We start from the raw sequence: 57,671 nt of genomic DNA, 5'->3' as shown, positions 1-57,671 counted from the left end.
TGATGCGGTATTCATCGGTATCGGTGCCACCAAAAGCAAATTGGCGAATATTTCGGGCGAGAATGCTTCGAATGTTTATGTATCAATGGATTATCTCACGGCGATACAGCGTAAAAACTTTGGGCTGTCGTATGAGAAAAAGTTTGACTTCAAAGACCTCGATGTTGTCGTTGTGGGTGGCGGTGATACGGCAATGGACTGTGTCCGTACCGCAAAACGCGAAGGGGCAAAAAGCGTTACCTGTCTCTATCGCCGTGATGCGCACAATATGCCGGGATCCGTCAAAGAGTACAAAAATGCGATTGAAGAAGGGGTCGAATTCGTGTTTCACGCCTCTCCGAAAGAGATCATTTTAGGTGAAGGCGGCAAAGCTGTCGGAATCCATATGGCTAAAACGGTTCTCGGTGCGAAAGACGAGTCCGGACGTCAAAAAATGGAAGAGGTCAAAGGGGGCGATTTTAACGTCAACGCCGATGTCATCATCATGGCGCTCGGGTTTGATCCGGTCGTTCCGCCGTTTTTAGCCGAAAACGGTATTTCGGTCAATAATTGGGGCGGCATCATTGTCAATGATAAACATGAAACGACCACTCCGGGGATCTACGCGGGCGGTGATTGCTATCGCGGTGCCGATTTAGTCGTTACAGCAGCATTTGACGGACGAGAAGCGGTGCGATCGATCGTCAAATCTCTTCTGGGTTAATGGACGATTTTATCCAAGCAGCCACTCTTGCATGTCAAGAGGTCAAAACACTGATCAAAGAGGATAACTCCTCTTTGTATACTCTTCATAATCGAGGTGCAGGCGGCGATATCAGCAGCGGTATCGATTTAAAAGCGGAAGCGATCTGCTATCGCCATCTTTCTTCTTTCGGCTCGGTATTTTCCGAAGAGAGCGGCTGGATGGACAGTGAATCGTCGATTACGCTGTATCTGGATCCGATCGACGGAAGCGATAACTTTGCTTCCGGATTTCCTTATTACGGTATTTCTATTGCCAGAATCTGTGAGGGCAAACCGACGGAATCCGTTGTCTGTAATCTCGCAAACGGCGATCTCTTTATCCGTACCGAGGATGAGTATTTCTGTACATCGCTCCAAAATCCTGCCGAAAAATTCGAAATACTGATAAACCCCTCATCCAAAATCGGTCTCTTTGAAAAAGCCGCAGAGCACCCGGATCTGATTCGAAAATTGATGGCAAAAAAGCTGAAATTTCGTTCTCCGGGAGCGCTGGCCCTCTCATTGGCGTATGCTCCTTATGTGAAATATGTGCTATTTTTGGGTACAATGCGACCTTACGATATCCAAGCCGGACTCCATCTCTCGAAACATCTTCATGTGTTTCAAGACGATCGGTATATCCTGATCAGTGCGGATAAAGAGATTTTTGAGCAGATACGTTTTATTGTAGAAAAGGAATATTTTTGAGTCTATTTAACCTGTTCGGAGACTCCGAAAAGAAAAAACAACCCACCAAAAGTGAAGCCCCGTCTCACTGGGTCAAATGTCCATCTTGTCAATCTTTGATGTACTATAAAGAGATTGAAAAACAAAACCATGTGTGCCCTAAATGCGGCTTTCACCTCCGTATCGGCGTCAAAGAACGTCTTGCCCTTATTGCGGATGAGGGAAGTTTTGTCGAATTTGACGGTAACCTCCGCCCAACCGACCCGCTTAATTTTGTGGACAAAAAAAGCTATGTGGCGCGTGTGGAAGAGGGCTATGCCAAAAACGGAACCTATTCCTCCGTTGTGAGCGGCGAGTGTACTATTCACAGCGTTCCTGCACAGCTTGTCGTATTTGACTTCAACTTTATGGGCGGATCTCTCGGCTCGGTTGAGGGAGAAAAAATTGTCCGCGCCGTCAATCGCGCCATTGAAAAACGTATGGGACTGATCATCGTCAGTGCCAGCGGCGGTGCTCGGATGCAGGAGAGTACGTTCTCTTTGATGCAGATGTCGAAAACCTCTGCGGCATTGGCAAAACTGGCCAATGCGAAGCTTCCGTATATTTCCCTTCTTACCGATCCGACTATGGGGGGGGTGAGTGCTTCATTCGCTACCCTTGGGGATATTATCATCGCTGAGCCGGGTGCATTGGTCGGATTCGCAGGTCAGCGGGTTATCAAACAAACCATCGGTTCGGATCTTCCTGAAGGATTCCAGCGTGCTGAGTTTTTACTTGAAAAAGGGTCTATCGACATGATCGTTGAACGCAGTGAACTCAAAGAGACTCTGAGCGATATGCTCAAATTCCTTATTCCCTGATAATGAAGCTTTATGCCCTCTGTGATGCCGATATGCTTTGTCAAAACGAGGTCGGTCTCCTCGCATTTGCAGCGCGTGCCAAAACATTAGGGGCTGAAGTTCTCCAATACCGCAATAAAAATGCAGATATCGCTACGGTCAAAGCAGATCTTTTAGCCCTTCGCCAAGTCTGGGAAGGTTTTTTACTCATTAACGATCATTATGAATTGGCACCTTTTTGCGACGGTGTTCACATCGGGCAAGAGGATTTATACGCGATCGACCCCGATCCGCACCGTGCCCTCAAGATTTTAAAAATGGCGGTAGGGGAAGATAAAATTATCGGTCTCTCCACCCATAATGCAAAAGAGATCGAGATTGCCAATACTATGGACCTCAATTACATCGGTTTAGGGGCATACAGAGCTACTTCTACCAAGTCCGAAGCAAAAGTATTGGGTGATGACCTTGATCTGATGGCCTCAGCGTCCACCCATCCAGTCGCTGCTATCGGCGGAGTCACTTTGGAGGATCGTTTCCAGCATGTGACGTACCATGTCATCGGAAGCGGATTGTTATGAACATCTCCATTATTTCGATAGCGAAAAAAGAGCGCTCCCTTTATGAGCCTCTGTATCAAGAACAGATGAAAATGATCTCCCGTTTTGCGAAACTGGAAGATATAGAACTTTTTCCGAAAGAGATCGTCAAAGCCCATACTATCAGTCCGGAAGCATCCCAAATCGCTTATTCCAAACTTCTTTCTCCCATGTTGGGTAAAAATTACTCGATTGTGTTGCATCCTGAGGGGAAAAAAATGGACAGCTTTGCATTTAGTAAGCTTATAAGTGATAAAATTTCGTTGCAATTTTTTATAGGCGGAGCTTATGGCTTTGAAAAAAGCTTTGTAGAACAATGTGATAGTGCCATCAGTCTGTCCGATTTGACGATGAGCCATAAAATCGCGAAAGCCGTTCTATTAGAGCAGATATACCGTGCCTATTCACTGTTAGCAAACCATCCGTATCACAAATGAGGAGCATCGATGAGAGACCATGAGTTGCAGTATTTCGAGGAAATATTGCTGACGCGTAAAGCTCAGATAATCAAAAATATTACCGGTGTCGAGAGCGAAATGAACCAGTTGCGTGAGATGGAACTGAATGACGAAGGTGATTATGCCTCTGCCAGCAATGATAATATGGTTGAAAATGCCATAGGGTCTCAACAAATGCATGAGCTTGAAGAGATTGAAGCCGCACTTTTTAAAATCAAAGGTAAACAATACGGTATCTGTGAGATGTGTGAAGACGATATCGGTTTTCAGCGTTTGAAAGTCAAACCGCATGCAAAATATTGTATCGTATGTCGTCCGATCGTTGAAAAAAACAAACACTAAAGGGGAAGAAAATGCAATTAAAACGGTACAGTATCGCATCACTAATCTTGATGATTCTAGTCGCTGCCGCGGCTTATTCAATCGATAGCGAGTCAATTTCATTTGATTTGTTAGGGATGCATTTTCCAAACCTTCCAATTGCATTTTGGGTGATTGTTCCTCTTATTATCATGTACCTTGCCAGCCTAATGCACATGGGTGTCTATGCCCTGGTGGGGAATTTCAAACTTCGCCGTTTGAATAAAGACCATGAAAAAATGATCGATGCACTGCGTGACGCACTTTTAGGGGTCAGCGAGCGCAACTATGTCTATAAAAGCGATGCCTATAAACTGATGGGCAAATTGATAGATCATGCGTTGATACTTCCGTATGAAACTCTCCGTTCCATCGGCAACGAAAAAATCGATGAAGCGCTTGCATTGATGCGGGATGTCAAAGAGAAGAAGAAAGTGGATATTAAAAAATTCCACTTAGCATCTACGACATCCATTGTCATTCAAAACAACCTTAACCGTTTTGAACGCGGTGAGATCGATGCGGACAGTATCCTCTCCCGTCCGGAAAGCTACGGTGAGATCGTTTGTGCCAAAGCGTATGAAACGTATGTTAAAACGGCATCCGTCGGCTCCATTATGAAGTTCAAGCACCTCTTTACCAAAGCCTCTTTAATTGATTTTGTCCAACGTATCAATGCGGAAAACGGTATTCAAATCGCTAATGAAGAACTCATTAGTATTTTTAACGCACTGAAACTCAACAGCAATGACTGGATCGATCTCACTGCCGCAATGTCTAAAAATATGCTCCCTGAACAGCGTATCCGTTTGTTTGAGATGCTCAGCGAACAGTGTGATGATGCGATGGAAGGGTATTTATATACTCTGTATGATTTACAGATGATTGATACGGCCAATGAAGTCCTCAACAATACGGCCAACAATGATTATCAGATTTTCAAAGCCTATCGTGATCTTAAACGTGCCAATAAACATTATGACATTCGAATCTTTTTACACCGCAGTTGCAATTAATTTACTTCTTTCGTTATTCCCGCAGATGGCGGGAATCCACCCAAATATCTTATAAGGTCAGATGGTTATGACTTCCAAACTCTCTTTTGATACCCCTGTTTATGCTCTAGCTCCTCTCGCCGGATATACCGATCTGCCGTTTCGCAATGTCGTCAAAAAATTCGGGGCGGATTTGACCGTCAGCGAGATGCTGAGTTCGAATGCACTCGCCCACGGTTCTTCCAAAACGCTCCGAATGCTAGAACGCAGCCCGAATGAAGATCCCTATTCGGTTCAGATCGCAGGTTCGGAAGAGGAGATCGTCCGACGTGCAGTGGAGATACTCAATACCCAAGACGATATCGATATCATCGATCTCAATTGCGGGTGTCCGGTACCAAAAATCGTTTGTCACGGTTCGGGAAGCGCACTGCTCAATGATTTGCCGCGGATGGCGCGTATCATCGAGACGATCAAAAAAACCTCGAACAAATCGACCCTCAGTGTCAAAATCCGTTTGGGATTTGAATCGAAAAACCATATCGAAATCGCGAAGCTTGTTCAAGAATGCGGCGCTGATTTCCTGGCCGTACACGGACGCACACGAGCGGGGAAATTTAAAGCGGCGGTTGATTATGACGCCATTGCCGAGATCAAAGAATCCGTATCCATCCCCGTGATCGCCAACGGAGATATCGATTCATTTGAGAAAGCGCAATGGGTCCTCGAACATACCAAAGCCGATGGCGTCATGATCGGACGCGGAGCCGTCGGCGCACCGTGGATCTTTCATCAGCTCAAGACCGGAAGCGCCTCCGTCGATCCTCTGATCAAACATGCGATCATCATGGAGCATTTAGACGGCATGGTGAGCTTTTACGGTGCACGCGGCGTAGTGACGTTCCGCAAACACGTCCATACCTATTCAAAAGGGTACGAGGGGGCATCAGCGCTCCGTGATCTCGTCAACCGTATCGATGACCCCGTCCACTTCCGTGCCGTCGTGGATGAGTTCTTTCTCACCCACCGTCAGATCGGCGAGGGGTTTAAAGCTTCCGATATGGCGTGTGAGTGCTAAGGCACCCACTGCCTCAAATTCTATCTTTCTCTTCTTCTTTTAAAGTAACCCTCTTATTATAGTTTTTCGTTAGCCTCTTTTGCTACAATCGTCCTCAAAAAAGGGTCTAGGGAATGACTATCGATTTTTACAATGCCGGAATGAATGCATACAGCACAAAACGTTTTGAAGAGGCGTATGAGTGGTTTAAGAAGGATGAATCCGATCCCCGCTGTTTGTTTGCCTTGGCAACACTCTATTACAACGGGCAAGGGGTAGAACGGAGTTTTGCAAAATCTACGGAATATTATACGATTGCCGCGGAAGCGGGAATCTTGCCGGCTCAAGTGAGTGCCGGATTCGCCTATGCGAATGCGATGGGGGTTCCGGAAGATTTCGATCGTGCCGCCTATTTCCTCAAAATGGCTGTCGCTCAAGGCGAACCTGCGGCGAAAGTGACTCTGGCGGAAATCTATGCCAAAGGATTCGGCGGCGGAAGCCGTAAAGAAGCTGCCGTATTGATCAAAGAAGTTTTGGCGTCAACAGGCGGAGAAGAAGCGTATGACATCTATTCCCGTTACGAATTGCATAACGTATAAACAAGGTTTTTAGGGTCGGTACAATAATTGTATATACAGACTCAAAAAGGCTGCCTATGTCACCGTTACCGGATACTCTCAAAGTAGGGGTAGAATCGATCGACCGAAGACATGAAGAGTTCTGGGAACTGTATGAGGCACTCAAAGCTTCCTCAAATGAGGAGTTTGCCTCTCTTTTTGAAGGCGTTATACGGCATACTCAGGGACATTTTGCCGAAGAAGAGGCGGATATGGCCGCAATTGAATATGCGAACAAAAGCGAACATGAACAAGAGCACAGAAAAGCGTTAGAAGAGATGAACTATTTTAGCGAGAAAGCAAAATGCGGAAAGCTGATGTTTGCAAAAGCGTATGTCAACGAACGGCTTCGTGACTGGTTTTCCCAACATCTTTTGAATATGGACAGTGATCTGGCCAGGGTAATTACCCTGAGCCGTCAATAAGCTCCGGAAGCTTTTTCTTTGTACGAATCAAATGCTTCGTCTTGAATGGGAGCGAGCTGAAAATAGCTGTCCAGTTCACGGTGCTTGGATTGCAGGAGCGTTTCGAAATCGTTTTGGGTGACCGGGACATTGTCCTGGAACTTATCGAGGATAAGGGTATTGTTCCCTAGCAGGACTAAATAGCTCATTGTTCCGTAATCGAGCATAGCGACGCTGTTGGTGGCGTCAAGACTTTTCTGGAACCTTATATGAACCCCTCCCATCTCACCGGATGTCTTAATCGGTGATACGGGAGAAGATTTGGCTTCCGACGCACTTTTTTTATTAAAGAGCCACGGAGTCTTAGGCTCACTGTGGATCGTTTCGGCACGTTTGGCTATATTTTGTTTCAGCCAGAATAAAATTCCGATTCCGATCACTAAAATAGCGATGACGACATAATAGCTTTGTTCGAACTCCGAACCGCTTTTGGTTGGAAGTCCCGTGGCTACCGCCGTTTCATCCACCGGTGAAGTCTGCCCCAGGTTGTTGTTGACTGCGGGACGCATAAAACGAAGGCGCAGACCGTACGAATCGGACGTTTTGGATGCTTGCATGCTGACTTCAGGAGAGACAAGCGCCACGATTTCAATATTTTCCCCCTGAGGTGCGATGGTAAGCTTGCTCAGGTATTTAGAGTTGACATTTTTCACTATCGGTGTTTCGATAGAGGCTTCTTCGAGTTTGATGACAACCGTATCGTTGTGGCGGTTTTGCCGAAGAACCCCCTCGTAGGGGGTATCAAAAGTCAGCATGACATCAACGCGGTCATTACGGTCATAAACGTTATAGCTTAAGACTTTAGCCCCCCACAAAAATGCCGGGAGGAGAAGGAAAAGGATTAAATATCTCATAGTCTCTCTTTAGAAAGGTAATACAGGACAGCGCTCGAGTCGAGAACTTCATTGATCCGTATCGCCAAGTTTTTTTCATATACCATAACTTCGCCTTTGCCGATAATACGGCGGTTCACATAGGATTCGACACTTTCGCCGGCCGGTTTGCCCAAATCAATGACAGACCCTTTTTCAAGTTTGAGAATATCTCCGAGGGAAAGGGTCGTTTGTCCCAAATCGGCGACAAACTCGACTTCCATATCGAGTAATCCTTCATAATCCATCCAGGAGAGCTCTTTGACAGCATCATACGGATGATCTTTGTGAAGTAAACTTTCCGCTGTTGTGACTGGTTGATCCATTGTTTAGAGCCTTTTTAATGCAATTATCATTTCCCCGTTCTCAACACTGAGCCGCTGTATCTCTTCGGGGTCGCCTTCGTTCGCCTCACTCGGTACGAAAAAAGGGGTCATAATGCTCATTGATCTTTCATATGATTCTTCCGCCAATACTTTTGCACTTCCGACAATCATATTGGTCGTTTCCAAGAGCATATCGATAAGAGTCTGCTCGTCGCTGCCGTCTTCTCCTAAAAAAGCTTCGGTAATGGCTTGAATTAGAATTGCATCACAGCCTATATAGGCCCGGTGCAGGGTGCCGTCATCTGCTTCAATGTCAATATAAGCAAGAAGTGTTCTCTTTTGCGGAACATTCGCGATTCGTTCGGATGGCAGGCGCAGTTGGTGAAGGCAAAAGTTCTCAGCTGCTTGGACTATGATCGGTAACATCGCATTCTCATTTCAGGTATGTAAGTATGAGAATTGATTATACCGTAAAATCAGGTGATCGAAAAGGGGGTTCGTTGAAGCACTAAGCGAGTATAATCGCGCGACACAATAGTTGGTAAAGTAGAAATATGACAGTTGAATTAGCCCTTTTAGGAATCGGTGTCGGTACACTTTCCGGATTTTTCGGAATCGGCGGCGGAACCGTGAGTGTCCCGATTCTCCTTTATCTGGGGTTTGGCATTAAAGAAGCGATCGGCATATCGGTGATGCAGATGGTCGCAGGCTCGTTAATGGCGGCCTGGATCCATCATAAAAAGCAGACCTATGTCGCCAGTGAGATCAAATATTTCGGATACGGCGGTGTTTTCGGCGCGATAGCCGGGGGATTTTTGGTCAAAATCCTCGATGCAGCCGTCTTGGAATGGTTCTTCTTGGGTATTGTTGCGTTCACATTGGGAAGACTCGCTTTCTCTTCGCCTGTCCCGACACGGCCTGAGGTGGTCAATCGACCTCTTTACAGTGCAATCGGTGCGGGTATCGGAGTTTTTTCGGGGATGCTCGGTGTCGGGGGATCGATTTTATTGACGCCGATTTTGGTCAGTTTTATGGGATTTCCACTCAAAAAGTCTTCAGCCGTCGGGCTGTTTTTTGTGATGTTTACCTCTGTTTCTGCTTTTTTGACCCTTTTGTGGCTGGGCGTTGTCAATATCCAGGCAGGATTGATAATGGCATTCAGTTCACTTTTAGGGATTATTTTGGGTATTTGGCTGTTAAATAGAGTCAAAGTAACCCATTACAAACAGATATTGGTTGTTTTTTACATCATTATTTTTGCCATTACGGCATATAAACTTATTGCGGGATAAAGACTTATGGATATGATTAAAATTATTGGGGCACGAGAGCACAATCTCAAGAATATTTCACTGGAGATTCCAAAAAATAAGCTCATTGTCTGTACCGGAATCAGCGGCAGCGGTAAATCGACATTAGCCTTTGATACCCTTTATGCCGAGGGTCAGCGACGCTATATCGAGTCACTCTCTTCCTATGCACGGCAGTTTTTGGACCGTGTCGGGAAACCTGATGTGGACAAGATCGAAGGGCTGACTCCCGCGATTGCGATCGATCAGAAAACAACCTCCAAAAATCCCCGATCAACGGTCGGAACGATTACCGAGATTTATGACTATCTGCGGCTTTTGTATGCCCGTATCGGGATACAGCACTGCCATCTGTGCGGTAAAAAAATCTCCAAAATGTCGGCTCAGGATATTATCGACCAGGTGCTCAAACTCCCGGAGGGGGCTAAAATCGTTATTATGGCTCCGCTGGTGCGGGAGAAAAAAGGCTCATTCACCGATATCCTCGAATCCCTTCGTCATAAAGGGTACGTCCGGGCAATGATTGATGGGGTCATGGTACGTCTGGATGAAGAGATTGACCTCTCCAAAACTAAAAAACATACACTTAAAGTGGTGATTGACCGTCTGATTATTAAAGAGGACAACCACGACCGTGTCGCACAGGATGTCGAAAAAGCGCTCAAAGAGAGTTACGGCGAGGTAGAGATCGAGATTCAAAACCATGAAGAAGTCGATATGCACGAGAAGCTGATCCACTACAGCGAACACAGTGCCTGTTTTGACTGTAAAGTGAGCTTCGATCCGCTAGAACCGCTCTCATTCTCATTTAATTCACCTAAAGGTGCATGTTCGGAGTGTGACGGCTTGGGAATCCGCTATTCGCTTGATTATGAGAAAATCATCGATTCGGAGCTTTCGGTTGAAAAAGGGGCGATTAAAATCGTTTACGGATTTAATAAAGGGTATTACTTTACGTTTCTCAAAGCATTCTGTATTGCGGAGGGGATCAGTATCACCGCTCCGTTTTATACCCTCGAAGAGTATCAGAAAAAAGCGATTCTCCACGGCAGCGTCAATGAAGTGGAATTCAAATGGCAAGACCATCCGATCAAACGGATATGGCCGGGAATCGTCCGCATCGCCTATGATATTTTCAAAGATGAAAAAGATCTCGCCGACTATATGTCCGAAAAACCGTGCAATATCTGTAATTCCCACAGGCTGAAACGGGAATCTCTCGCGGTTCGCGTTGCGGACAAAGGGATCGGCGATGTCATCTCGATGCCGCTCAAAGATTCGTATGCATGGTTTGCCGATCCGAAAACTTTTGAAGGGCTGAGTGATCAAAGTACGATGATCGCCGCTTCGATTTTGAATGAGATCCGCGAGCGTCTGTTTTTCCTTTTTGATGTCGGATTGGGATATCTTTCTCTCAGCCGTGATGCCCGTACCATCAGCGGAGGTGAAGCCCAGCGAATCCGTATCGCCAGTCAAATCGGGAGCGGTTTGACGGGTGTCATGTACGTTCTGGATGAGCCAAGTATCGGCTTGCATGAACGCGACACCCTCAAACTCATCCGAACACTCCGCTCATTGCAGGAAAAAGGGAATACGGTGATCGTCGTCGAACACGATAAAGAGACCATCGAAAATGCTGACTTTATCGTCGATATCGGGCCGGGTGCGGGAAAATTCGGCGGACATGTCGTATTTGCCGGAACCCTCGAAGAGATGAAAAAGAGCAATACCCTGACCGCAGATTACCTCTCGGGAAGAAAACAGATCAAATATTTCTACCGCCGTCCTCAAAAAGAGTGGATGTCGATTAAAAATGTCTCTCTCAATAATATTAACAATTTAAGTGTGGAAATACCGCTTCACAATTTTGTCTGTGTGACCGGAGTCAGCGGCAGCGGTAAAAGCTCTCTGATCTTGCAGACCTTGCTTCCGGTGACCCGTGAGATATTAAACCATGCCCGTAAAGTAAACCGTGTTGCAGGGGTAGAAGTGGACGGACTGGATAAACTCGATAAAGTCATCTACCTCGATCAAAGCCCGATAGGACGAACCCCGCGTTCGAATCCAGCGACCTATACCGGTGTCATGGATGAGATCCGGAATCTGTTTGCCAAAACCAAAGAGGCACAAATCCGCGGCTATACCGCATCGCGTTTTAGTTTTAACGTTAAAGGCGGACGCTGTGAAAAATGTCAGGGTGAGGGGGAGATCAAGATCGAGATGCACTTTTTGCCGGACATTATGGTGAAATGTGATTCGTGTCACGGGAGCCGCTACAATCTGCAGACTCTGCAAGTCGAGTACAAAGGGAAAACGATTTCGGATGTACTCAATATGTCCGTCGGCGAAGCGTTGGAATTTTTTGCTCCGATCCCGAAAATCAAAGTCATTCTGCAAACCCTAAGTGATGTGGGACTCGACTATATTACACTGGGGCAAAACGCGGTTACCCTTTCCGGCGGAGAAGCGCAGCGGATCAAACTGGCCAAAGAACTTAGCCGCCGTGATACCGGAAACACCCTCTATATCCTGGATGAACCGACGACCGGATTACACTTTGACGATGTCAACCGTCTGACCAGAGTCCTTCACAATTTTGTGGAACTGGGGAACTCGGTTCTCGTTATCGAACATAACCTTGATATGATCAAAAACGCCGATTATATCATCGATATGGGACCTGAAGGGGGCAGCGGAGGAGGATTGCTGGTAGCGATTGGAGATCCCGAAACGGTTGCCCGCGATTGGGAAAAAACCGGAAGTTTTACCGGAAAATATTTGGCTCTTGAGTTAAATAAGCTATAATACACCATAATTGCTTCTGATAGAGGATTTTGAATGAAGAGTTCGATAATAAACAGTATTAAATCTTTGCCTCCGCTACCGAAAACGGTCATCGATATGCAGCGGGTTTGTAATGATCCAAACTCCTCGATTCATGATCTGGTCAAAACCGTAGAAACGGATCCGATGATTGTTGCCAACTTACTGAAAGCAGCGAATTCTCCGCTCTACAGTTTTCGTCGCGAGATCAACAATGTTTCCCAAGCGGTATCTTTGTTCGGGATGAGCATGACCCGCTCTATCGGATTGGGTAATTCGGTTCGCAAACTGTTGAACGTCGATATGGAACCTTATGGAATTACGTCGGATCGTTTTGCTGAAATCTCGTCGATGCAGGCGGCTTTGATGCAGGCGTGGTACATGAAGATCGATCGTGCCAAAGCGGATAAACTTTTTTTAGCGGCATTTTTGCAGGAAACAGGAAAAATTATTATTGCCAGTGATGTAATCCAAGAAGAGTTAGCGACAAATTTTAAAGCGGACATCGATTCAGCGATTGATATTGCCAGCGTAGAACGCTCTTACGTCCAAGAGACGACGGCAAGCGTTACCGCGGCGATCTTTACCCATTGGAATTTTGACAAAGAGTTTGTGGAGATGATCGAATTCTCCGATACCCCTGATGCGGCACCCGAAGAGGTCCAAGAATATGCCCGAGCTCTTAATGTCATCAAAACAATCATCCCGATCAATGATCCATTCGGCGATCACGGGGTTGCTTACGGTCTTAAAAAAGCAGAAGCTGCCGGTTATGACATCACAAAACTTCAAGCGGCGATCGATTCGATTCTTGATAAAATCAATACGAAATAAAGTCGATTAATGGCACAGCCTGTTGTTACCATTATTGACACTTTCGGATTTTTCTTTCGCAGTTTTTATGCTCTTCCCCCGTTAACGAACAAGCATGGTTTTCCGACCGGTCTGTTGACCGGATTTGTCAATTTCATCGCTTCCCTTCATAAAGACCATTCGAGTGATTACCTCATTTTTGCCCTTGATGCGAAGGGACCGAGCTTTCGTGCCGAGATAGACCCGAACTATAAAGCCAACCGTTCCCCCGCACCGGAAGAACTCATCAAACAGCTTCCGATTGCGATTGATTGGATTGATAAAATGGGGTATAAATCGCTTTCCATGAGCGGATACGAAGCCGATGACATGATCGCTTCGGTCGTTCGGCAAGCACGTGCCCACGGCTTTCTTGTCCGTGTCGTTTCCCACGATAAAGACCTCTATCAGCTGATTGACGATGACCGGGTCGTACTGGTCGATGCGATCAGCAAAAAAGTGATGAACGAACGCCACTGCGACGAAAAGTACGGCGTTCATCCGCGTCAGTTTATCGATTATCAATCCTTGATCGGAGATACGGCCGATAATGTTCCCGGTGTCAAAGGGATCGGAAAAGTGACGGCTCAAAAACTTCTGACGCAGTTTGGAACGCTGGATGAGATGTACAGCCGTCTCGAGGAAGTTACCCCTGTGCGTATCCGAGGCCTTTTGGAGACTTACCGCGACGATGCTTTCCGCTCACGCGAACTGGTCCGTTTGAAAGATGATGTATTTGATACGCTCGATTTTAGCGAATTTTCAATGCATTTTGACAATCCGTTTCTCCCGATCTATGACGATTTGGTCCATTATGAGATGAATGCGGTGCTGCGTACCCTCAAAGCGAAAGCTCTTTTTGAAGAGACGCAGCCGACGGTACCGCTGACGACGGAGACGATTGCAGCGGTTCACTGTGATACTCCGGATGGGTGTACCGTGCTGATTGATTCGGATGAAACACTGGCAGCGATGATAGCCTCGATCCCGGCGGATGCGATGGTGGCATTTGATACCGAAACGACGGGACTTGATCCTAAAAGCGACCATTTGGTGGGATTCAGTTTCAGCATCGACGGCAAAACCGGATATTATGTTCCTATGGCCCACAGCTATCTCGGGGTCGGGGATCAGGTGAGTGCCGAAGCGGCCAAAAAAGCGATTCTCTCTCTTTTTGAACGGCGTGTCATCGGACATAATATTAAATTCGATCTCCATTTCGTCACCCGCTTTTTGGAGGTGGATCGTTTAAATATCCATGCCGATACGATGGTTCTGGCATGGCTGACCGATTCGGCACGCTCACTTGCGATGGATAACCTTGCCCATTCCCTTTTGCATCATGAAATGATCCATTTTAAAGATACGGTGAAAAAAGGGGAAAACTTTGCCTCCGTTGCGATTGAAGATGCGTGCAAATATGCCGGAGAAGATGCCTACATCACTTACCGTCTGTATGAAGTTCTCCGTGAACAGCTGCTCCTAAAAGGGGGTGATGAAGCGCTTCGGGAAGCATTTGATATTGAATTTCCTTTTACCCTGACCTTACTCGGAATGGAGAAAGAAGGAATCGCCGTCGATACGGCGGTACTGGAAGTATTTAAAAAAGAGGTAGCCCACGAAATCGCTTCGCTGACCGAACAGATCCACAGTGCCTGCGGGAGTGTATTTAATCTCAATTCCCCTAAACAGCTCGGCGTGATCTTGTTTGAGACCTTGGGGCTGGCGCACGGCAAAAAGACCAAAACGGGGTACAGTACCGATGAACAGGTATTGGAAGGGCTGCGGCATGAACATGCCGTGATTCCGATGCTTTTGCAGTACCGTGAATATCATAAGCTCTATTCCACGTATATCGAACCTTTGATCGCCTTGGCGCAAAATGACTCTGCCTCACGTATCTATACGTCGTTTGTTCAGACGGGAACGGCAACGGGACGGCTCAGTTCTAAAAATCCGAATCTTCAAAATATCCCCGTCAAAACGGCGCTGGGAATGCGAATACGCGAAGCGTTTGTGGCAGCGAAGGGGAAAAAACTGATCGGCATCGACTATTCGCAAATGGAATTGCGTCTGCTTGCCCATTTTAGCGAAGATGCAGTCTTGGTAAACGCCTTTAACGAGGGGCATGATATCCATATGCAAACGGCCATCGCTCTCTTTGGCGAAGAGGAAGCACCCGCCAAGCGCAGTATCGCAAAGACGGTCAACTTCGGGCTTCTTTACGGGATGGGATCCAAAAAACTCTCGGACACTCTGGGTATCACGACGAAAGAGGCCAAAGAGATCATCGAACGCTATTTCGAGACCTTTCCGAGTGTCAAAGGGTATTTCAGCGGCATCGTAGAACAAGCCAAAGAGTTGGGCTATGTGGAGACGCTTTTGCACCGACGTCGCTATTTTGATTTTGCCAGTGCGACCCCGATGCTTAAAGCCGCGTATGAGCGCGAATCGGTCAATACGGTATTCCAAGGATCCGTAGCCGATCTGATCAAACTTTCGATGAATAAAATCGATGCAATGATCCGAACCGAAGGGCTGAGAGCTAAAATGCTTCTTCAAATCCACGATGAACTGATTTTTGAAGTAGATGAAGATATGGCCGAAGCCTATGCCGTCCGCTTTGTAGAGGTGATGGAACATATTTCACAACTGCGTATCCCGCTGAAAACATCGATGCATATCGGGAACCACTGGGGTGAGTTGAAATAACTCTCCCAATGCCAAATCTCCAATCCGTCACTAATTTTGAGTACAATCTGCGTTCAAACATCTTTTAATAACAGGAGATTACTATGGTCGACAAAATTTTAGCCAATCTCGAAAAATCCAACTGTGCGATCGACAACACTTTTATGCAGGCCGTCAGTGAAGTTCTCCATTCGCTTGAACCTATGGTTCACGGTGATCCCCGTTTGGAGACCTATGCGATCTTGGAACGTTTGGTGACTCCGGATCGGATCATCCAGTTTAAAGTCCAGTGGGTTGATGATCAGAATCGGGTTCATATCAACAACGGCTACCGTATCCAGTTTAATAATGCCCTTGGACCTTACAAGGGGGGACTGCGATTCCATCCGAGCGTATCGATCGGCGTTTTGAAGTTCTTGGCGTTCGAGCAGATCTTTAAAAACGCGTTGACTGGACTGCCCCTCGGCGGTGCCAAGGGGGGAAGCGACTTCGATCCCAAAGGGAAAAGCGATTTTGAGATTATGAAGTTTTGCCGTGCCTTTATGCGCGAACTCCACCAATATATCGGTGCCCGTATCGATGTTCCGGCCGGAGACATCGGTGTCGGATCCCGGGAAATCGGTTTTTTATTCGGGGAATACAAGCGTATCAGCCGCAACTATGACGGTGTCCTCAGCGGCAAGCCCTATACGCTGGGCGGTTCGCTGATGCGTCCGCAGGCGACGGGTTACGGTGTCGTCTATTTTGCCTCGGAAATGTTGAAAGAAGAACTGCATGAATCACTCGAAGGTAAAATATGTGCGGTCAGCGGCGCCGGAAATGTCGCAATCCATACCATCGAAAAACTCGAACATTTCGGCGCGAGAGTCATTACCTGCAGTGACAGCGAAGGGACGATATATGACTCTCGGGGAATCGATCTCAAAGTGCTTAAAGAGCTCAAAGACGAAGAACGGCATCAGTCCTTAATCCACTATATCGATTTTATCCCCTCCGCAGTCTATATCAAAAAAGAAGATTATCCTTCTGGCGGGCATGCGGCGTGGAGCTACCCGTGTTTTGCCGCATTCCCGTGTGCGACACAAAATGAGTTAAGTCTGATTGATGCGCAAATGTTGATCAATAACGGTGTCCGGGCGGTGGTTGAAGGGGCAAATATGCCGACAACGCCCGATGCGATCGATCTTTTCCAAAAGGAAGGAGTGCTGTTCGCACCGGGCAAAGCGGCCAATGCCGGAGGTGTCGCGGTAAGCGAGTTTGAAATGTCACAGAACGCCTCCATGGAAAAATGGGACTTTAATAAAGTAGACCGCAAACTCAGCGAGATCATGCGCCATATTTATAAGCGGATATCCCTAACCGCCAAAGAGTACGGGCAAGAGCGGAATTTTGTCGACGGAGCCAATATCGCCGCCTTTAAACGGGTGGCGGAAGCGATGCTTCTTGAAGGGGTTTGATTGTTAATATAAAATTAACAAACATTTACCGAAGAACGATTACAATTGCACCATATTATACAGACAGGTTTCCGAATGAATAAAATACTCTCCCTTCTCGGTTCCATGAAAACCATGGCGGTTCTCATGCTCATCTTTGCCGTTTCCGTCGGCTATGCTACCTTTATCGAAAACGATTATGGGACAATGACGGCCAAGGCTGATATTTATAATGCACGTTGGTTTGAAGTGCTGTTGGGGCTTTTGGCTCTCAATCTCTTTTTGAACATCATCAATTTTAATATGGCTCGACGTGCCAAGATCCTCGTATTTACCTTTCATGCCGCTTTTTTGATTATCCTTGTCGGTGCCGCAGTGACCCGTTATTTAGGATATGAGGGAGTCATGCATATTCGTGAAGGGGAGCAGAGCAACGTGATCGTGAGCGCTGAGCCTTATATCACCTTTAACGTCCATAAGGGAGAGAAAACCTATTCGTTCCAAAAGAACCTTTTTCTTTCTAAACGCTCTTCGAACAATTTGGAGCGGGATTTAGAGTTTGACGGTGAGAAAGTCCATGTTAAACTCGACAGCTATATGGGTGATGCCACCTATGAAGCTACCGCCGATCCGAAGGGCGAACCGCTCTTTAACCTGATGGTGACCGGAGCCGAAGGGGCACAGCAAGTGTCGCTTAAGCGAGGTGAATTTGTTGAAGCGAACGATGTCGTGATCGACTTCGAATCGAACAAAAAGTTCGACAAACCCGTTGTCAGCCTGAGTGTTGAAGGCGAGAAGCCCTATATGACGGCTCCTGAGGCTCTTGCTACGCTCAGTATGGATACGCAGCAATCTTCCAATCTGCTTCCGGGCAAGCATGAAATGACGAAACGTACCCTTTTCCAAACCGCGCAAAGCGGATTTGTAATGCGCGGATTCTTTCCGAAAGCATCCATGCAGCTCGTTTCAAAACCTGCAAAGGGTCCTATGATGAAAGGCCAAGATGCGCTTACGCTCAGCTTTACAAGCGGCGACAAAAAAGAGAGTGTCGTTGTCCTGGGTATGCCGGGTGAAGTCGGAGAAGCTAAGCAGGTCGTTATCGGGGATACCGCTATCGATGTCGCCTACGGCTCGATCGAACGGAAGCTTCCGTTTGCTATCGGCTTGCGTGATTTTGAACTTGCACGTTATCCGGGGTCCATGTCGCCTGCTTCGTATGCGAGTGAAGTGACGGTGCTTGATCCTGCCAATCAGAAAAAAATTGACTTTCGTATTTATATGAACCATATTCTCGATTACCAAGGGTACCGTTTCTTCCAATCTTCATTCGACCAAGATGAATTGGGAACCGTTCTTTCGGTGAACCGTGATCCGGGAACCTTGATTACCTATATCGGGTATTTACTCCTTGCTATCGGAATGTTTGGGGTACTGATCGTGAAAAACGGGCGTTTTAATGCTCTCAGCGATAAACTTAAATCCCTTAATGCCCATAAAGCGGCGGCCGCTTTGGCTTTGGCTGTCATGATGTTAAACTCGACGAATGTCAATGCGGCAGATGCCGAAAATCCGGTGATTGTCACGGCCAAAGCGTTTGATAAAGCCCATGCAGAGAACTTCGGTCGCCTAATCGTCCAAGATGCGAGCGGGCGGATGAAACCGATGGATACGCTTTCGCATGAGATTTTGGCAAAACTGAATCGCAACGCTACCTTTTTGGGACTCACGTCAAACCAGGTTGTCCTCGGGATGATGCTTCGCCCGGATGCATGGCGCGAAATTGCGATGATCCGTGTCGGGGATAAAGAGATCAACAAACTGATCGGACTTCCGGAAGAGGCCAAAACAGCGGCATTCTCACAGTTTTTCGAAGCCCCGGATGAGTTGAGCGGATATAAACTCTCAAAACTGGTGGATGAAGCTACACGAAAAGCTCCGGGCAAACGGGATAAGTTTGATAAAGCCCTTTTACAGGTAGACGAGCGTGTCAATGTCGCGTATATGGTCTATACCGGCTCACTGGTCCGTATGTGGCCGATACCGGGGGATAAAAACCATAAATGGGATGCGACGATCGATGCATTGCAAAGCCTCCCTCCGAAAGATTCTGAAATGGTTCGGCTGATGGCCATCAGCTATTTCGGTTCCATCGACGAAGCGATGAAAAGCGGTGACTGGTCTAAAGCGGATGAAGCATTGGCCCGTATTGCAAAATATCAGCGTTTTGTGGGTGCGAGTGTCTATCCTAACGATACTAAGACCAACGTCGAAATTATCTATAACAAATTCAATATTTTTGAACAGTTATGGCCTCTTTATTTCGTGGTCGGATTTACGTTGCTGATCCTCTCTTTTATCAAGATACTCAAGCCTTCTTTTAAAGAAGAGATCTTTACTAAAATCTCTTTCGGATTGCTGGTCCTCTTCTTTGTTGCGCATACGGCAGGGCTTATTATGCGATGGTATATTTCGGGGCACGCTCCGTGGTCCAACGGATATGAGTCGATGATCTATATCGGATGGGCGAGCGTGTTGGCAGGATTTATCTTTTCACGCAAATTAGTCATGACGATGGCGGCTACGTCGATCATGACCGGATTGATCCTTTTTGTCGCCCATCTAAACTGGATGGATCCGCAGGTGACCAATCTGGTTCCGGTACTCCAGTCGTACTGGCTTGCCATCCATGTCGCCATGATTACGGCAAGTTACGGTTTCCTAGGGCTCGGTGCATTGCTGGGGATGATCACGCTGATCCTCTTTATTCTTAAAAAACCTGAGAATTCAAAAAGACTAAACCTTGCGATCAAAGAACTGAATGCAATCAACGAAATGAGCTTGATATTTGGTTTGGTACTTCTTACGGTCGGTAACTTCCTCGGGGGAGTATGGGCCAATGAGAGCTGGGGACGCTATTGGGGATGGGACCCGAAAGAGACATGGGCATTGGTGACGATTCTCGTTTATGCCGTCGTTATCCACCTGCGCATGATCAAGGGGGCCTATACCGATTATATCTTTAGCGTCGTTTCCCTCGTCGCATTTACCTCTGTGTTGATGACTTACTTCGGGGTGAATTACTACCTTGCGGGGATGCACTCGTATGCGAAAGGCGATCCGGTACCGGTACCGGATTTTGTCCCTTGGACCTATGCGGTCATCGCCATTGTCATCGCTTTTGCCTATCCGAAGCGGGTGACAAAATAGCATGACAGAGGCGTTGAAAGAGCTTTTTAACGCCTATAAAAATCTCCCCGTCGGGGTGATCTTCTTCAAACAAAAACAACTCTTCTTTATCAATGAACATCTGCGCCATATCCTCCTTTTAGGGAATCTCCCCGGGGATGATGTCGTTCAGATTATCGGCAGTATGCTGAACCTCGAAAATCCCTCCCATCTTGCTTTGCATACGTATTTATCGGAAAACGATTTTTTTTGGTATCGTGACCGTATCGTCCAAATTGAACATTCCGAATATGAAGATATGACGATTATCGTATTCACGCGGTTAAACGATAAAGCGATCGAAGCCGTAGATTCCTTGCGATCACTTCGTCAAATGAGAGAAAAAAACAATCTGCTCTCTACCGATATAACGGACCAAGATATCCATAAACTGCTGACACAGAATTTGGGAGACTATACCAAGGCTTATATCCCTTCTGTCGTTCTGTATAAAGGGATACCGATCAAAGGAAATATTCGGGTCAGTGCGATTGAAAACAATCAAATGAAGGTTCAGGTGGAGAAAAAGCAGCTGATTACTGCACAAAACGGTGTGGAATGGCTGTTCGGAATGAAACGTGACGTGATGATGTCTTCTACACTCAGCGGGTACGATCTCTCGACGAATGAAGTGACTCTGAAAAATATTCGTCCTATTTCCCACGGATTTCATCAGCGTGCCCTTATTCGATACCATGCGGATAATCATGACAGTATGCGTATGGAAATCAAAGGGAAAGTGTATCGGTTTACCGTGCGGAATCTCTCTGAAAAAGGGATTGCGGTAGAAACCGATAACTCTGAGGCTCTGATCGCATTATCGACGTTGGGAGCAAAAACAGTCTATATGGATATCACCGTCAGTTCCAAACCGATCAAAGCGATGGCGACATGGCTTTATACGATTCCTCTTGAGGAGGAGGGGAGAGGAATGAAAGTGGTTTTTATGATTCAGTATGATGCCCATAACATGAGCGTGCTGCAGGAGTGGCTGAATGCTCAGCAGCTCCATTTGATCAAAGAGGTTCGAAGTTTTATTCAGATGCTTCCGGCCAGTACCGTCCAAACACCGCCGGAGTGGGTTATTTAAACCACCCCTTTACTTTCTCGAAGGTGGATTCAAACACAGACTCATGCGGTTTGGATTCGATACCGAAACTCTCTTGGAGCTTCAGCAAAAGATCCTCTTGTTCGGAACTGAGACGGTTAGGGTAGGTGAGGTGGATTTGAGCGATCAAATCCCCTTTGCCGCGTCCGTGGACATCGGCGACCCCTTCACCGCGGAAACGGTACTGCTGTCCGTCTTTGGTTCCGGTTTCGAGTTCGAGGGTCACTTCGCCGTTAAGTGAGGGGATCGTAATATCTTCGCCCAAAACGGCTTGGGTGAAAAATACCGGTACTTCGAGGTAGATGTCGTTTCCGTTACGGATAAAGTGGCTGTCTTCTTCCACTTCAAACGTCACGTACATATCGCCTCTGACACCGCTTTTGCCGGTATTACCGCGACCTGAAACGCGCAAACGGTTCCCCGTATCGATTCCGGCCGGGATCTTGACCGTAACGCTCTCTTTTTCCTCGGTGTAGCTTTTGCCTTTACAGTCAGGACATTTTTCACTCGCCATCGTCCCCTCGCCGTGACATGCCGGACAGGTTTGAGAAAAGGTCATGAACCCCTGACGTACGTAAACTTGCCCTTTGCCGCCGCATTGGCTGCATGAGGTCACTTTGCCCTCTTTAGCTCCGGTCCCTTTACACGTCTTACACGAATTTTTAGTGGTGAATTTCACCTCTTTTTCGCATCCGAATACGGCCTCTTTGAAACTCACGCGCATCTCGACACCCATATCGAGCGGGAATTTATCGCTCGGAGCACGCGATTGTTTGCGTCCGCCTCCGCCGAAACCGTTGAACATCTCTTCGAAAATACTGCCCAAGTCATCGAATCCGCCGCTGCTTCGGCGACCGCCGCCGCCTTGCAGCCCTTCTTTTCCGTAACGGTCATAGACCGCGCGCTGCTGATCGTCGCTGAGGACTTGATACGCTTCATTACAGAGTTTGAACTTATGTTCCGCCGTCGGATCGCCCGGATTGCGGTCGGGATGATAGAGTTTTGCCATTTTACGATAGGCTTTTTTGATCTCATCCCCGTTAGCGCTTTTACTAACTTCTAAAATTTCATAATAGCTCATTTCTTCCACGCATAGACTCCAAAAACATATTTTCGCGCAATTATACCATGTCAAAAAGAGTGTTAGCTTAATTGAGTCACTTAGACTAAACTATTTTTGGCACAACCTTTGCTACAATACGTCCATGAAACGTTCCCTTGAGAAATTTAACCGCCTTGTGGATGCATTGCAGCAACTCCCGACGATCGGACAGAAATCCGCGACACGTCTGGCGTATCACATGGTAATGCATGACAGCTTCGGAGCACTCAAACTCGCCCATGCTATCGAAAATGCGATTACAAGCTTAAAAAAATGCCGATCGTGCGGCGGGCTGAGCGAAGATGAACTGTGTGCGATTTGCAGTGACGAACACCGCAACCATGAAATCCTCTGTATCGTCGAAAATGCCAAAGATATTTTGACGTTTGAAGAGAACGCCCTTTTTGACGGACGCTATTTTGTCCTTGATTCCCTCGAAGAACTCGATCTCGCACACCTGCGCGGCGTCGTGCAAAGCGGGATCAAAGAGATCATTTTTGCCCTGACCCCTTCGATTGCGAATCAGGGGGTAATGCTCTATATCGAAGATAAACTGAGCAGTTGCGATGTCCGTTTCAGCCGTATCGCGCAGGGGGTTCCGACGGGAGTGAGTCTGGAAAATGTCGATATCCTCTCCCTCACCAAAGCGATGGAAGATCGCGTCAGTATTTAAATCACATAAACTTTTTCGTTCTGCTCGTCGCCTCTGCATGGCGCGGATCGTCCGGCCAGTAGTGCTTTGGATAGCGTCCTTTTAGCTCTTTTTTGACATCACTGTACGAACCGTTCCAAAAGCCGACCAGATTCCGTGTTACCTGTATCGGACGGCGGGCAGGGGAGAGCAGATGGATCAACAGCGGAATTTTGCCCTCCATGATGCTCGGATGCTCACACATTCCGAAAACCTCCTGAATCCGTACCGCCAGAATAACCGCTTCGGGATCGGAATAATCGAGTGCGATGCTGCTTCCGGTAGGGGCGGTAAAATGGGTGGGCAGCAAGATGTCCAATCGCTTCGTCTGCTCCCAGGTGAGCTGAGAGGAAAGTATCGCGTAGAGATCGAGGGATTCACACTCTTTGAGTGAGCTTTGGGACGTGAGATGGGGTGAGAGCCATGTCTCTAAAGAGGCCAGAAGCGCTTCGTCGCTAAAATTGCCGAACGATTGATCCGGATTATAATGATGGAGGGCTCGGAGACGCTGAAGCAGCGAGAGGGCTTTAGGTGCGCTAAACAGCGTCTGCAACCCTTGTGCTCGAATCCCCTCTATCAGGGCTTGTTTGAGCGATGCAGCGTCGGGATTGGGAAGAGGGCGCGATTCGATGATGATCGCACCCAGACGACGGAGCTCTCGGGCCTCGACCCGTTTTGACTCGCTGTTCCAGAGAATCGCTTCTTCGTTCATAAAGAGTTCGGGATTGTGTGTTTCCAATAGATCGATGTCCAAAGGAGCACAGCGGTAGATCCGTGCCATCGTCGCATCTCCGTCACTCTCAGCAATCACGAGCCACTCTTCGCCATACAGGTCGTCATCGCGCGATAAAACCGCTTCTTTTCCGTTGCTGAGGAGATATTTATCCCCTTTTTGGGTGCGCAAACGTCCGATCCGGTCGGGATAGGCGAGGGCGAGTAAAAGGGCGATCATGGAAGAGGGAAACTCCGGCGACAAACGCAGGGAGACCTTCAACCGGTTCGAAAGTTCTTTCGCCGTTTTCAGGACGGCTTCGGAAGCTTCTGCCAGGGTAAAAGAAAGAGGCTTTCCGTGGAGCCGATCGCTCAGAACCCAAAACCGTTCCCGGATATCGGAGCTTCGCTGGACGGTTCGGGAAAAGAGATCGCGTTCGCTCAGCAGGGATGCGAGGAGGATCGCTTCGCTTTGGAATCCGAGAGCTTTGGCCGTTACGATCATGTGTGCGAGCCTCGGATGAATACCGAGCCCCATGATTTCTTTTCCGTGGGCCGTGATGTTCCCTTTTTCATCGGTCGCACCGAGAGTCCGTAAGAGTTCCATTCCGTGCGAAAGTGCTTTTCGCGGAGGCGGATCGATCCATGTGAGCTCCGAATCACCCCATGCACTGAGTTCGAGGGACAGCGGCGTGAGGTCGCAGACGCGGATTTCGGCTTCTTTGTGGGGGGTGAGGGCATGATGGGCGCTCTCGCTCCAAAGACGATAGCATGTGCCGCTGCTCAGGCGTCCGGCTCGTCCTGCACGCTGCGCTGCGGAGGCACGGGAAATCTTTTGGGTCACGAGACGCTCCATCCCGCTTCGAGGATCAAACGTGAGTACTTTTTCCAGACCCGAATCGACGACGACGGTAATCCCCTCGATGGTTAGGCTCGTTTCGGCGATGTTGGTGGCAAGGACGATTTTACGTTTCGAAGAGGGGGCAATCGCCCGCTCCTGGTCGGCTTTTGAGAGCTCGCCGTATAGCGGGGAGATGAGGATGTCCATTGGTGAACAATGGTCTCTCAACAAAGCTTCGAGTGTTTTGATCTCACGGGTTCCGGGCAAAAAGACGAGGATGCTTCCTTCCTCTTTCTGGAGGATGCTTTGGAGGGAATTCATCAGTGCCGGAACGATCTTTTTAGCCTCTATCGGGGGAGAATTCGGCGGCAAATGTTCGATCGTGATCGGATAGCTGCGTCCTTCGCTGGTAATAAGGGGGGGATGATTCAAGAGCGTTTGCAAGGCATCGGTGTCGAGTGTTGCCGACATCACCAAGATCTTGAGATCTTCCCGGAGAAACTCCTGAGACTGGAGTGCAAAGGCGAGGGAGAGATCGCTGTGGAGGTGCCGCTCATGGAACTCATCGAAGATAATGAGGGCAATGTGTTCAAGGGAGGGATCACGTTGGAGCATTCGGGTCAGAATACCCTCGGTGACAACGAGAATTTTGGTCTGTTCTGAGACCTTCTTTTCGGCGCGGATTTGATAGCCGACCCGTTCCCCTACGTTTTCACCCAATAGGCTTGCCATCCGTGCCGCGGCGCTTCGGGCGGCGATACGGCGGGGTTCCAGCATAATGATCTGTTTTCCCTCTAGCCACGGCTCTTCCAAAAGAGAGAGCGGGACAACGGTTGTTTTTCCCGCACCCGGAGGGGCTTGGAGGATGAGACGGTTCGAGGAGCGAAGGGCGATCCGAATCGCTTCGGTCACCTCATGGATCGGCAGAGGGGCGGTGTTCACTTAGGAGACGGGTTTATCGATCTGTTTCGTAGCGGTAGTCTCCACACGGAGAAGACCCGCAGCGGTATAGACATTGCGCGGGTTCCAGAGGATCCATCCGCAGCTTCCGAAGTCTTCCGCCGCACGGATCTGGTCGCGGATCTCTTTGTCTCCGTAGATTCGGCGGTCAAACGCATAATCGCGGAAGGCTTGGAGCCATGGGCGATATGAGAGGGGAGAACCGCCCGATTTTTCGAGGGCTTTGTCTAGAGAGTGTTTAACGATCTCATAGTTTGCCGCAACGGGATTGGTAAATCCGGGAATCCCCGCATTGAAACCGCTCGGATAAAGCATAGGAGAGAGATAGTCTACATACGGTGCCATCGCATCGACCCGCTGGCCGATCTCGATATCGGCATTATGCCAGCTCACGTATCCGAAAATATCGGCAGAGATAAAGACATTGTAGGGAAGCAGACGCGTTCGTGCACGCTCCAAAAATCCGGTGATGGTTTTGACCCGCTCGGCTTGGGTGTTTTCGACGGAAAATTTAATCCCTTTACGGTCAGGAAAACGGATGTAGTCGAACTGAATCTCATCGAAACCTGCCGCCGCACTCTCTTCGGCAATGGAGATGATGTAGTCCCATGCACCTCTTTGGGAAGGGTCAAGCCAATAAAGACCCTCTTTGTCTTTGAACATGCTACCATCGGTTTTCTTCACTCCCCACTGCGGATTGGCGGTAACCAAAGGGGTGTCCTTGAAACAGACGATACGGGCGATAGTGTAAATTCCCTCTTTTTTCAAATCGGCGATAAACTTGGGAAGGTCTTTAAACAGAATGGTTTGTTGTGCACCGATTTTGTTGGCGGTCGGATTGGCCGTTTTGTAGGCGATCTGGCCGCGGTCCATTTTGATATCGATGACGAGGGCATTCACTTCGGTCGTACGGATGATCTCTTTTGCGTTGCGCATGATATTGCCGTTGGTTGCTCCGAAGCTGGAGAGATAGATGGCTTTCGGAACCACGGTATCGAGGTACATTCTGCCGCCGCTTTTGTAAAACTTGCGGTTATATCCCAGTGCACGGACACCGATATGTTTAGATGAAGGGACGGTGAATGTCCCGTTGGAGTCGGTACGGTACTCTGTAGAGTTTGAAATGACGATCGCATTGGCAATCGGTTTTTTGGTGATGCTGTCGAGGACGGTACCGGTTATTGCGGCACCCCATGTTAATGCCGATAATGCTGCTAAAAGCACAATTGCTCTCACTCTTTTCTCCCTGTTAAATCAATTGCCGTATCGTAGCAAAAAAAATACCATAAATGGGAGGGTTGAAGCGATAAAATGTTAATATATATTAACAAGATACCAAAAAGGTAATATTACGATGTCATTTACGACTTTAGGGCTAACTCCCCACCTCCTCGATACCCTCGCAGAAAAAGGGTACACTGAGCCGACTCCGATTCAGACTCAGGTCATTCCTCTCGTATTGCGGGGACGCGATATCCTCGGAGCCGCACAAACCGGTACCGGCAAAACAGCCGCATTTGCACTTCCGATTATCCAAAAACTATGTGCTGTGGCCGATGCAAAACATTCCAGTGCACGCGCTTTGGTGATCGTACCGACACGCGAGCTGGCATCTCAGGTCGCATCGGCCATCGAGACGTATGCAGAGGGGCTTGAAGTCACGTGCATCGCCCTCTATGGCGGAGCGAACATGGCACGCCAGGCCAAAGAGCTGGGAGAGGGTATCGATATCATCGTCGCCACTCCGGGACGTTTGATCGAACTGAACAAGCAAGGGCATGTCCCCCTCTCAAAAATCGAATATTTGGTCTTTGACGAAGCCGATACTATTTTTGATATGGGCTTTATCCGTGAAGTGGGACAGATCATCGATCTTCTCCCTCTGAACCGCCAGAATATGCTCTTTTCGGCAACCCTGACCCCGGCTGTAAAACAGTTGAGCGAGAAAATTCTCAAAAAACCGCTTCTGGTGGAAATCGACAACCTAAAAGCTGCCGACATGACATTGCGTCAAGTCGTTCATCCGGTCGAAAAAGCGCGTAAAAAAGAGCTGTTGTCGTTTTTGATCGGCTCAAACAACTATCCTCAGGTCCTCGTCTTTACCCGTACCAAAATTGAAGCCGATGAGGTGAGCAAAGAACTGACCTTAAGCGGTTTGAAAAATGTCGTGATTCACGGCGATAAAAAACACGGTGCCAGAGACCGTGCACTCACTGAGTTTCGAGACGGAACCGCACGCATCCTCGTCGCGACCGATATTGCCGCACGCGGTTTGGATATCGAAGGGCTTCCGGTCGTCATCAACTACGATATTCCCCACGTCAGTACCGACTACCTCCACCGTATCGGCCGTACGGGCCGTGCAGGAAACGAAGGGTTGGCGATCACGCTTCTCTCCTCCGCTGAGCACCACTCATGGGAAAAAATCATCGCAATGCTGGGTAAAAATGTCGAAACGATTCTCGTTGAGGGATTTGAGCCTCCTGCAAGCGAAGGACTTTTGAAAACACGCGGCAAAAGCATGAGCAAAGATATCGAGAAAAAAGGGAAGACTGCCGGAGCTTTCGGTAACAAGCGTAAAAAAGAGCCGGTTCAGTCGAAATTTGCCTCTAAACGGGGACCGCGTGTCGCACGCGATGACCTCTCTGGTAATAGCAATACAGGAAGAGACAGCGCTTTCGGCAACTCTAAAAAACCTTCACCGAAAAAATCAGGCGGGCGCGGAAGATAAACATAAATAAATTAATATAAATTTTTATAATCTATAAGATACAATAGCCAACCCTAACTCTATTCTCAGGAGAAGCTATGCGGTATCTTGCAATTTTTTTCCTCATAATGGTGTTGAATGCAGACGCCGGAATCATCCGTAACTGGATCGACAGCCGTCCAAATGTAACATCTCCTGCCCCAATGAAAAAACTCTCCGACATTATTTACGGGGTCGACAAAAAACAAAAAATCGATCTCTATCTCCCGTATAAACCGAAAGATGCTCCGATCATCGTCATGGTCCACGGCGGCGGATGGCATACCGGAGACAAGAGGTCGGATAATGTGGTGAGCAATAAAAGAGATCGATGGGTACCCAAAGGGGTGATCTTCGCTTCTATCAATTACCGTCTTCTTCCCAAATCAGGTCCGTTAGAGCAAGCCGATGATATAGCACAGGCTTTAGCCTATATCCAGATGCACGGATCGGAGTGGGGGGGAGATACATCGAAGATCATTTTGATGGGGCACTCGGCGGGAGGGCATTTGGTGAGCCTCATCTCTGCGCATCCTTCGGCCTATTCTTCCCGGGGGCTCAAGCCATGGCTGGGGACGGTGTCGCTCGACAGTGCGGTGATGGACCTGCCGATGCTGATGAATACGCGCCATTATGATCTCTACGATGAAGCTTTCGGAACCGATGCCGCGTATTGGGAAGCGAACTCGCCCTATCACCGTTTGCAGCGGGATGTCAGTCCGATGCTGCTGGTATGCTCAACCGAACGCCCCGACAAGCCGTGTATCCAAGCAGAACATTTCGCTAAAAAAGTGAAAGAGCTCGGGGGAAGGGCAGAGATCACGCCGCAGCCTTTAACGCATGGAGCCATCAACGACGAGCTCGGGAAGTCCAATGGCTATACCGATAGGGTAGAACAGTTTATGGTCTCATTAGGGATTAAAATTTAGAGGCGATAGTTGCTATCGCCCCCCTTTATCGGCTAAAGGGGAGCCGTTGAGGAAAGATATTAAAGATTAGTGGCTTTGGTGAAACTCTAAGACCTCTTTGATCTCTTCCGGAGTTGCTTCATGGATATCCAAAACCGTCCCCTCAAAAACGAGGTCCATTCCCGCGAGCGGATGATTGCCGTCCATTGTGGCATGGTCTCCATTGATTTCGGTGACGGTATAGATGATGACATCATCAGAATCCTCTTCAAAATATCCATCCAGTTCCATACCGACACTTACCTCTACCGGCAACTCGCTGAGTGCTTCAGAAATAACCAGGGAAGGATCATACTCTCCGAATGCCTTATCCGCGGACAGGGTGATTGTAAACGACTCTCCGACGCTTTTCCCTTCTAACGCTTTTTCGACCGTTGGAAAGATGTGGCCGTAATTACCGTGGAGATAGACGAGAGACTCCTCTTCTTCGTGGAGAAGATTCCCTTCGGTGTCGTTGATATGATAGTCGAGAGTGACGATACAGTTTTTGGTAATGGTCATGAGATTCCTTAGGGTAATGGTATAAGAATAGGGTTGAATGCTTTGGTCGAGATTATAGCGTGTCCACCCACACGCAGTTCTGAAGCCTCGAGTGAGCTGAGTACGGTACGAACGACGGAGGAACCTACGAGGAGGGTGACGATCATGGCCGGGAAATCCTCCTCGATTTTGAGCACCTCTCCGATAAGCTGCAGTTTTCCGCTGAGCGTTTGGGGGCTGAAGAACTCCATAGGAGGACAGATCCGTTTGATCTGCCCCGATTCGATTTGTGCCAAACGGTCGGAGAGTTTGACCGTCTCGGCGATGTCATGGCTTACGAGCAGCGTCGTGACATCGAGCCGATTATGGAGCAGTGTAAGCTCGTCCTGGAGTTTTTGGCGCATCAGAGGATCCAGTGCTGACAGCGGTTCATCGAGGAGGAGAATCTTAGGACGGCGCACTAAAGCCCGGGCGAGTGCGACCCGCTGTTTCTGACCCCCTGAGAGTGTTGAGGGGAGGCGGCCGGAGAGAGCACTCAGTTCGACGAGTTCGATCAGCTCATCGACGTTGTGACGCTGTTCGGCGGATTCTGCGGCAAAGAGAAGGTTCTCCCGTACGCTCATTGTAGGGAAAAGGGCATAGTCCTGGAAGACAAATCCGATGCTCCGTTTTTGGGGAGGGAGATTTATCTTTTTCGTACTGTCAAACCATACCTCGCCGTCGACTTCGATCACTCCGCTATCGGGTTTTTCCAATCCGGCAATGAGGCGCATCAAAGTCGTTTTTCCGGCTCCGGAGGGACCAAAAAGGGTAAGGAACTCACCATCATGGATTTCAAGTTCAAAAGTCGCCTGCAGTATCCCCTCTGCGGTATCGAGCTGTTTTGTAATATTAAGAAATATCATCGAATACCGCCCAGCGATTTTTTATTGAGAGTATAGACGAGAAGCAGTATCGCAAAGGTGACCGCAAAGAGGGTGAGTGCGTACTGGTGGGCTAAGGTATAGTTGAGCGATTCGACCTCGTCATAGATCGCGATCGACGCGACGCGGGTCTCGCCGGGGATATTTCCCCCAATCATGAGGATGACTCCGAACTCTCCGACCGTATGGGCAAATGCGAGGACGATCCCGGAGATAAGCCCATGCCGGATACTCGGGAGGATCACCCGTACCATCGTCTGCAGTTTCGATTTTCCGAGGGTATAGGCCGCTTCAAAAATAGAGGGAGGGACTTGAGAGAGAGCCGATTGGATCGGATGAACCATAAAGGGGAGGCTAAAGATGACCGAACCGATGACAAGCCCCTCAAAGCTAAAGGCCAATCGTATCCCGTGCTCCGTCAGAAAACTGCCGATAGCCGAAGCGGGGCTGTAGGCCAAAAGGAGATAAAACCCCAAAACCGACGGCGGCAATACGAGAGGCATAGAGACAACCGTTTCGAGGACACTTTTAAACCGCATACGGCTAAAAACCAGGAACGAGGCCAGGGGGATGGCAATAACCAGCAAGATCAGTGTCGTAATGGAGGCGAGTTTAAAGGTCAGCACCATCGTGCTGATGAATTCAGATTCCATGCGTTCCTCGCAGTAATGATATTTCGCTCGGCTGAACCATCCACGAGACTTCGTCGCCTTCACCTATCGCGAGGGTATCAAACGTCAATGTCGGCACGAGTGCCGTAATCGTCGTCTCTTGATAGGTAAGGATGATCTGGGAGAGGACGACTCCGCGCTCTATAGTACGGACAACCGCGCGCTGTGTATTTGCCGTTGCGGCAATGAGAGTTTTGGAGAGGATCACTTCGGTCTCTTTGAATGCCAAGGTAACGGGGGTGTTCAGCAAAACATCCTCCTGCGAAGCTTCGGCGAGAAGAAGGTAAAAAGTGTCATGATTGACAGCAACCCCTAAACAGGAGAGATGCTCAGAGGAGGTAACGGAGGTGATGGTGGCATTTAAAAGATTCATAGCGGCTCTATTATAACTTTGATATCGGCACTTGGTGCGTTGTAAGGCGATGAGGTGACGATCATATCGACTCCGGAGCCCGCATATTCGGCAATATTTTTCACGCTGATCCCTCCGGTGGCGATGAGGGTGATATAGGGGTAGTCGTTTCGCAAAATCCGCACCGCGTCGGAGAGTTTGGTGAGGGGCATTTTTTCGAGCTGGAGAATGTCGGCCCCCATCGAGGCGAATTTCAGCGCCTCGGCAATGTCTCTCGCTTCGATGATGATTTTTTTCTCCGGATTGGCTTTCTTGACCTGCTTTAGCGCTTCTTCAAATGCCTCGTTGCCCGGAAAAAAGATTCGGTGATAGTCGAAAACGAGAATCGATTCGGAGAGTCCCAGCCGGTGCGCGACACCGCCGCCGGATTCGACGGCCTTGATGGCGATTTTTTTCGTAAACGGGGCTGTCTTACGCGTTGTGGCGACCACTATATCAGGATTGATACTACGCGCTAACAGCACCGCTTCGCGGGTATAGGTGGCGATGCCTCCTGCATAATCGAGAAGGTTCTGGACGCTTTTCCAGATGCGGTGGATATTTCCCGCTTCCCCCCGGGCTTCGAGGAAAACACTTTTCGGGGGGACAAGGGTACCGGATTTGACGTATCCGTCAATTTCCAGACCGTACAGGCCGCATAAGCGTATCGCTTCTTCGGTACAGGAAGCGACGAGAGGGCGCTCACGCGTCGCGAAAGTGATCCGGGCACGCTGAGTATCGATTCCGAGGCTTTTCGTCGTTAGATCACCATAGGGGACGTCTTCGCAAAGGAGAGATTCGAGCTCGTGATCGCTGAGAGTAATCATTTGGCGGTCTCCCATCCGATAAATGCCCAGTTGACAGCGCGGGGCTGAGAGTTTTGAGCGATGATCACCTCTTTATAATACTCTCTTGCTTTACGTTGATGTTCCTCTTCGAGACTTCCGATACTCCAGATCAGCGATTCGACGAACTCATCTTCGCTTCCGATCCGGACACTTCCCCGTCCTGTTTCAATGTAGTCGATACGGGGGAGATACCCCTGAGAGTACAGGATGATCGGGATGTACCAGTAATCAGGTTTTGTTTTGATCTTTTTACCGATGTAATCGAGGATACTCATATCGACGAAACTTCCCCCCACTTTGTAGGTGAGATAGCATCCGCGGCGCGCATGGGAAGACATTTTTGAGAGTGCGGCATCGACATCGGAGACCTCCATGGATCTTGAAGCGACGACAATATCGATCGGCGGCAAGTGGCTCCAGTCATCCTCCCAACCAATATGATATGTTTTAATATTAGTTACCCCTTCGCTCGCCGCATAAGCTTTTAGCTCTTCGAGCATTTGTGCGGAGAAATCGATCGCGATCACCTCTTTGACCCGTTTTGCCAAAGGGATAGCAAGGGTACCCGGCCCGCATCCGATGTCCAAAACCACTTCATCTCCGGTAATGTTCATACGGGAGATAAAATCGTTCACGTAGGGGCTGTTAATGACGGAGGCTGCCATATCGGCTGATTTTTCGTCCCAGTCGCTGCTGGTTTTTCCTTTGAAATCCGTTGTGGCTTTGTGTTCACGGTACATCGCAGCAAAATCAATCGGTTCTAAAAACATGGTATCTCCTAAGTTTATTATTATACTGAAATATCGGGGAGATCGACTCTCCCCGGCGGATCAAATTTTACGCACGGCAGGGGTTAGAAGGTATAACCGATATTGGCGAAAAATTCTCGTCCGGCAACCGGGAATCCCAAATCGTACTGGACGAGTTTATCGGTGAGGTTTTTGATACCGGCTTCCGCGGTGATATGTGCCGTCGGTTTATAGATCGCTTTGAGATCAAATGTCGTAAAGGAAGGGGTGATGATATAAGAATAATCGGTGATTTGATCATAAGCCCCCTTGCGGAATTTCATATCGCCATAGAGTGCAACATTCGCTCCAACATCGACTTGGGTATAAGCAAAGAGCTGATGTCTGGGGACATCGGTCCGTTTAATACTTTCGTCCGTTCTATTTTTAACACTGATATACGAGTAGTTGCCGCCGGCTTCGAGGCCGTCGGATTGGTAGTTGAACTCAGCTTCCACTCCGCGATGATCAAAACTTCCGACATTTTGGTTTTGCAATAGCCCTGATGACGTATGCAGAACACTCTGGATGGCATCATCCACACGGGTAAAATAACCGTTTAATCGTGTGGAGAAAGCACCGAGATTTTTTTGGTAGCTGAGTTCGTAATGGGTGGCTACTTCGTTATCAAGGTCCGGATTCGGGACATAGCTGTTGAATTTACGCGAATAGCGGTCCTTCATTGTCGGCATATAGGTTTTTCGGGAGATACTGGCACGGATTTTGGACGTGGCATCCGGGGAAAAAACGACAGCCGCTTCCGGATTGAAGGCACTTTGGGTTCTGAGCGCAAGCATGTCGATATAGGCGGTATTGGTATCATAGATTTTGTCTCCTTCACGGCGGTCATAACTGAACCCTCCTAAAATTTGCCACTGCGACGAGTGGGTGTAGACATCTTCAAATCCGAAGGAAACAGTATGGTCTTCGTAGTTTTCGCTCATCGTTTCTGCATCGGTTGTTTTGCTGATATCGTATCCCTTGTGGACATCTTTTTTATAGTTGGCGGCGGCGGTGAGGAAATGTTTATCCAATTCAACACCGTACTCGAGACGCGCCCCGGCACTGTAATCGTCGTAGCGGCTTTTGAAGGTCGAGCCGAAACTATTAAAAGTGGAATAGGTGTTGTTCGCATAGGAATAAAGAGAGTTTTGGAACTTGTCATAATAGGCAAGCGCTTTTAGATAGCTGTTTCCAAAGTTCTTTTGTCCGGTGATAAAGAGAGACTCTTTGTCCCAATACGGCCAATCCCAGTATCGGACGCTGTTGTATGCGGAGTTGGTACTCGGAGGTTGTTGCTTTTGAGCGTTTTGGTTGGAATAACCGATCGCGATTTCGCTTCCGTCATCGGCAATATATCCACCTTTAAGACTGATTTTGTAGTCCTCGGATTGTGAACGCAGCCGATCCCCCTTAGGTTGAACACTTCCGGCGACGGGAGAATAATCATCGCTAAGGCTAAAATGGCTTTGATCGCTGTACACGGCACCGAGTTGAGCGTAGAGATGATCTTGACGTGTTCCGATATTCAAGGATGCTGTCTTGCGGGAGAGTGCGGTATCGCTGTCGAGTACCATTCCCGCTTTGATATCCCCTTCGAGTGCTTTTGTCGGACGTTTGGAGATGATATTGACAACGCCCCCCATCGTATTGGCGCCGTAGGCAATCGAGGAAAACCCTTTGGCTACATCGATTTGGGCAATGTCTGATGTGAGGAATCGGTCATAGTCAAAGTTTCCGTCATAAGGGACATAAACAGGAATACCGTCGATGAATACACCGACGCGTTTGGCGTCAAATCCGCGTATACTGACGGTCGTTTCGTTTCGGGCTCCCATCATTCCCAAACTGACACCGCTGGTGTTGTCGAGCGCATCGGCAACGGTTTCGGAGTTTTGCTTGGCAATGGTTTCTGAGCTTATCGTTTGCTCAAAGGGGCTATCTTCGAGGGGTGTATTGAGAACATTGATCTGTCCTAGAGTAAAGGTATCGGCCAGTACCGCTGAGGCAGCCAGCGACACGAGTATCAAGTGTTTCGTCATGTTTTTTCCTTAAGTCAGATATGGGGTCGAATGTGGGTATTGAAAACGTTTAGCATTGCGCGGTTTTGAGATGCACAGGCGGATGAAGGTTTTAAGATGAGATGGACATCGGGGAGCTCCTTTTGAATTGTTTTAATGGTTTTGAGACATTCTATATACGTTCCGAGTATGGCATTGTCAAAAAAATTTTGACCGTCAAAAAAGGCTTCACGCTCTGATAAAATGGCGTCGTATTGCTCCCGGTTCCATTTCGGCGGCGGGATCTCAGACGATGCGGCACGCATCGATTTGACGAAATGATCGACGGAAGGGCGGGCGATGCGGTAGGCATCATCATAGCTATCAGCGACACAAAAGACCCTCATTAAGACGATCTCCGGATGGATACCGGCAACCCTGTGATAGAGCTTTTGGGCTTCAAGGCATTCATCCAGACTCGCTCCCTGAGACATTAGCAATCCATATCCATGACGCGCGGCAAAACGGATCGTATCAGGATTGGCAAAGGTGGCGACGAAAAACGGGATCCGCTTTTGAAGCGGTTTAGGTTGGAGATTTGGATTCTCAAAAGAGGTAAATGTTCCGCGGTAGGTTGGATTTTTTGCATGCAATAGTTCGTCGATCGCTTCGGTGATCTCAAACATAGCATTACGAAGATTGTCGGGATCACGGCTAAAATATTTGGTATCGGGTGCGAATCCCCCTTTGGCAAATCCGGCATTGATCCGTCCTCCGGAGAGATGATCCAACACGGCGATACTTTCGGCAAGACGAAGCGGATGGTAAAAAGGGGCCAAAAATCCAGCCGTTCCCAGTCGGATACATCCGGTACGTGCCGCTGCATAGGCGATCATCGCACACGGGTCCGGGATGACGCTGAATCCGTTGAAATGGTGCTCACCGAACCACGCCTCATCAAAGCCCAATTGATCGGCAAGCTCCACGAGGCGCAGCTGCTCCATAATACTCTCCTGAACATTGCCTTCGAAATGTTCGGTAAGACAAAAGAGACCTATTTTCATGACTGTTTCCCGAAAAAAAGTTTAGTAAACCGTTGGGTTTCTTTCTCCAGAGAACCTGGAAGAAGATCGGGATAAAACGAGTGGATAAGCCATCGAATCCCCATTAGACGCATAAACGACGGCGGACGGGTGATATAGTTGAACGGCAGGGAAGGGACGGAGAGAATATGTCCGGTTTTGACTGCACGAAGGGATTGCCATTGCGGATTCGATCTGACTGAAGCCGCAAAAGCATCTTCCATCGCGATAATGACATCCGGGTCGGCGAGGAGAATCGTTTCCAACGAAATTTTCTCCATCCCGTAGTTGGAACTCATCGTACAGTTGAGAGCATTTTTCGCCCCGCTGTAGGTAAAAGGTTCGAGATGAAACGATCCGGTACACTCACTGGAAAGACCGTCCAGACTTTCGGCGAAGTAGTAACGGACATTTTTGCGTTGATCGAGTTGTCCTTGCAGCGATTGGATAAGTCCTAAGGTCTCCCGGGTATAGATAATGAGGTCTTGGGCGCGCTTCATATTTCCCGTAAGCTTGCCGTAGAGTTGGAATTGGGTGATTAAATCGTTAATCGATTCGTTGTGAATCATCAGGACGGGGATACCGAGCATTGTGATTTTTTTCAGTTGACTCTCAGCTCCCGTCGCTTTGCCCCACATGAGGATGACATCAGGTCTGATGGCGGCCAAGTTTTCGAAATTCGGGGTTTGTCCCTGACCGAAATAGCCGCCTGCTACAGGTTTGGATGCGGCAGCACCGACGAAAGGTTTTTGCTCCTCTTTGAACGGTGTGTTGAGGGCAGCTACGAGGGAGGGATCAAAGGCCAAGAGACTCATCGTCAGCGGAGGGGAAGCAGCATAGATTTTGGTCACTTTGTCGGGCAGTTGTACCGAACGTCCGTAATCATCGATAATGATGCGGGCTTGGGCAATCGTGCCGGTCAGTAGAAGAGCTGTAAATAGGGCTAATAATTTCATCGGAGTCCTCGGCTAAAAGTTGGGATGCACCATATACGGCGGTTGTGGGTGATGAGGTCGGCATCGATGTCATACACTTGTCGTATCATGGGAGAGGTGATTACGTCATCGGGTGATCCGTCAGCGACAATCTTTCCATGGTTCATCACGACGACACGGCTGGATACCATGAGGGCATGATCGGGGTAGTGGGTCGTCTTGAGAAAGGTATACCCCTGGGAACTGAGCTGAGCGATAAGTTCCAACAGACGGATCTGGTTGCCATAATCAAGACCCGACACCGGCTCGTCCATGATAAACGTATCGACCTCCTGCGTCAGGGCGCGTGCGAGGAGCACCATCTGTTTTTGTCCTCCGCTGAGCTGTCCGAACGGTCTTTCCGAGAGATGATCGATCCCTATCCGAGAGAGAGATTCAAAGGCGATATCGCGGTCGTTAGCGGAGGGGACGGCAAAAAGCCCCAGTTTCGAAATCCGTCCCATCATCACCATCTCCAACACGGAGTAGTTGAACGGGACATTATGATATTGGGGAATATAAGCAATATGGGATGCGATTTCTTTGTGCGAATAGTTGTGAATCGATTTATGATTGAGCCATACCTCTCCGCGATGGGCGCGTAAAAGTCTGAGCATGATTCGGATCAGGGTGCTTTTCCCGCAGCCGTTAGGACCGAGAAGACTGACCACTTCACCGCGATGCAGGCTCAAATCAACTCCCTCTAAGACCGGACGTGTCGGATAGGAGAAGTGCAGATCATTGACGGTGAGAATAGGATTTAGTTCCATGCTGCCCTCGCATTTTTGAGTACGATAATAAAGACGGGAATACCGATGAGCGATGTGAGGATACCGATAGGGATCTCGACGCTAAGTGCCAATCGCGAGACGGAGTCGGCCAAGAGTAAAAATATCCCCCCTGCGAGTGCCGATAAAGGTAACAGCAGCCGATGGGACGGTCCAACTGCCATACGGATGATATGGGGGATGATAAGACCGACCCAACCGATGATTCCGGCCATGACGACCGAGAGAGAACTGGCAAGCGTGGCTAACACTATTGCGGTGAAACGGATCAGAGGAACATTGATTCCCAGCGCTTTGGCCTCTTCATCCCCGAGACTGAGAAGATCGAAATATTTCGAGAGGAGGATCAGTCCGCCGATACTCAAAAGCATCGGAACACTCACGAGCAGCACTCCGTTTAAATCAGCCATCGTGAGGCTTCCCATAAGCCAGTAGACGATTGCGGGGAGGGTGCTATAGGGATCGGCGGTATATTTGATGATCGAGAGGAGTGCGGTAAAGAGCGAACCGCTGATAACGCCTCCGAGTACGAGCATAATAGTCGAACGGGAGTTTGTCACCATCGATCCGATCATAACCGATACCGCAACGGCAACAAAACCGAAGGTAAAGGCCAATATTTGAACGACATACCAATGCTCGCTAATGAGCATCCCCAGCGCCGCACCGAACGATGCCCCGGCTAAAACACCGAGTATCCCCGGTGAGACGAGTGGGTTGACAAACATGGCCTGAAATGCCGCTCCCGATACGGCGAGAGACGAGCCGATCAAGATTGCCAGAAGGACACGCGGAAGACGGATCTGTATGATGATGTTATCGAGCAGGGCATAGGTATCGTTGCCGATACCTCCGAATAGTTTAAACCGGAAATAATCGATCAACGTTGAAGCGTCGATTGGATATTGTCCCCAGAGTAATGATAAAACGGCAAGTATGGCCAGCAGGGCCGATGCACCGATTATCCAGCCGATAGGTTTGAGCGAATTCATCATATTCCTTAGAATTTCAGGTTTACACTGCCGAAAAGCCCAAACGGTGCTCCGGTCTGATAGGTACTTGCCGTTCCGGTCGCTGCCAAAAAGTTGTCGGCGGCATTGATAGTCGCGATGTATTTTTCATTGGTCAGATTAGTTGCCGTAAGACGGAATAGGGCATTGTGGGAACCCATGAACTCTCTCATGCGGTAGGCCAAATCAAAATCGACAACGGTAAAGGGATCCACTTTTTGGGTATTGGCGACATCTCCCCATCGGCTGGAGGTGTAACGGGCACTCGGTGTGAGTGTCCAGTCACCGACGTGATATGAAAGAGCCGCTTTTGCCATATATTTCGGTGCATCGGGGAGCTGTTTCCCGTCCGTATTAACGGTTGTGGTTGCACCGCTTTGGAAGTTTTGGGTAAATTGATAGCGGTTGTACGAGAGTCCGAGCAAAAGTTCCAACTGTTCATTGATCGGACCGTAAGCGGAAAACTCCGCCCCGTATCCGAGGGCATCTCCGATATTGGCGGGATAGCTGACACCGAATGAGGGATCATAAATATTAGCCTGTTTATTTTGGACGAAAGAGACAAAAAGGCTCGGGTTGAGAGTGAGCCCTCCGAGGGTTGTTTTGACCCCTATATCGATGTTGTCGGAAAGTTCCAAATCGAGTTTGTCCCACAGTTGCTGCAACGTAACATTCTGTGCGACAAAATTAGCACGGTTGGAGAGGTAGGTCGGAAAGAGGTTGACGTCAAACCCGTAGGTGCGGGAATAATCGATGTATCCTGTGGTTGAGGGAGTCATCGCATATCCAACATAGAGGGACGGGATGAACGTATTAAAGGTCTTGGCTTCGACGCTTGCCCAGGGATCAACCGCTGTTGAGGCAATAGCTGTATCGTAATCAGAGCTGGTCGCAGCCGTGGCGTTAGCGGTATGGCTTTTGAGCGAACCGAGCTTGAACGACTGGTACTGCGCTCCGGCAACATAGGTCAAACGATCGATCGTACCGCTGATCTGTGCGAACGGTGCTTGGAGAACGTGGTAGTCGTTATCGGCGAGGACACCGTAGCCGTCATATACCAAATTTCCGTTTACCACTTTGTATTTTATCTGATCGCTCGGAGGCCCCGGAGGGAGCTGTTTGTGATACCAGTAGCCGATTTTGGTTTTCAGTGCCTCGGAGAAGGTGTGATCATAAGCTGCGGTTGCACCGTAGAGATCATGATCCATGCGCCAGTTCATGACACGCTGTTTGGCCGCGACGGTATCGAATTTAGAAAACCAATAGCTCCCCTCGTCTTTTTTATAATAGGGTTTGATGGTGATTGTATCGTTTGTTGTCGGTCTGTATTCAAAATCCCCCAAAAGAGAGCTGGTGATAAAACTCTGCTTGTTCCAGTCGTAATAGTTGACGTCATTGGATGCTGTCGGCTGAGAAGAGGCAAAATCTTTGTTAAAGTTGGCTCCCAAATCGCTTGCTTCGGCATAGGAGAGGTTGTAATAGTTGTGATGATTATCCGAGTTGCGGATGGCGGTGATTTTGGCTTTAAATGCATTATTAGGCGTGTAGGTGACCCCTACGGTGCCGTTGAGCCGTTTAAGATCACCTTCCCCTTTGGTTTTATCGTTGGAGAGATGGGAAAACGAACCGAATACCGCCACATCACCGATCTTTCCCGAGTCGAAACGGACAAAGGTACGCATAAAATTATCACTTCCGAACGATTGCGATACTTCGGCTCCCGCACGTGATCGCGCAGAGAGAAGATTCATATCGACTTTACCGATGAGACTTGAAAAACCGAGGTTCTTATCGACGGGAAGGTACCCTTTGAGCAGATCGATCGAGCTGACATTTTCCATATCGAGGAGCTGTTTTCCCCCTCCCGGATTACTGGAGATCGGCATGCCGTCGATCATATAAACTCCCCCTGGACCGCTTTGGCTTTTTCCGCGGATACGGATAGGGTCATGATAGGACGGTTCGTTGGATCCCGCAGGATCGACAGGGGTAAAGTTTACCGACGGCGAATAGGCGATAACGCTGTAAGGGTTCATATTCGCTTGAGTCGAAAGCGTCGCAATGCTTTTGCTCGTAAAGGTCTGATTGGCGCTGCTCAGATTCGAATCGGCAATCATGCTGTCCCCGTCATCGAGAGTATCGCTGATCATGATGCGTTCAATCCCGATCGGATTGGCGGCAAGGACCGCACATGCAGCGATCGAGATCATAAGAGGTGAGAGTTTCATTGGTTGGCTCCTAATAGGTTTTTGGTTTGTTCATCACTCAGGTTGACACGTAAAAAAAGATTGTAGAACTCTTTTGTACGTTTGGTCATATTCGCTTTGTATTCGTTAGGGTGGAACTTTTGAGCGAGCCACTGTATCCCTAGAACACGCATAAAAGAGGGCGGACGGTCGATCCAGTTAAACGGCTGAATCGGTACCAGGTGGATACGTCCGGATTTGACGGCACGGAGGTTATGCCACAGCGGATCAGAGGTGAGATCCGTATAAACGGAGCTGTTTTGAACGATAATCACATCGGGATCGTAGGTCAGAAGTGTTTCAAATGTGATTTTTTCCAATCCTAACAGGCCGCTTTGTTGACATTTATGGACATTTTCCCCTCCGGCAAAATTGAGCGCTTCGATATGGAACGATTGATCGCATTCTGTTGAAAGCCCGTCAAGCCCTTCGGCATAGTAATAGCGTGTCGGTTTTGCTTTGGAGACACGGTTGTGAACCTCGCTGATTATCCCCTCGGAATATTTGGCGAGGACAACGCCTCTTTTGTGCTCCCCGATTGCATCCCCTGCGAGACGAAACGCACGAGGCATATCGTTGATCTTTCGAAAGGGGATCATAAAGGTCGGAATATTCGTTTTGGCGATTTCCTTAGCGACGGTTTGGACCATCATGTCGTCTTGCCACAACAAGACGAGTTGGGGCTTATAGGCCATGAGTGTTTCGAGATTGATACTCTGTCCTCCGCCGTGAAAGGATCCGATAACGGGGAGTGAGAGAAACTTTTGAGACAAAATTTGCGGATCTGCACCGTTATTAGCGTTTTTAGCCTTGAAATTGAGGCCGATCATTTTCTCAGGGTTGAGGGCATAGAGGAGATAGTTCATCGGCGGAGATGAACCGAAAACCCGATCCGTTTGATCGGGCAGGGTGGCAATACGGCCATCCATATCCGTGAGCGTTTTGGCATGAAGCGTTAAGCCGACCAACGGTATGAGCAGTAAAGAAAAAAGGGTTCTCATGGGATTTCCTTAGGATTTAGTTAGTGAAAAGGCGATGGGTATTTTTAGATACGCCGTTTTCGGGAGCGTCGGATAGTCCCCGCTTAAGGAAAGGACGGTTTGGATCGCTTTCGTATCGAGCAAGGTACTTCCGCTGGAGGAGAGGATCTCAGCTTTTTCGACCAGACCGTTCGGTCTAAGGATGAATGAAACCGTTACCGTCCCTTCTAGCCGCAGTTTCCGTGCAATGGACGGATAGGTGAGTGAACTTTCTATCATGGCTCGTATGCGTCCCAGTGTTGCTCCATTGATATCTTCGGTTGAAACGTTCTTTTTTGGTAATTCGCTCGTTTTGTTTAGTGATGATGTGTCATGAGGAGAATCATTTACAACAGGTTTTTGAATCGAATGAAGCGATTCTTGGGTTGGTGGTTGTAGATCCGATGGAGCAACAACGGGACGCACAGGAGAGGTTTGAGGCGCGGACGCCTCAGAAGATACCGCCAAAGCGGAGGACGGTATCTTCTGAGGGGTCGGTGTATGGGTACTCGTTACGGATTTATCTGTTTTTGAGGAACGATCGGCCGGTTTGTTTTTTGCATTATTTAGATACTTTTCAGAAGCGGCCAGAGGAGAATAATCGGCTAAGGATATCAATACCGGTTCCTCTTCGAGAGGGACAGAAATAGGATTCTGCACCGAAAAATAAAATGCCGTCGTGAGAAGAGTCGCGTGTACGGCGAGTGATGCGGCAAACGATTTGATTTTTAATACGTAATTATTATGTTGTATCTTTTCTGATATAACGATAGGGTTAAAAAAAATCATTGTTTTCTCCAGATACCCGAATAGGGATGGCGTTCGATCGGAGCAACGGTCGTTCGCCGATTGATCATACGGATGGAGAACGGCTCGATCCAGTTCCAGAATTCTTCGATACATTCTTCGGGCATAGAGAGGTCATTGATCGTTTTTTTGTACATCATAAGCCATATTTCTCTCCCTTTTTCATCGATAGTGATGTGGAAGTGGCGCATGCGAAGTGCCGGATGGCCATGTACGGGTGTGTACCCTTTTTCTCCGCCGAGTGCTTCGACAAAAAAATCGGCCGTCTTTTCCGTTGCAAAGAAAAACATCGCATCATCGCGCGGGAAGAGGTCCCCGATTGCACTTTTACGCAGCAGACCGTGATGATAACGGACCATGGTGCGGATATTTTCTGCACCCCACTCTTGTAAGAGACGGACAGAGGGGAAAGGTACTTCGGGATAAACAAAATCGATTTTGGCTTCTGCCGTATGCGGTGTCATGCTCGCAGGCTCAAACGGCTTCGTTCCGCAGGCGTTAAACATTGAAACCGCTTTTCCATCAGACATTAAGAGATTCATCACATTTCCTTTCATATTTTCAAGTTGTACCCTAATCTTAATAAGCCATCAGAGGAGATGACGGGGGCATTGAATAACCGCAGACAAACCATCCCGTCATCTCTTCTCATGACCGATTTGACCCGGAAGGGCCATTCTGACTAAAAACGGTAGTTGGCTTCCAGACGCATTTCACGATTTGAGGTATCGGTGATACTTGCGAGCGTTTGTGTCGCATTGGTTGCATCAAGTTCATTGTTTTGATCCATTAACCTTGCTTTTAACTCCGTTCCTTTCCAGCTCCCGGAGAGTTTATAGATCATATCAAGATTCCATTGGCGTGTATCGCCGTTGCCGTATAAACGATTCGTCATACTTTGATAGGGGGTTTTGCTCGGATCGCGGTTGTAGAAGGCATAGCTGATCATCGTAGTGACACCCGGAAGCAGTGCATTCCAGTCATAATCGAGTTCGGCTTTATACGATTTGGTATTCGCATTCCAATCGGTTTGGGTCATACTCCGGGTATACCCTTGTGTCGGGAATCCGCGCCATGGTGCGATGATATCGGCATCAGCACTTGTCTGTGACAGTGCCAGCAGCAGTTTTGCGGCACGATAATCGGCGGTCGTGCGCAGAGCCCATAAATGTGAATCGATGCTGTTGTCTGAATCACCGTACGCGGTTGTCCCGATAATCGTACCTGCCCCTTTGTCATATTGTTTTAAATAGCGCCCGCCGAATCCGAGGATGACATCGCCCGCTTCGACTGCATAGTTCGCTTCGAGGATTAGTTCATTGACGAGATCCGGCCAGCGCATAGCCCATGCCTGAAGTTCGAGATTGTCGATAGACTTATTCTTCACACCGAGAATCGTGACATCGGGTGCATCGCCGCGGGCATCACCGCTCAGAGTCGTATAGTAATGGGTATCGTAGTATTTGCGAATATTGACCGGAGTATCCCCCGTATCGGTCATATTGCTAAAATAGCTTGAGCCGCGTTCTTTGATCGCATCGGCGTAATCGATTTGGACAGTCGTATTGAGAAGGTCGTTAGAGACGAAATCGGCTCCCTCTACGGCGATAGGGATCATTTTGGTATCATTGGGGGTAATCCATGGATTCGTCATCAAAAAACGTCCCGCTTTGACTTTGCTTTTCGCAATATCGTATTGCAAATACGCCTGTGCCAATACGGCATATCCGTCACCGTATTTACAGGTTGCGGTTCCGTTATCTTGGTCACGGCAGAAGAGATCTTTGGCGGTAGCGGCATTGGTGCCGTCTTCGGCATCGGTCCATCCTCCGGGGTTTTGAGTCGTATACATTCCCGCACCGACGCTGAAACCGTACAACGGTGCCGTTTTGTAGATCAGACTGCCGCCCACAGCAAAGCCGGTCGCACTGTATTTGGCATCATTGTCCCAATCGGTGGCAAAATACTGGGCTCTGAGACGACCGTCGAGTTTTCCCTCTTTAAATGCAGAGGCTAAATCATCCGCTGCATTTGCAAAGACTGCTGTCCCTAAAATAAGTGCTGTTGCAAGACTGAGTTTTGTCATTTGATATCCTTATGTATTTTTTGATATAACGGTAGTTAAAAAAATTGATTGGCTATATTAGCCGCAATGGCGCCTCTGCCGAGGCACAGATATTATTTCTTCGGCAGCCCATACCCGCCGGCTTTCAAAATCTCTCGTGCTTTCGCCGAACCCATAAATTTGAGAAACTTTTTAGCGGCGATCTGATTTTCCGGTGAACCGTTTTTCAGCCCTACCATAGCCTGATCGATCGTGTTGTACGTTTTAGGATCGATTTCGACCCATTGGCCCACATTTTTCATATCCGGCGAGAGGGCGATCGATTTAGCGATAAATCCTACATCCACCGCTTTGGTCGAGACATAGTTTCCTACCTGAGAAATGGACTCGGCCGTGATGAGTTTCGAAGCCACGGCCGTGTCAACCTTGTAGTAGCGCATCGTATTCATCGCTTCGATCCCGTACGGTGCGGTTTTAGGATTGGCAATGGCAACTTTTGTGACTTTCGGATCAGCGACAACCGCGACCCCTTTGGAGAGATCCGCCCCTGTATTGCTCCAAAGTACCAGAGAACCGAATGCATATATTTGAGGCGGAGTCGTGGTGTATCCGCCTTGAGCGAGTTTGGCCGGATATTCGACATCCGCGGATAAAAATGCATCATACGGTGCACCGCTCATAATTTGCTGTGTCAGTTTTCCGGAGGATGCGGTGATGACTTTGACGTTGATACCGCTTTCGGCGCTGAATGCTTTAACGATGTCGGTAACGGCATATTTCATATTGGCTGCAGTGGCAACGGTGATCGTCTGTGCGGCAAGTGCCGAAGCAAAGGCGAATGAGGCAATGAGCAGTTTTAACGGTTTCATAATAAGGGTTCCTTTTGGATTAAATTTTAGAGCATTCCGATAATGACGCTGGAGGCTTTGAAAATCGCATAGATCTCATCGTCTTTTTTGATCATCAGCTCCGTGCAGGAATCATTGGTGATGATGGCAGTCAACGTCGAATTGCCGATTGACATTTTGATTTCGGCATTCACCGCACCGGGGATCACTTCGGTAACGACGGCACGCAATACGTTTCGGGCGCTGATACGCAACGGTTTTGATTTTGCCAAAATAATCGAACTTGATTTGATCAGTGCATAAGCGCTGCTACCGATCGTGATTTCGAGCCGTTTGACCGATTCATTGGTGAGGGTAGCCACGATTTGTTCACTTCCGATGGAGAGAACGACTTCAGACTGCACGGCACCGGTGATAACGGAATCAACGGTACCGTAGAGTGTATTGCGGGCAGAGGTTAACATGAAAACTCCTTGTGTCTTTTATGATATAACGATAAATTCAAATCTATCTGTGCAAAAACGGTTCGCAAGAAAGTACGACAATTTCGTTATGTTTTGTAAGATATAACGGTATTATAAAATAAAAGGCTTAAATTTGTCCGATATTGACGCGTGGGTTACAACCCGATAATAATATGGCTAGGGGAGATCAGAGCGTAGGCGTTCATCCCCTCGGAGAGCTTTTTCGTATCTTTGGGATTCATGAGGGCTATGAGTTCGGTAAAGAGATCGAGTGCGAAGGTGATCTCATCCGTTTCATCCTGCGATTCGATACGGCTGATCGTCCCTTTCAGAGCGTTCATCGGTTCATCGCTTTTTGGGGGATCAGTAACGATAGTGACATCGCTCGATTTGATGATGGCGTAGAGATCGCATCCAATCGTGAGTCCCATGTTGCGGATTGATTTGAGGGTAATGACAGACTGGATCGTATGGCTTCCGGTCAAAGAAAGGGTGAGGACACCGTTGAGCCCTCTCTCTTCGATGCTGACAAGGGTCGCGGGGAGCTGATTACGTGCGCTGGTAGTGAGAAACGTTCGGCTGAGGATTCGGGCGAGACGTTCGGGATCGTCTCCCGCTTCGGAAAAGCGGTCGATAAACTGGCGGTGAAGCTCGTTGAAACGGTGAAACGTCGCGATGAGTTCGCGTGCATAAGGGGTGAGTTTCGTCCCTCCGCCCCCTTTGCCTCCCGTAAGACGCTCTATAAGCGGCTGATCGGCGAGGGCATTCATCCCGTTGATCCGTTCCCATGCCGCTTTGTAGCTCATTTTCATCTCTTTGGCGGCGGCGTTGATCGATCCGGTTTTATCGATTCTCTCCAGCAGTTCGATACGGCCGGCACCTAAAAAACTCTGCCCCTCTTTGGTGAGCCAAAAGCGACCGTCAATTTTCATTAGAGGCTAAAGCTTTGTTTCATAGGAATTTCAATGGCATCTTTATCAAATTTCCCCTCTAAAAAGAGGTAAGAGGCCAATACCCCTTGTGCTAACAGCATATCGGAGCCGTCTTTGTACGGCAGGCCGCTGATTTTGATTTCACGTAAAAACGGAGTCTCTTTGCCGTAGATGACATCGATTGCCCCTTTGGAGAGGGAGAGCAGTTCGGTGAGGAGAAGTCGGGGAATCGGGAGCTCGTTATCGTTTAGCCCTGCCGAAGTCGTATTGATGATCAAATCATACGGTGCGGCAGTAAAATCATCCCACGTACAGGCATCGAACCCCTCTGTCAAAAAATACTCTAAACGTTTGTGTGAGCGGTTCAGGATGCTCGGAGTGATCCCGCCTTGGCGCAGTGCGATCGAGAGTGCCCGTGCGGTTCCTCCCGCTCCGAGGATGAGAGCATTTTGCAGCGGACCGAAAGATTCGATCGCGCGCATAAAACCATCGGCATCGGTGTTGTAACCGATCAGTTTTCCCTCTTCCAAAACGAGGGTATTGACCGCTTTGATGGTATGGGCGATACCGCGCACTTCATCGCATTGCTCATAGGCGGCTTCTTTGTGCGGAACGGTGACGTTGGCACCGCTGAGTCCTTTGGCGTAGAAAACTTCCCGCAGTTTGGCTCCGTCGCTCAAGTGGGTACGTGAATAGCAGGCACAGACATTCAGCGTCTTAAAAACGCTGTTGTGCATCAGGGGTGAACGCGAATGGCTGATGGGATCACCGAAGATGCTAAAGAGTCTCATAGCGGGTCGACCAGATCGTTCAGAGTGCTGGTGAGTGCGCCGAGTTTGTTGGCGACTTCGAGGTATTCGAGTTCATGGACCGAGTCGGCAACGACTCCGGCACCCGCTTGCAAGACGACAAAATCGGGTTTGATGAGGGCGGTACGGATCGTGATCGCACTGTCCATATTGCCGTCAAATCCGAAATAGCCGATCGTGCCGCTGTAGAAACCGCGCTTGACACCCTCATACTCTGCAATGAGTTCCATCGCCCGTATCTTAGGGGCACCCGTCATCGTTCCGGCGGTAAATGTTGCGGCTAAAAGGTCGAACATATCTTTGTCATCGGCGATCTGGGCATGAACGTCGGAGACGATATGCATAACATGCGAATAGCGTTCGACGTGCATCATCTCTTCTACCTTGACGGTTCCTGTTTTAGCGACCCTTCCGACATCATTGCGTCCCAAATCGATCAGCATCAAATGCTCTGCCAGCTCTTTGGGATCGGAAAGCAGCTCTTCTTCAAGTTCAAGATCCCGTTTTTTATTGATTCCCCGTTTGCGTGTTCCGGCAATCGGACGAAGAAGGATATCCCCGTCGCTGAGGCGGACCATGACTTCCGGTGAGCTTCCGACGATGCTGAAATTCTCAAATTCCATCAGATACATATAGGGAGAGGGATTTTTAAGTCTCAAGATGCGGTAAAAACTAAACGGATCTACTTTTGCATGGCGGATATAGCGGTTGGTCATCAGGATTTGGAAGACATCCCCGCTTTTGATCATCTCTTTGGACTGGTCCACCATCGAGAAAAATTTCTCTTTGGAAAAGATGAAATCTCCCCCTTTGTCATCGAGGATCGGTTTGAGAGGAGTGTAGTGATAAGACGATTTGAGGGTCGTTTCAATCTCTTCAAAACGGCCTATGATCGGTTCCAAACAGCTCAAAAGGGTAATGGTCGCATTTTTGTGCGAGACAACGAGGGTCAGTTTAGGGAGGATTAAATCCATATCCGGAATTTCTGTTTGATCGATAAGATTGCTCATCGACTCTTCGAGAACATGCTCGAACACCTGAACCATATCGTATCCGATATAGCCGATAAACCCATCGATATAGCCTACTTTTAATTCACGTGCGCGTTCACGATAGGCATGCTGATCGAGTGCGGCATAGTAGGTTTTTAAAAAATCGAAGGGAGAAACATCGAGATGGTTGGATTTGCCCTCGGCGTCGATATAGGTTGTCGATTTTTGGCTGTAGGTGAGGCGCTCACGTGCACCGATGATGATGATGGTGTAGTTGCCCTCACTGTTTCCGGCACTCTCGAATAAAAAAGTAACTTCAGAAGGGAAAAGGCTTTTGGCCTTTTCATAGACAGCGATAGGGGCGAATTGATCGAGAGAAAAATGGCGTGAAGTGATCACGTTACCCCTTTGTTATGTATGCGCCGGATTCAATATTGCGTTTGACGGTTCCGAGGACATCGCGTGCCGCCTTTTCGCCTTGGAACGGTCCGACCAATACCTTGGTTTTTTCACCGCTCGGTGCAGTGATGTATTTGAGACCGCTGGCATTCAGACGGTCAAATAGAGCCTGATTAGGCTGTTTGGTAAAAGATCCTACCTGGATATAGTAGGTACCTTCGGTGTCGACAGCTTTTGCCGCAGGTTTGGCGGCAGTTTCAGCGGCAGCTTTTTCGACCGGTTTTTCCGCAGCTTTCGGCGCCGCTACGACAGCTTTTTTAGGCTCAGTCGGTGCTGATTTTTTGATCGTAGGGGTGTTGACGACCGGTTGAACAGCTTTAGGAGCAGCTTCCGCTTTTGGTGCCGTAACAACAGGTTTCGGTGCCGGTTTCGGTGCAGCTTTCGGGGCACTTACTACAGCCGGTGCTGACTGAACCGCCGGTTTGATCTGCTCGACAACAGGTGCCGGTGCAGGCTCAGGAGCGCTTTGGAAAGACTCCTGCTTGATCTTTTGGGCAATTTCTCCTAAATCCGCAGAGGCGCTTGTATTTCCCCCCTCTTGAATCACTTCTACCGGTTCGAACAACGGATCATCGATCACTTCGGTCGGGGACGAAGGCTCAGGCGGAACGGCTGCATGCGGTGCTTGTTCATCACTTTGGGTTTTGAGTGAATTCATGATGACCAAAACAATGATCAGGATCAATGTCAGTGCGGCAATCGCTAGTAAAAGCTTTTTCGTGCTAGACCCCGATCCGCTTTTATTCAAAATGATGTCGTTGAGTTCGTTTTTTTCTTCCATTGTATATCCTTAAGATGGTGCTAACTTACATGTGTTTCGACCACGAAGCACCACGCTCTTTAGCGTACACTTCGTAGGGAAGATTGAGAATATTGTATTCCGGCGGCAAATCAAGGGTGGGAAACATTCTCCACTGTTTTGGTTGTTTTGCGGCTAATTTCATGGAAATCATTTTACCCAGTTGATTGGCTTCTTGTAAAGTGGTATGCCCTTTATGGATATAAACATGCAAATGCCCCGGCGTTTTGGTCTCAAAAGCGGTAAAGTTGATAAAACCCTCTTCGCGAAGAAGCAGTTGGGCTTTATGGTAAAAACGCTGCGGATCGGTTCCGTTGTAGTCGATGATAATATTTTCTGCTTTATCGAATTTATTGATCAAAGAATGGGCAACGGTGATCTGTTTTTTCAGATGCTGATCGATGACCGCTTGTGTCAGCGTTTTATCGATTCTCTCGTATTTATTGAAAAAAGTACGCCCTTTAAAATCGATTTTATCAATGACGTTATCATGCTTCAGCCAATAGTGGTCTGAAATCATTTTTATCAATTTCATATCCATCGATGTCATGGGCGGGACTCCTTAATAAGTTGACTGTTTGTAAATGATAAATCCGCGCGCTAACGTTTTGAGCTCTTCTTTGATAGCAGCTTGCTTCTCTTCGTTTTCGATATCATCCAAAACATCGGCGATTCTGTTGGCGATGAGTTCGAATTCTTTCTCTTTCATTCCGCGTGACGTCAATGCAGGGCTTCCGATACGGACACCTGAAGTGACGAACGGTGAACGTGTTTCACCCGGAACGGTATTTTTATTGACGGTGATACCGGCACGGCCGAGAGCCGCATCAGCCTCTTTTCCGCTGAACGGTTTATTCAAGAAAGAGACCAGAATGAGGTGATTATCGGTACCGCCGCTGACGATATCGTATCCGCGCTTCATCAATACGTCAGCCAAAACGGCCGCATTGGCTTTCACTTGCTTCGCGTAGACTTTCCATTCGTCTGAAAGGTTGTATTTGAATCCGACCGCTTTTGCCGCGATAACATGGACCAACGGTCCTCCTTGAAGAGCAGGGAAGATCGCCGAATTGATTTTTTTGGCGATCTCTTCGTCATTGGTCATGATCATACCCCCGCGAGGACCGGCAAGCGTTTTATGGGTAGTCGTAGTAACAATGTCCGCATACGGGAACGGGCTAGGGTGTTCACCCGCGCAGACAAGACCTGCGATGTGGGCGATGTCGGCGAACAAGATCGCACCGACCGCATCGGCGATTTCGCGGAATTTAGCGAAATCAATTTCGCGTGCATAAGCAGATGCACCGCACACGATGATTTTTGGCTGAACGATTTTCGCGATATCCATGACACGATCGTAGTTAATACGGCCGTCAAGTTCTACACCATACGAAAAACTGTGGTAGTTTTTACCCGAAAAGCTTACTTTTGAACCGTGGGTCAAGTGACCGCCGTGGCTGAGATCCATACCGAGAAGTTTGTCGCCTGCTTGAAGAAGCGCTGCATACACGGCACCGTTCGCCGATGAACCCGAGTGAGGTTGGACGTTGGCAAAGTTACAACCGAAAAGTTTGCATGCGCGGTCAATCGCGAGTTGTTCTACACCGTCTGCATATTCGCATCCGCCATAGTAGCGTTTTGCCGGGTAACCTTCGGCATATTTGTTGGTAAACACACTTCCCATCGCTTCCATTACGGCAGGGAGGGTGAAGTTTTCAGAGGCGATCATCTCAAGGTGATCACTTTGGCGCTCTAGCTCTTTTTCACACAGGTCAAAAATTTCGCTGTCAAATTCTTTTAAAAAACTCATTCTTCTTCTCCGTTGTTGGTTTGGTTGTGTTGGATCGGTTTCATAGCCGGGAAAAGCAAGACATCCCGGATAGAGTGCTGATTGGTCAGCATCATCACAAGGCGATCGATTCCGATCCCTTGACCTGCTGTCGGTGCCATTCCATAAGAGAGGGCAACGACAAAATCTTCATCCATTTCATGCGCTTCATCGTCTCCGGAATCTTTAGCAGCCATCTGCCCTTCGAAACGCTCGAGCTGGTCGACCGGATCGTTTAACTCGCTGAAGGCATTGGCGATTTCACGCCCTGCGATAAAGAGTTCAAAGCGGTCGGTCAGTTCCGGACGGTCATCGCTGCGGCGGGCAAGCGGTGAGATCTCGACGGGATAGTGGGTAATAAAGGTCGGATTGATCAGTTTTTCTTCCACGAATGCATCGAAAAGTTCCCCTTGAAGCTGTCCGAGGTTCAGGTTTGCCTTGGCTTCGAGATTGTTTGCTTTTAAGTAGGCCAAAATAGCCGCTTTGTCGTTGACAATCTCTTCCGGAACACCGCCGATAACGCTGAGGCTTTGTATCAGTTCAATTTCTCTAAATTGGTCGAAATCGACTTCAAACTCGCCGTATGGGAGACGCTTCGGAAGATCGAGGTGATCGAAGAGGTATTCAAAATACTCTTTGGTCAGATGAATCAGATCTTTATAGGTTTTATACGCCCAGTAAAATTCGATCGAGGTAAACTCAGGGTTATGGGTTGCATCCATCCCCTCATTACGGAAGTTGCGGTTGATTTCAAAGACCGCTTCAAATCCGCCGACGATGAGTCTTTTGAGATAAAGTTCCGGTGCGATGCGTAAATAGCGGTCAATTCCGAGTGCATTGTGATGGGTGACAAACGGTTTGGCATTGGCTCCGCCCGCGATAGGGTGCATCATCGGTGTTTCGACTTCCAAAAATCCTTTGTCTTCGAAAAAGCGACGGGTCAGGCTGATGACTTTGGAACGGATGTGAAACGTTTTGCGTACTTCCGCGTTCATGATCAGATCGAGATAACGCTGTCGATAACGCATCTCTTTGTCTTGAATTCCGTGGAATTTTTCAGGCAACGGAGAGATCGCTTTGGTGAGGATCGTTAGGCTGTCGGCATGAAGCGAAAGTTCTCCGTGCTGAGTGATAAACGGAAATCCGCTGACTTCGATGATGTCGCCCACTTCGATGAGTTTTTTAAACACATCATTGTAAAAGTTCTCAGGGAGATTGTCACGAGCAACGTAAATTTGAAGCATTCCGCTTTCGTCTTCGATTTTGAGGAAGCTTGCTTTCCCCATAAGCCGATAAAGTTTGATGCGGCCGGCAACGGTGTAATGGCGGTTCTCATCCCGTTTGTCTTCGGTTTGAATCAAATCAGAGTTGACGTTATGAAATTTATCGATAGTTGTATTACGGGACGAGTTGTTTGCATACGGATCAATTCCGAGCGCTCTTAATGCGTCGGCTTTTTCGATTCGCTGCTGTACGTATTGATTTTCGAATACCAATGGTTTTCCTTTCTTAATGTTTATTTCGGAGATTTTTCTTGGCAGTTTTTACAAATACCGTAAATCTGCATCGAGTGTTCTTGCATGATAAATCCAAGCGCCTCGGTTATCTTTTTCTGGCGCAGTTCTATTTCATCATCGACAAACTCGGTAATACTGCCACATTCGGTACAAATAACGTGATCATGGTGATCTTTTGCCCCTAATTCATACTTTTTGCCTTGCGCACCGAAGGAGAGAGAGGTGACCATATCCGATTCTTCGAGAAGCGAAAGCGTACGGTATACGGTTGCAATACCGGTGTTGAGCTCAGGGTGCTTTTGCTGGATCAGATGATGAAGCCCCTCCGGTGTCAGATGCTCATCCGAGTTGTACAGCATCTCTAAAATGACTTCTCTTTGAATGGTGAATTTGAGTCCGTTCGCTTTTAATAATTGTTTGAAGTCACTTAAGAGTTTATTGTACTCGATCGTTCTTTCCGTAAAGTCGGTATACGTATTCATCGCTTATTTCCCCTTTTTGGAATCGGGTGATTTATCCGTTTTTTCATCTTCACTGGATCCGTTGGTATCACTCTCATTGGTGTCACCTACCAGCGATGTGACATCGTCCGTTTCGATATGCAAAATAAAATTGCCCGTCGCAAACATCGGCTTGTAGAAAATGCTGTCTTTCATTTTGTCTTCAAAGTTTTCACGGATAGCGGTAACGCTAAAGAGGGCATAGACAATAATCGAAAGGATAAAGAAAAACTTGCTGCTTCCGATCATGAAACCCAAGATCCGGTCAAGTGGTCCCAAACCGCTCAATGCGCTCAGTTTTTTGAATCCTGCCCCAAGTGCAACCATCAGAAGCCAAAAAATCCCTAATGCAAAGATAAATCCGACCAAATTGACGGCGGTAGCCGATTCAAAATGGAAAAGGTTGTCGCTAAGGATATTGCCGATGTAACCGCCGAGGTGGGAAGCCACATACACTCCCCCGACGATTCCGGCCAAACCGAAAACTTCTTTGGAAAAACCGTTTAAAAGCCCTTTCAGTCCTAATAAAAGAACGATTGAACCAACTGCAACGTCAAAATAATTCAGATCCATTAAAACTCCATCTCTAATCGGTCCTTACCGTTGTTTTTCGCCCGATACAAGGCAATGTCGGAACGTTCGATAATCGCATCGATCGTATCCCCGTCAATAATTTGTGTCAAACCGATGCTGAGCGTAACCGCTATCTGCTGATTTTGAAACAGCGGCTTGTTGTTACGGCAGAGGTTAAGGAGGCGTTCGGCGACGAGCCGTGCGCCTTCGGTATCCGTTCGGTTAAGGATAATAATAAACTCTTCTCCTCCGAAACGGTAAACACGATCTCCCTCACGCAAGGTTTTTTTCAGCAGTTTGGAAATAAAGATGAGCACTTTGTCTCCGGCGATATGGCCGAATTTGTCATTGATCGATTTAAAATTATCGATATCGATCATTAAGGCAAAAATCTCGAAATCCACTTTCTCTTTTTCGAGAATGAGCTTTAAATGTTCCTGCAGCGCGTATCGGTTGTATGCTTTGGTAAGAGGATCGAGAGATGTTTTCACTTCCAGGGTTTTGACTTGTGCCAAAAGGCCTTGAATCACGTCATTGGCGCGTAAAACTTCATCACTCAGATGGTTTTGGATATCGCTGAATTTTTCGGTTATTTTTCCCAGATTGATCAAAGTGCTGCTGTTGGTTTCTTCTAGAAGTTCCGCCTGCTGTTCGCTGATTTCTCCAATTCTCTCATGGGTAAGCGAGTAAGAGGCGATACTCTTTTCGGCAAGATCTTTGTACTCTTCTGTCGTATTGCCTCTGTAGGCGCGAAGATCATATTCTCCGGTTACATACGATTCAACGGCTTCGTGCGTCGCCGTAGCGATAAGTTCGGCGAATTCGGCAGGATTGATGGTCGCCTGACGCTTACTGAGCGACTCTAAATGGAATGAGAGTTCTTTGCAAAAATTCTCTAATAAAGGGTTAGCTTGGTTGGTTTCCACCATTTCACCTTGTTTTATTTAATTCTGAATGTTAGAGAAAAGCCCTTTTTTATGCGTAAAAAGGGAAAAATTGAACTCTATATAATTGATGCCATTATACTTTTTCAAACATAAATCTAACTTTTGCTTCGCTCAATCAGTCCTCTTTTAGGATAAAAGGATAAAATTCGTCCACTAACAATATGGTGCGAGAGCACGCAGGAGATGATATGAGCACATGGAGCCGATCTAGCTGGAGAGAAAAACCGATCAAGCAGCAGCCAACCTATCCGGATGGAACCGTTTTGGAACAAATCGAATCACAGCTTCGTAATTATCCTCCTCTCGTTTTCGCAGGTGAAGCACGTACCCTCAAAAAAAGTTTGGCAGATGTCTGTGAAGGTAAAGCCTTCTTACTTCAAGGCGGTGATTGTGCCGAGAGCTTTTCGGAATTTCACGCCCACAACATTCGTGACACGTTTAAAGTCATGATGCAAATGGCGGTTGTCATGACTTTTGCCGGAGGGGTGCCTGTTGTCAAAATCGGCCGTCTCGGCGGACAGTTTGCAAAACCTCGTTCTTCGGACATGGAGACAATCGAGGGGATAAGCCTTCCGAGCTACCGCGGAGATATTATCAACGGCGTCGATTTTACCGAAGCTGCCCGTGTTCCTGATCCGCATCGTATGGTTCAGGCCTATAACCAATCTGCGGCTACTTTGAACTTGCTCCGTGCATTTGCTTCGGGCGGATTGGCCGATCTGCATCAGGTGCATGCATGGAATTTGGGTTTTGTCGGACAGAATGAGATGACGAAAAAATACGAAGAGTTGTCTCGTCAAATCGATGATTCTCTCCGTTTTATGGCAGCCTGCGGCATCACTTCCGATACCTACCGAACGTTGCGCGAAACCGATTTTTATACTTCTCATGAAGCACTTTTGCTCAACTATGAAGAAGCGTTTACCCGCCAAGACTCGTTGACCGGTGAATGGTATGATGTCTCTTCGCATATGTTGTGGATCGGTGACCGAACCCGACAACTTGATGGAGCCCATGTTGAGTTCATGCGCGGTATCAATAACCCGATCGGGGTTAAAGCAGGGCCTTCTATGGATCCTGAAGATTTACTCCGCCTGTGTGATATCCTGAACCCGAACAATGAAGCCGGACGATTGAATGTTATCGTTCGTATGGGCGCGGATAAAGTAGCGGACGGTATGCCTGCCTTGATCCGTGCAATCGAACGTGAAGGGAAGAAAGTATTGTGGAGCTGTGACCCGATGCACGGAAACACCATCACCAGCGGCGGGTATAAGACTCGTCCTGTTGATTCCATCCTCAAAGAGATGAAACAGTTTTTCCAGGTCCACCGTTCTGAAGGTACGTATGCGGGAGGGGTTCATTTGGAGATGACCGGTAAAAACGTTACCGAGTGTTTAGGGGGATCGTTTGAGATTACCTCTGAAAATCTAAAAAGCCGTTACCA

The 57,671-nt window shown here is 48.2% G+C and carries 55 protein-coding genes (1 of these 55 running past the window's edge); 21 read left to right on the top strand and 34 right to left on the bottom strand.

The features are described from left to right. The 10 genes from WAO38_RS09140 to WAO38_RS09095 all read left to right on the top strand — a co-directional run. Window positions 1-703, top strand: partial view of a glutamate synthase subunit beta gene (locus tag WAO38_RS09140; protein ID WP_422236412.1) — the 3' portion only. The gene continues 680 nt to the left of window position 1, outside the view; 703 of the gene's 1,383 nt are visible here — the last part of the coding sequence; its start codon lies beyond the left edge, outside the window; its stop codon occupies window positions 701-703. Continuing rightward, window positions 703-1,431, top strand: a complete 729-nt coding sequence (locus tag WAO38_RS09135; protein ID WP_422236410.1) for an inositol monophosphatase family protein — start codon at window positions 703-705, stop codon at window positions 1,429-1,431. The genes WAO38_RS09140 and WAO38_RS09135 overlap by 1 nt, the downstream gene beginning before the upstream one ends. Further along, complete coding sequence (gene accD / locus WAO38_RS09130) at window positions 1,428-2,270, top strand: acetyl-CoA carboxylase, carboxyltransferase subunit beta (RefSeq protein ID WP_422236409.1); 843 nt, start codon at window positions 1,428-1,430, stop codon at window positions 2,268-2,270. Before WAO38_RS09135 ends, accD begins: the two co-directional genes overlap by 4 nt. A gap of 2 nt (window positions 2,271-2,272) precedes the next feature. Then, window positions 2,273-2,830, top strand: coding sequence for a thiamine phosphate synthase (locus WAO38_RS09125; protein WP_422236408.1), 558 nt, complete (start codon window positions 2,273-2,275; stop codon window positions 2,828-2,830). Then, window positions 2,827-3,285: a 23S rRNA (pseudouridine(1915)-N(3))-methyltransferase RlmH gene (locus tag WAO38_RS09120; RefSeq protein WP_422236407.1), complete on the top strand. Its 459-nt coding sequence runs from the start codon at window positions 2,827-2,829 to the stop codon at window positions 3,283-3,285. The genes WAO38_RS09125 and WAO38_RS09120 overlap by 4 nt, the downstream gene beginning before the upstream one ends. Before the next feature lie 9 nt (window positions 3,286-3,294). Beyond that, window positions 3,295-3,648: an RNA polymerase-binding protein DksA gene (gene dksA / locus WAO38_RS09115; protein ID WP_422236406.1), complete on the top strand. Its 354-nt coding sequence runs from the start codon at window positions 3,295-3,297 to the stop codon at window positions 3,646-3,648. Window positions 3,649-3,659: 11 nt separating this feature from the next. Next, a complete protein-coding gene (locus tag WAO38_RS09110) occupies window positions 3,660-4,682 on the top strand; it encodes a hypothetical protein (protein ID WP_422236405.1) in 1,023 nt (340 codons plus the stop codon). Window positions 4,683-4,749: 67 nt separating this feature from the next. After that, a complete protein-coding gene (gene dusB / locus WAO38_RS09105) occupies window positions 4,750-5,739 on the top strand; it encodes a tRNA dihydrouridine synthase DusB (protein ID WP_422236404.1) in 990 nt (329 codons plus the stop codon). A 113-nt stretch (window positions 5,740-5,852) separates the two neighbouring features. Next, window positions 5,853-6,317, top strand: coding sequence for a tetratricopeptide repeat protein (locus WAO38_RS09100; RefSeq protein ID WP_422236402.1), 465 nt, complete (start codon window positions 5,853-5,855; stop codon window positions 6,315-6,317). 56 nt (window positions 6,318-6,373) lie between these two features. Beyond that, window positions 6,374-6,760 carry a bacteriohemerythrin gene (locus tag WAO38_RS09095; protein ID WP_422236400.1) on the top strand — a complete coding sequence of 129 codons (387 nt, stop codon included), beginning with the start codon at window positions 6,374-6,376 and terminating at the stop codon, window positions 6,758-6,760. Here the strand turns inward: WAO38_RS09095 and WAO38_RS09090 are convergent. Genes WAO38_RS09090 through WAO38_RS09080 form a run of 3 tightly spaced genes read right to left on the bottom strand, consistent with a single transcriptional unit; the run spans window position 6,754 to window position 8,423 of the window. Next, window positions 6,754-7,653, bottom strand: coding sequence for a hypothetical protein (locus WAO38_RS09090; protein ID WP_422236398.1), 900 nt, complete (start codon window positions 7,651-7,653; stop codon window positions 6,754-6,756). The genes WAO38_RS09095 and WAO38_RS09090 overlap by 7 nt on opposite strands. Next, window positions 7,650-7,997: a flagellar motor switch protein FliN gene (gene fliN / locus WAO38_RS09085; RefSeq protein WP_422236396.1), complete on the bottom strand. Its 348-nt coding sequence runs from the start codon at window positions 7,995-7,997 to the stop codon at window positions 7,650-7,652. Before fliN ends, WAO38_RS09090 begins: the two co-directional genes overlap by 4 nt. A 3-nt stretch (window positions 7,998-8,000) precedes the next feature. Then, entirely contained in the window at window positions 8,001-8,423 is a 423-nt protein-coding gene (locus WAO38_RS09080) for a chemotaxis protein CheX (protein WP_422236395.1), read from the bottom strand. A 128-nt stretch (window positions 8,424-8,551) separates the two neighbouring features. On the opposite strand from WAO38_RS09080, the gene WAO38_RS09075 reads away from it, so the two are divergent. The 7 genes from WAO38_RS09075 (at window position 8,552) to WAO38_RS09045 (ending at window position 21,424) form a co-directional block, all read left to right on the top strand. Continuing rightward, window positions 8,552-9,289, top strand: coding sequence for a sulfite exporter TauE/SafE family protein (locus tag WAO38_RS09075; RefSeq protein WP_422236393.1), 738 nt, complete (start codon window positions 8,552-8,554; stop codon window positions 9,287-9,289). 6 nt (window positions 9,290-9,295) lie between these two features. Continuing rightward, entirely contained in the window at window positions 9,296-12,112 is a 2,817-nt protein-coding gene (gene uvrA / locus WAO38_RS09070; RefSeq protein ID WP_422236391.1) for an excinuclease ABC subunit UvrA, read from the top strand. 33 nt (window positions 12,113-12,145) lie between these two features. Beyond that, a complete protein-coding gene (locus WAO38_RS09065; protein ID WP_422236389.1) occupies window positions 12,146-12,964 on the top strand; it encodes an HDOD domain-containing protein in 819 nt (272 codons plus the stop codon). A 9-nt stretch (window positions 12,965-12,973) separates the two neighbouring features. Further along, entirely contained in the window at window positions 12,974-15,694 is a 2,721-nt protein-coding gene (gene polA, locus WAO38_RS09060) for a DNA polymerase I (protein WP_422236387.1), read from the top strand. A gap of 77 nt (window positions 15,695-15,771) precedes the next feature. After that, the gene (gene gdhA, locus WAO38_RS09055; protein WP_422236465.1) at window positions 15,772-17,130 is read left to right on the top strand and encodes an NADP-specific glutamate dehydrogenase; all 1,359 of its coding nucleotides are present in this window, start codon (window positions 15,772-15,774) and stop codon (window positions 17,128-17,130) included. 75 nt (window positions 17,131-17,205) lie between these two features. Next, window positions 17,206-20,316 (top strand): cytochrome c biogenesis protein CcsA, encoded by a 3,111-nt coding sequence (gene ccsA / locus WAO38_RS09050; protein WP_422236385.1) that lies wholly within the window; start codon window positions 17,206-17,208, stop codon window positions 20,314-20,316. A gap of 1 nt (window position 20,317) precedes the next feature. Then, window positions 20,318-21,424, top strand: coding sequence for a hypothetical protein (locus tag WAO38_RS09045; RefSeq protein ID WP_422236383.1), 1,107 nt, complete (start codon window positions 20,318-20,320; stop codon window positions 21,422-21,424). Here the strand turns inward: WAO38_RS09045 and dnaJ are convergent. After that, window positions 21,417-22,532: a molecular chaperone DnaJ gene (gene dnaJ, locus WAO38_RS09040; protein ID WP_422236381.1), complete on the bottom strand. Its 1,116-nt coding sequence runs from the start codon at window positions 22,530-22,532 to the stop codon at window positions 21,417-21,419. The genes WAO38_RS09045 and dnaJ overlap by 8 nt on opposite strands. Window positions 22,533-22,647: 115 nt before the next feature. On the opposite strand from dnaJ, the gene recR reads away from it, so the two are divergent. Further along, on the top strand, window positions 22,648-23,217 hold the full coding sequence (gene recR / locus WAO38_RS09035) for a recombination mediator RecR (protein ID WP_422236379.1): 570 nt from the start codon (window positions 22,648-22,650) through the stop codon (window positions 23,215-23,217). Between the two features lies 1 nt (window position 23,218). On the opposite strand, the gene hrpB is transcribed toward recR, so the two are convergent. Next, window positions 23,219-25,729: an ATP-dependent helicase HrpB gene (hrpB, locus tag WAO38_RS09030; RefSeq protein ID WP_422236377.1), complete on the bottom strand. Its 2,511-nt coding sequence runs from the start codon at window positions 25,727-25,729 to the stop codon at window positions 23,219-23,221. Beyond that, entirely contained in the window at window positions 25,730-26,983 is a 1,254-nt protein-coding gene (locus tag WAO38_RS09025) for a putative glycoside hydrolase (RefSeq protein WP_422236375.1), read from the bottom strand. It abuts the gene before it with no gap. A 118-nt stretch (window positions 26,984-27,101) separates the two neighbouring features. Between WAO38_RS09025 and WAO38_RS09020 the strand changes: the two genes are divergently transcribed. Then, window positions 27,102-28,478: a DEAD/DEAH box helicase gene (locus WAO38_RS09020; protein WP_422236373.1), complete on the top strand. Its 1,377-nt coding sequence runs from the start codon at window positions 27,102-27,104 to the stop codon at window positions 28,476-28,478. A 77-nt stretch (window positions 28,479-28,555) separates the two neighbouring features. Then, entirely contained in the window at window positions 28,556-29,425 is an 870-nt protein-coding gene (locus tag WAO38_RS09015; protein ID WP_422236371.1) for an alpha/beta hydrolase, read from the top strand. A 66-nt stretch (window positions 29,426-29,491) separates the two neighbouring features. On the opposite strand, the gene WAO38_RS09010 is transcribed toward WAO38_RS09015, so the two are convergent. The 28 genes from WAO38_RS09010 to WAO38_RS08875 all read right to left on the bottom strand — a co-directional run bounded on the left by WAO38_RS09010 (window position 29,492) and on the right by WAO38_RS08875 (window position 56,203). Then, complete coding sequence (locus WAO38_RS09010) at window positions 29,492-29,965, bottom strand: FKBP-type peptidyl-prolyl cis-trans isomerase (RefSeq protein WP_422236369.1); 474 nt, start codon at window positions 29,963-29,965, stop codon at window positions 29,492-29,494. 8 nt (window positions 29,966-29,973) lie between these two features. After that, on the bottom strand, window positions 29,974-30,849 hold the full coding sequence (locus tag WAO38_RS09005; RefSeq protein WP_422236368.1) for a sulfate/molybdate ABC transporter ATP-binding protein: 876 nt from the start codon (window positions 30,847-30,849) through the stop codon (window positions 29,974-29,976). Beyond that, on the bottom strand, window positions 30,846-31,520 hold the full coding sequence (gene modB, locus WAO38_RS09000) for a molybdate ABC transporter permease subunit (RefSeq protein WP_422236367.1): 675 nt from the start codon (window positions 31,518-31,520) through the stop codon (window positions 30,846-30,848). The genes WAO38_RS09005 and modB overlap by 4 nt, the downstream gene beginning before the upstream one ends. Further along, window positions 31,510-31,911 (bottom strand): hypothetical protein, encoded by a 402-nt coding sequence (locus WAO38_RS08995; RefSeq protein ID WP_422236365.1) that lies wholly within the window; start codon window positions 31,909-31,911, stop codon window positions 31,510-31,512. The genes modB and WAO38_RS08995 overlap by 11 nt, the downstream gene beginning before the upstream one ends. Further along, window positions 31,908-32,756, bottom strand: a complete 849-nt coding sequence (gene modD / locus WAO38_RS08990) for a ModD protein (protein ID WP_422236363.1) — start codon at window positions 32,754-32,756, stop codon at window positions 31,908-31,910. Before modD ends, WAO38_RS08995 begins: the two co-directional genes overlap by 4 nt. Continuing rightward, the gene (locus WAO38_RS08985; RefSeq protein WP_422236361.1) at window positions 32,753-33,547 is read right to left on the bottom strand and encodes a class I SAM-dependent methyltransferase; all 795 of its coding nucleotides are present in this window, start codon (window positions 33,545-33,547) and stop codon (window positions 32,753-32,755) included. The genes modD and WAO38_RS08985 overlap by 4 nt, the downstream gene beginning before the upstream one ends. Before the next feature lie 83 nt (window positions 33,548-33,630). Beyond that, complete coding sequence (locus WAO38_RS08980) at window positions 33,631-35,607, bottom strand: TonB-dependent receptor plug domain-containing protein (RefSeq protein WP_422236359.1); 1,977 nt, start codon at window positions 35,605-35,607, stop codon at window positions 33,631-33,633. 14 nt (window positions 35,608-35,621) lie between these two features. Continuing rightward, window positions 35,622-36,629, bottom strand: coding sequence for an LLM class flavin-dependent oxidoreductase (locus WAO38_RS08975; RefSeq protein ID WP_422236357.1), 1,008 nt, complete (start codon window positions 36,627-36,629; stop codon window positions 35,622-35,624). Further along, window positions 36,626-37,603 carry an ABC transporter substrate-binding protein gene (locus WAO38_RS08970; protein WP_422236355.1) on the bottom strand — a complete coding sequence of 326 codons (978 nt, stop codon included), beginning with the start codon at window positions 37,601-37,603 and terminating at the stop codon, window positions 36,626-36,628. The genes WAO38_RS08975 and WAO38_RS08970 overlap by 4 nt, the downstream gene beginning before the upstream one ends. After that, window positions 37,600-38,391, bottom strand: a complete 792-nt coding sequence (locus WAO38_RS08965; RefSeq protein ID WP_422236353.1) for an ABC transporter ATP-binding protein — start codon at window positions 38,389-38,391, stop codon at window positions 37,600-37,602. Before WAO38_RS08965 ends, WAO38_RS08970 begins: the two co-directional genes overlap by 4 nt. Then, window positions 38,382-39,401 carry a FecCD family ABC transporter permease gene (locus WAO38_RS08960; RefSeq protein WP_422236351.1) on the bottom strand — a complete coding sequence of 340 codons (1,020 nt, stop codon included), beginning with the start codon at window positions 39,399-39,401 and terminating at the stop codon, window positions 38,382-38,384. The genes WAO38_RS08965 and WAO38_RS08960 overlap by 10 nt, the downstream gene beginning before the upstream one ends. Window positions 39,402-39,409: 8 nt before the next feature. Next, window positions 39,410-41,647, bottom strand: a complete 2,238-nt coding sequence (locus WAO38_RS08955; protein ID WP_422236349.1) for a TonB-dependent receptor — start codon at window positions 41,645-41,647, stop codon at window positions 39,410-39,412. Further along, entirely contained in the window at window positions 41,644-42,666 is a 1,023-nt protein-coding gene (locus tag WAO38_RS08950; RefSeq protein WP_422236347.1) for an ABC transporter substrate-binding protein, read from the bottom strand. Before WAO38_RS08950 ends, WAO38_RS08955 begins: the two co-directional genes overlap by 4 nt. A 9-nt stretch (window positions 42,667-42,675) precedes the next feature. Beyond that, complete coding sequence (locus tag WAO38_RS08945; protein ID WP_422236345.1) at window positions 42,676-43,473, bottom strand: TonB family protein; 798 nt, start codon at window positions 43,471-43,473, stop codon at window positions 42,676-42,678. Further along, window positions 43,470-44,033, bottom strand: a complete 564-nt coding sequence (locus WAO38_RS08940) for a globin (RefSeq protein ID WP_422236343.1) — start codon at window positions 44,031-44,033, stop codon at window positions 43,470-43,472. Before WAO38_RS08940 ends, WAO38_RS08945 begins: the two co-directional genes overlap by 4 nt. Window positions 44,034-44,173: 140 nt before the next feature. After that, the gene (locus tag WAO38_RS08935; protein ID WP_422236341.1) at window positions 44,174-45,577 is read right to left on the bottom strand and encodes an OprD family outer membrane porin; all 1,404 of its coding nucleotides are present in this window, start codon (window positions 45,575-45,577) and stop codon (window positions 44,174-44,176) included. Window positions 45,578-45,669: 92 nt separating this feature from the next. After that, entirely contained in the window at window positions 45,670-46,425 is a 756-nt protein-coding gene (modA, locus tag WAO38_RS08930; RefSeq protein WP_422236339.1) for a molybdate ABC transporter substrate-binding protein, read from the bottom strand. A 26-nt stretch (window positions 46,426-46,451) separates the two neighbouring features. Beyond that, window positions 46,452-46,868 carry a TOBE domain-containing protein gene (locus WAO38_RS08925; protein ID WP_422236337.1) on the bottom strand — a complete coding sequence of 139 codons (417 nt, stop codon included), beginning with the start codon at window positions 46,866-46,868 and terminating at the stop codon, window positions 46,452-46,454. 155 nt (window positions 46,869-47,023) lie between these two features. Next, entirely contained in the window at window positions 47,024-47,800 is a 777-nt protein-coding gene (locus tag WAO38_RS08920) for a TOBE domain-containing protein (RefSeq protein WP_422236335.1), read from the bottom strand. Further along, complete coding sequence (locus WAO38_RS08915) at window positions 47,800-48,591, bottom strand: shikimate dehydrogenase (protein ID WP_422236333.1); 792 nt, start codon at window positions 48,589-48,591, stop codon at window positions 47,800-47,802. Before WAO38_RS08915 ends, WAO38_RS08920 begins: the two co-directional genes overlap by 1 nt. Further along, window positions 48,588-50,000, bottom strand: coding sequence for an anthranilate synthase component I family protein (locus WAO38_RS08910; protein ID WP_422236331.1), 1,413 nt, complete (start codon window positions 49,998-50,000; stop codon window positions 48,588-48,590). The genes WAO38_RS08915 and WAO38_RS08910 overlap by 4 nt, the downstream gene beginning before the upstream one ends. 1 nt (window position 50,001) lies before the next feature. Beyond that, complete coding sequence (locus tag WAO38_RS08905; RefSeq protein WP_422236329.1) at window positions 50,002-50,841, bottom strand: SPOR domain-containing protein; 840 nt, start codon at window positions 50,839-50,841, stop codon at window positions 50,002-50,004. A 25-nt stretch (window positions 50,842-50,866) separates the two neighbouring features. Beyond that, window positions 50,867-51,409 (bottom strand): DUF1882 domain-containing protein, encoded by a 543-nt coding sequence (locus WAO38_RS08900; protein ID WP_422236327.1) that lies wholly within the window; start codon window positions 51,407-51,409, stop codon window positions 50,867-50,869. Window positions 51,410-51,421: 12 nt separating this feature from the next. Beyond that, window positions 51,422-52,669 (bottom strand): serine hydroxymethyltransferase, encoded by a 1,248-nt coding sequence (locus tag WAO38_RS08895; protein ID WP_422236325.1) that lies wholly within the window; start codon window positions 52,667-52,669, stop codon window positions 51,422-51,424. Next, a complete protein-coding gene (gene lysS, locus WAO38_RS08890; RefSeq protein WP_422236323.1) occupies window positions 52,666-54,183 on the bottom strand; it encodes a lysine--tRNA ligase in 1,518 nt (505 codons plus the stop codon). The genes WAO38_RS08895 and lysS overlap by 4 nt, the downstream gene beginning before the upstream one ends. A gap of 20 nt (window positions 54,184-54,203) precedes the next feature. Then, entirely contained in the window at window positions 54,204-54,686 is a 483-nt protein-coding gene (locus WAO38_RS08885; protein WP_422236321.1) for a Fur family transcriptional regulator, read from the bottom strand. A 3-nt stretch (window positions 54,687-54,689) separates the two neighbouring features. Then, window positions 54,690-55,277 carry a CvpA family protein gene (locus WAO38_RS08880; RefSeq protein WP_422236319.1) on the bottom strand — a complete coding sequence of 196 codons (588 nt, stop codon included), beginning with the start codon at window positions 55,275-55,277 and terminating at the stop codon, window positions 54,690-54,692. Further along, on the bottom strand, window positions 55,277-56,203 hold the full coding sequence (locus tag WAO38_RS08875) for a GGDEF domain-containing protein (protein ID WP_422236317.1): 927 nt from the start codon (window positions 56,201-56,203) through the stop codon (window positions 55,277-55,279). The genes WAO38_RS08880 and WAO38_RS08875 overlap by 1 nt, the downstream gene beginning before the upstream one ends. Window positions 56,204-56,412: 209 nt before the next feature. Here WAO38_RS08875 and WAO38_RS08870 point away from each other — a divergent pair. Further along, window positions 56,413-57,671: class II 3-deoxy-7-phosphoheptulonate synthase (locus tag WAO38_RS08870; protein ID WP_422236315.1), on the top strand; the 1,259-nt coding region annotated here is incomplete at its 3' end.

Origin of the sequence: Sulfuricurvum sp. (assembly GCF_049277495.1) — a bacterium.
Lineage (GTDB): Bacteria > Campylobacterota > Campylobacteria > Campylobacterales > Sulfurimonadaceae > Sulfuricurvum.
Note: the sequence above shows the minus strand (reverse complement) of the source record. Positions and strands in the feature narration are given on the sequence as shown.

What these genes read in the sequence shown, in the direction of transcription:
- WAO38_RS08915 (WP_422236333.1), bottom strand. Translation starts at nt 48,591, where the DNA reads ATGAGACTCTTTAGCATCTTCGGTGATCCCATCAGCCATTCGCGTTCA.
- WAO38_RS09020 (WP_422236373.1), top strand. Translation starts at nt 27,102, where the DNA reads ATGTCATTTACGACTTTAGGGCTAACTCCCCACCTCCTCGATACCCTC.
- WAO38_RS08985 (WP_422236361.1), bottom strand. Translation starts at nt 33,547, where the DNA reads ATGTTTTTAGAACCGATTGATTTTGCTGCGATGTACCGTGAACACAAA.
- recR (WP_422236379.1), top strand. Translation starts at nt 22,648, where the DNA reads ATGAAACGTTCCCTTGAGAAATTTAACCGCCTTGTGGATGCATTGCAG.
- WAO38_RS08950 (WP_422236347.1), bottom strand. Translation starts at nt 42,666, where the DNA reads ATGAGAACCCTTTTTTCTTTACTGCTCATACCGTTGGTCGGCTTAACG.
- WAO38_RS08980 (WP_422236359.1), bottom strand. Translation starts at nt 35,607, where the DNA reads ATGACGAAACACTTGATACTCGTGTCGCTGGCTGCCTCAGCGGTACTG.
- WAO38_RS08880 (WP_422236319.1), bottom strand. Translation starts at nt 55,277, where the DNA reads ATGGATCTGAATTATTTTGACGTTGCAGTTGGTTCAATCGTTCTTTTA.
- WAO38_RS09075 (WP_422236393.1), top strand. Translation starts at nt 8,552, where the DNA reads ATGACAGTTGAATTAGCCCTTTTAGGAATCGGTGTCGGTACACTTTCC.
- WAO38_RS09045 (WP_422236383.1), top strand. Translation starts at nt 20,318, where the DNA reads ATGACAGAGGCGTTGAAAGAGCTTTTTAACGCCTATAAAAATCTCCCC.
- WAO38_RS09010 (WP_422236369.1), bottom strand. Translation starts at nt 29,965, where the DNA reads ATGACCATTACCAAAAACTGTATCGTCACTCTCGACTATCATATCAAC.
- WAO38_RS09095 (WP_422236400.1), top strand. Translation starts at nt 6,374, where the DNA reads ATGTCACCGTTACCGGATACTCTCAAAGTAGGGGTAGAATCGATCGAC.
- modB (WP_422236367.1), bottom strand. Translation starts at nt 31,520, where the DNA reads ATGGAATCTGAATTCATCAGCACGATGGTGCTGACCTTTAAACTCGCC.
- fliN (WP_422236396.1), bottom strand. Translation starts at nt 7,997, where the DNA reads ATGGATCAACCAGTCACAACAGCGGAAAGTTTACTTCACAAAGATCAT.
- WAO38_RS08895 (WP_422236325.1), bottom strand. Translation starts at nt 52,669, where the DNA reads ATGAGTTTTTTAAAAGAATTTGACAGCGAAATTTTTGACCTGTGTGAA.
- WAO38_RS08970 (WP_422236355.1), bottom strand. Translation starts at nt 37,603, where the DNA reads ATGAAATTATTAGCCCTATTTACAGCTCTTCTACTGACCGGCACGATT.
- WAO38_RS09090 (WP_422236398.1), bottom strand. Translation starts at nt 7,653, where the DNA reads ATGAGATATTTAATCCTTTTCCTTCTCCTCCCGGCATTTTTGTGGGGG.
- WAO38_RS08885 (WP_422236321.1), bottom strand. Translation starts at nt 54,686, where the DNA reads ATGAATACGTATACCGACTTTACGGAAAGAACGATCGAGTACAATAAA.
- dusB (WP_422236404.1), top strand. Translation starts at nt 4,750, where the DNA reads ATGACTTCCAAACTCTCTTTTGATACCCCTGTTTATGCTCTAGCTCCT.
- WAO38_RS09080 (WP_422236395.1), bottom strand. Translation starts at nt 8,423, where the DNA reads ATGTTACCGATCATAGTCCAAGCAGCTGAGAACTTTTGCCTTCACCAA.
- ccsA (WP_422236385.1), top strand. Translation starts at nt 17,206, where the DNA reads ATGAATAAAATACTCTCCCTTCTCGGTTCCATGAAAACCATGGCGGTT.
- dksA (WP_422236406.1), top strand. Translation starts at nt 3,295, where the DNA reads ATGAGAGACCATGAGTTGCAGTATTTCGAGGAAATATTGCTGACGCGT.
- WAO38_RS09005 (WP_422236368.1), bottom strand. Translation starts at nt 30,849, where the DNA reads ATGATATTTCTTAATATTACAAAACAGCTCGATACCGCAGAGGGGATA.
- WAO38_RS09120 (WP_422236407.1), top strand. Translation starts at nt 2,827, where the DNA reads ATGAACATCTCCATTATTTCGATAGCGAAAAAAGAGCGCTCCCTTTAT.
- WAO38_RS08995 (WP_422236365.1), bottom strand. Translation starts at nt 31,911, where the DNA reads ATGAATCTTTTAAATGCCACCATCACCTCCGTTACCTCCTCTGAGCAT.
- WAO38_RS09100 (WP_422236402.1), top strand. Translation starts at nt 5,853, where the DNA reads ATGACTATCGATTTTTACAATGCCGGAATGAATGCATACAGCACAAAA.
- WAO38_RS08945 (WP_422236345.1), bottom strand. Translation starts at nt 43,473, where the DNA reads ATGATTTTTTTTAACCCTATCGTTATATCAGAAAAGATACAACATAAT.
- WAO38_RS08935 (WP_422236341.1), bottom strand. Translation starts at nt 45,577, where the DNA reads ATGACAAAACTCAGTCTTGCAACAGCACTTATTTTAGGGACAGCAGTC.
- uvrA (WP_422236391.1), top strand. Translation starts at nt 9,296, where the DNA reads ATGGATATGATTAAAATTATTGGGGCACGAGAGCACAATCTCAAGAAT.
- WAO38_RS09110 (WP_422236405.1), top strand. Translation starts at nt 3,660, where the DNA reads ATGCAATTAAAACGGTACAGTATCGCATCACTAATCTTGATGATTCTA.
- WAO38_RS08925 (WP_422236337.1), bottom strand. Translation starts at nt 46,868, where the DNA reads ATGTTAACCTCTGCCCGCAATACACTCTACGGTACCGTTGATTCCGTT.
- WAO38_RS09015 (WP_422236371.1), top strand. Translation starts at nt 28,556, where the DNA reads ATGCGGTATCTTGCAATTTTTTTCCTCATAATGGTGTTGAATGCAGAC.
- modD (WP_422236363.1), bottom strand. Translation starts at nt 32,756, where the DNA reads ATGATTACTCTCAGCGATCACGAGCTCGAATCTCTCCTTTGCGAAGAC.
- WAO38_RS08900 (WP_422236327.1), bottom strand. Translation starts at nt 51,409, where the DNA reads ATGACATCGATGGATATGAAATTGATAAAAATGATTTCAGACCACTAT.
- WAO38_RS09125 (WP_422236408.1), top strand. Translation starts at nt 2,273, where the DNA reads ATGAAGCTTTATGCCCTCTGTGATGCCGATATGCTTTGTCAAAACGAG.
- WAO38_RS08960 (WP_422236351.1), bottom strand. Translation starts at nt 39,401, where the DNA reads ATGAATTCGCTCAAACCTATCGGCTGGATAATCGGTGCATCGGCCCTG.
- WAO38_RS08940 (WP_422236343.1), bottom strand. Translation starts at nt 44,033, where the DNA reads ATGAATCTCTTAATGTCTGATGGAAAAGCGGTTTCAATGTTTAACGCC.
- polA (WP_422236387.1), top strand. Translation starts at nt 12,974, where the DNA reads ATGGCACAGCCTGTTGTTACCATTATTGACACTTTCGGATTTTTCTTT.
- WAO38_RS09065 (WP_422236389.1), top strand. Translation starts at nt 12,146, where the DNA reads ATGAAGAGTTCGATAATAAACAGTATTAAATCTTTGCCTCCGCTACCG.
- WAO38_RS08965 (WP_422236353.1), bottom strand. Translation starts at nt 38,391, where the DNA reads ATGGAACTAAATCCTATTCTCACCGTCAATGATCTGCACTTCTCCTAT.
- WAO38_RS08920 (WP_422236335.1), bottom strand. Translation starts at nt 47,800, where the DNA reads ATGAAAATTGACGGTCGCTTTTGGCTCACCAAAGAGGGGCAGAGTTTT.
- modA (WP_422236339.1), bottom strand. Translation starts at nt 46,425, where the DNA reads ATGAAACCGTTAAAACTGCTCATTGCCTCATTCGCCTTTGCTTCGGCA.
- WAO38_RS09135 (WP_422236410.1), top strand. Translation starts at nt 703, where the DNA reads ATGGACGATTTTATCCAAGCAGCCACTCTTGCATGTCAAGAGGTCAAA.
- WAO38_RS08975 (WP_422236357.1), bottom strand. Translation starts at nt 36,629, where the DNA reads ATGAAAATAGGTCTCTTTTGTCTTACCGAACATTTCGAAGGCAATGTT.
- WAO38_RS08905 (WP_422236329.1), bottom strand. Translation starts at nt 50,841, where the DNA reads ATGGAAGAAAAAAACGAACTCAACGACATCATTTTGAATAAAAGCGGA.
- WAO38_RS08955 (WP_422236349.1), bottom strand. Translation starts at nt 41,647, where the DNA reads ATGAAACTCTCACCTCTTATGATCTCGATCGCTGCATGTGCGGTCCTT.